The sequence below is a fragment of the Sphingopyxis sp. H115 genome, from assembly GCF_001468465.1.
Taxonomy (GTDB): Bacteria; Pseudomonadota; Alphaproteobacteria; order Sphingomonadales; family Sphingomonadaceae; genus Sphingopyxis.
The window spans coordinates 1-42,189 of sequence record NZ_LNSA01000036.1 but is presented as its reverse complement, the minus strand read 5'-3'; the positions used below and the strand labels follow the sequence as shown (position 1 = coordinate 42,189).

The window sequence follows — 42,189 nt, the reverse complement described above, 5'->3', positions numbered from 1 at the left end:
GGGCGGGAGAGGGCGATATTCTTTGTCATAGTGAACGAGGAACGAGCGTGACGCCCGTTGCGCTGCTCAAATATTCCCATTTCCGCGACGAGCCGTGGCGCCGCGGCGACTGGGCGAAGATTTTGCGGTCATCAGCCGCAGCACCGCCGCGTTACGCCGCTGCCGGCTGGTCCTGTCCAAGCGTCGCTGCGGTCGCTGCGGAAATTGCAGCGCCGATCAGCGTCATGTCACCTCCCAGCCGCTCATCGAGCAAGTCATCTCGTAGCGGAGCCAACTCGGCCATCAACGGCATGGACAGGGAAAGGCGGAGTGTACCGGCGATCCGCCCGTCGGACATCCGGCGCGTCTTGACCGGCTGGCCGAGACGAATTTCCTGACCAAGCCAGTGGCGCGAATGGCGGGCGATAAGACCATGCACGAGCCTGGCTGCATCGAAATCGCATTCCGGCCAGCGCGCGGACAGGTCGAGCGTGCGGAGCGTTCCACTCGCAAGGCACGACACGCCGCCCACGCCCGGCACTTCGGCAAGTTCCAATCGTCTGACCAAGCCCATGACGTGGTGACTGAAGCGGGCGCTCACTTCGTCGATCCGGCCGGCGGGTAGGGCGGCGAAGCGTTCCATCTCGATCAGCGCCGCCTCGAGGCGGAGTAGCAAGCCAAAGTTCCCCCGCACATCGAGGCAGTCGGCGCCGGGCCAGTCGCTGGGCCATTCGGCGCGAATGGCAAGACGGCCAAGCCCGGGGGGTAGCGGCATGGCACTGTCGCGCAGACGGCCCGGCACGAGCGCGAAGCCGCTGAACGGCGGCCCGCCCGCAAATTTCGACCCGGTCATCAGGACGATGCAGCCGAGTTCGAGGTAGCGGCGCACGGTCGCCGGCGTGATGCGGAGCTGACAGGCGTCGACGACGACGGTCATGGCGTCGCCATGGGCTGAAACAAGCCGTTCGACCTCGGCAAGCGCAGGAAGGGTTAGGCCGGATTTCGACCCATGGACAACGTGGACGACGGAGCGGCGTCCACCCGCCTTCGCTTGCTCGACGTGGGACGAAAGTTCCGCTGCAATTTTAGCCGACGTGCGCGGGAGGCCGCTTTCGTCCCGGACCGCGACATCGATCAGTTCAATGCCGTCAAAAGCGGGGTCGATCACGGCTTGCGCGATGACACGGGCGCCGGTCGCGGTTTCCTCGGAAAAAAAGCGACCCGCCGCGCTATATACGCACCCGCTCCCGACTTCGTCGCGGCCGAGCAGGACTGCAGTGATCGGTCGCCCGTCGCGTGCCGCTGCAAGACCGACATATTCGAGATCGGTCCCCGAAGCGGCGAAAACGATTGCCGAATCTTCGCAGAGCCCGAAATAGGCGGCGAGGCCAGCGCGGATCGCATCGAGACCGTTCGTATAGTCGGCGGCGGACATCGGATAGTCGAGCCGGTTGCGCCATCGACAGACGAGTTGTTCGAAGGCGTGGCTTGAAATACTGCTAATCGTGGACGAGCCATAAGCAAGCGCGTCGCTTGGGGCCGCGCTCGCATAATATTGGTTGCGCCCTTGCTTGTCGAGCTGGATGCGGCGGTCGCCACCGCTCACAAGAACTTCGAGAAGACGGGCGCAACGTCCCTTCCTATCGGGCCAAGTTCGATCCGTATCGTTAATTTCCAGGTGCATGCGCGCGTCCGAGCTAAAAGGGTCTGCGGGGACCTACCGGAGCGAAATGACAGAGATTTGGCATTTTGCTTTCAGTCCCGTCATGGAAGGGTCATCGCGATGCAATCTTCGCGTGGTGATGTGGTCCCATGCGAACCACCGACCTTTCACCCACTAAGCTCCCGGATCGGCTGCGGGATACGCAGCGGCTGCTTTTTGTCGCCAAGCACGCGAAATGGACGGGGGGACTCCATTCCGAAGACGGCAATCACGCGCTCTATCATCGCGAAACCCGCGAGATACTCGAGAGATTGGGGATGCCGATTGTCATCGCCGACACCTATGCGGAGCTATTCGCCCGCCCGGACGCCGATTTCGTCTTTCCGCTCCTGAATCGCGGGGGATTCTTCAACTCGGAAATGTTGCTGCCCTTGCTCTGCAACCGGCTCGGCCTTCCTTATGTCGGCGCGTCGCCGATTGTGCGCGGCCTGTCGGACGATAAGCATCTGACCAAGCTGGAAGCGGCGGCACGCGGCATCCCGACCGCGCCGTGGACGGTGTTTCGCCGTGGCGCACCGGTCGACGTTTCGCGCTGCCCGCCCGCGCGCCGCTGGGTGATCAAGCCGAACAACAGCTCGGCTTCGTGGGGCCTGCGCGACGCGCACAGTCGGGTCGAACTTGCGCAGGCGGTCGAGGGTGTTCATGCGCTAGATCATGACGCGATCGTCGAACCCTTTGTTGAGGGCAGCGATGTCGAAGTGCCCGTCATCACATGCCGCGGCGAGCCCGCGATGCTGCCGATGATGATCTTTGAACAGGCAGACCCCAGCCATCTCAGAACCTATCAGGAAAAGCGCGATCTGGTCGATCGCAGCCAGAAATATAGCCTCAAGCTTTTCGACGACCCTGAAATTTCGGCGCGGCTGACCGAATATACGCGTGAATTGGCCGAAATATTCCGGCCGTTCGACTATGGCCGTTTCGAGTTCCGCGTAGACTTTTCGACGGGAGAAATTCGGCTGCTTGAGATCAATCTCAACTGCAACCTCTGGTCCGAAAAGGTGTTTGGGCGCGCTGCGGTGGCGGCCGGTTTTACCCAGGCGGACTTGATCGAGACGATCGTCGCAGAGAGCATGATCCGCCAACTCGTCGGTTTCGCGCGGAGGGATGCGGCATGAGCGGTTCGATCCTGATCCTTGCCGGTCGCCGCCCCGGCGCGGTCGACGCGCTTGCCGCGGAGCACGGGGTCGGCGACAAATGCCTCGTCCCTGTCGCCGGACGGCCGATGATCGCGCATGTTCTCGAAAGCGCAGCCGACAGTTCGGTCGCGGAGGTGTTCGTGTCGACTCACCACGCCGCGCTGCTCGACGATCTGAACGATCCGGTGATCGACCTGCTCGGGCGTCGTCTGATCGTGGTTCCCGCCGCCGACAACCTGGCGGACTCCGTTCTGGCGGTCGCCCGCGTAGCTGGCTTTCCTCTGCTCGTCACGACCGCCGACAACTGTCTTCTGACTCCCGCGACGATCGCCGAGATCGGCGAGGAAGCGGAACGGCTGGGTGTGGGGGCGGGGGTGGCGCTAGCGCGACGCGAAGATATCCTTGCGGTTCATCCCGAAGGACAGCGGCGGTTCTACGAATTTTCGGACGTTGCGGTGTCGAACTGCAATGCCTATTGGATCGCCCATCCTGCGGCATTGCGCGCGGTGGAGGCGTTTCGCGGCGGCGGGCAGTTCGTCAAGAAGCCGCTGCGGGTCTTGCACGCTTTCGGGCTCCTCAACCTGCTTCGCTTCCGTTTCGGTCTCGGACCGATCCACCATGTCTTTCGCCGTCTTTCCCGCCGGCTGAAAGTCGACATCGCCCCGTTGCTGGTCAGCGACGGGGCGACGGCGATCGATGTCGATAACGAGCGGTCGCTCCGCGTTACCGAGGCGCTGATGGCGCGCCGCGATATGGTCAGTCGGCGATCCAGTTCCCGTGAAAGCCAGGGGGAACGCGATGCGGCAGGTGAACGACGGCTTGCGGTGACCCGGTAAAGTCGTCGGCGTTGAGGATGACGAGCGCGGTCGTTTCATCGTTCATGTCGACGACGAGGCCAATCAGCCAGCCATCATCCTCCGCGCTGTCTTCGCTGCGCGGAACGAACACGAACTCGCCGGGATGGCGGCCAGGGCCGAAATCGTGGATCGCGGTCGTCCCCTTGTCGAGATCGTGCTTGAACAGCCGCGTCTCGGCGAGCGCCCATTCGGACGAGGCGCCGTCGGGGATCGCGACCGAATAGGCGTAACGATAGGGCTTCGTCGTCAGCCGCTCGTCATAGCGCGGGAATTCCTGCGCATGGTCGTGGATGACGGTGCGCGTCGTCGTGCCGGCCACCGGATCGATCGTCCAGCGTTCCATGCGCGACTTTTCGCTGTCGGGACCGCGTTTCGACCGCGCAAACATCGTCTCGTGCGCCACGACGTCGACGATCACCTTGCCGTCCGCGGTTTCATAGGCGTTGGCGGGGTGGAAGACATAGCAGGGCTCGACCGGCACCCAGACGATGCTGTCGCCGTTGCCCTTCCTGGGGAGGAGGCCGACGCGTGCCGGATGTGCGTCATTCCATGCATAGGGAAAACGATAGCCGGCGAGCAGCATTTTCATCGAGAAGGTCACGGGCAGGTCGAATATGAGCACGTGGTTTTCGGTGATCGCGCAGTCGTGGATCGAGGGGCCGTCGCTGACCGCAATTGGTTCCTCGCGCACGACATGGGCGTCCTTGTCGAGGACGACATGCCAGACCTTGTTCGGTTCGTCACCGCGATAGGTGATCGCGTGCATCTCGTCGGTGGCGGGGTCGTGATGCGGGTGCGCTGTATAGCCGCCGGCCAGCGTGCCGTCGAAGGGGTTGTGCGCGATCGTCTCGAGCTCATAGCCAAGTTCGACGGGCTTGCCGCCTGCTTCGACGATCGCGAACGTGCGGCCTGCAAGGCCGACGACATTGGTGTTCGGCGCGTCGTTGGTGGCGTGACGCGGGCCCGGGGGGATGTCTTCGCCGAGCGCCTCGCACGCTTCGGCGCCGCGGACCCAGCGGTTACGGTACCAGTCGGCCTTGCCGCCCTCGATCCGGATACCGTGCACCATACCGGCGCCGGTGAACCAGTGATAGCTGGCGGGATCGGGCGCGACGGCGGGGTTGGGGCCGTTGCGCAGGTAGCGGCCGGTTAAGGTGGCGGGGATCTCGCCCTCTACGCGCAGTTCCTCCAACGTGACCTCTTCGGTCATCGGTTTGTGGATGCCCGTAAGGAAGGGATGCGCGTCGGTGGGGCGGGGGAGGCGCTTGCGGTTAAAGTCGGCGAGCTTGACGATGCCTTTGGTGACGGCGCCGCGGATGAGGGTTTCGACGTTGCTTGCCATGGCGATGCTCCTTACGGAAGTTGGCTAAGGTGCCGCGTGGCGTGGGGTTGCGCCAGCGACTCGATATGTTTACAGTGACAACATATGGCAAGCAAAGATAACAGTGTCAACATAAAAGGCGAGCGCGCGAAGGCGTCAGGCGCCTACCATCATGGCGACCTGCGCGCGGCGGTGATCGCGGCGGGGTTGAAGCGGCTCGAAGCGGGCGACGGCGGCGAACTGGGGCTGCGCGCGCTGGCGCGCGACGTCGGGGTCAGCGCGACCGCCCTGTACCGCCATTTCCCCGACAAGGAGGCGCTGCTCGACGCGCTCGCCGACGAGGGGCTGCGGCGATTGGGCGCGTTGCAGGCGCAGGCCTGGTTGAAGGCCGGCGGCGGCATTGCTGGGTTCAAGGCGACCGGCACTGCTTATGTCCGCTTCGCACACGACGAACCGGCGCTCTTCCGCCTGAGTTTCACGCGCCAGATGCCGGATCGCAAGGAAGGCGGCGACGGCGGCGAGGTCGCCTATAACCTGCTCCGCGCCGGCGTCGGCGAGGCGCTTCCCGGCGTCAAGGATCCAGACACGGCGGCGCTCCACGCCTGGTCGCTGGTCCACGGCCTGGCGATGCTTGTGCTCGACAGGCGGATCGAATGGGACGAGGGGAAGGTAGCGGAAGTTGTCGGCTTGACCTTCGGCGGGGTCGGTTGAGCCTGTTGGCGCGGCACCTGCAAACATTATTAGCGGTTTATTTTTCTGTTTTCGGTTAGCTGGTGCCATGACCCGGTCGCTATCCCCCAGAGTCGAAGCGGTCTTTTGGTTCCTGCTGACTGCGGTGGGATATTTCCTGCTGGCAAGCGTGTCGCTCTATGCCACCAAGGGCGAAGACAATATCGCCGCCGTCTGGCCGTCCAGCGGATATTTTCTCGCCCTGTTATTGCTGATGCCCGCGCGCGCGCGGATTCCCGGTTTCGCCGGCATGGCGGCAGCAAGCCTGGGAGCGAACCTGTTGGGCGGCACTCCGCCCTGGATTTGCGTCGCATTCACTCTGTCTAACGGCTGCGAAGCGGCGCTGGCGCTGTGGTTGCTACGCCGCCGCGAAACGGGCGAATTGTCGTTCATGGTCCCGCGATCGGTTGCCAATTTCTGCTATGCTGCGTTTATTTCGAGCGTTGCGAGTGCCAGCCTCGCGTGGCTGTTGACCGGTAACGGGGCCGATTTCTTCATATCCTGGCTGACAACGGTGCTGCTCGGCATGCTGATCGTGACCCCGCCAATCGTTATGCTCGCGCGGATGGTCGGCGCCAATATGTTCACCAATGCCCCGAACGGCATGAGCCTGGAGGCAACCGCGATTCTGACGGTCGCCGGCCTCGTCACCATATTGGCCTTTTCGCAGTCGCAATTCCCCGCAACCTTCCTGCCCTGCATCGCGGTCGTCGCCGCCGCATACCGGCTCGGCCCCTTTGGCGCGGCGGCGGGAATGCTGATCGTCACGATCACCGCGTCGTTGCTGACCGGGCAGGGCTTTGGTCCGATCGCGGCGATCGAGGGCGAGCAGAAGATCCGCGTCTTTTTCCTGCAATTCTATCTGCTGGCGCTGCTGTTCACGACGCTGCCGCTCGCCGCGATGCTGATCGTTCGCCAGCGTCTGGCGAAACGGCTGGAACAGAGCAACCGATGGCTGCTGCAGGCCGAAGCGGCGGCGCTGGTCGGCCATTGGCGCGTCGACCTGGTCCACTGGACGATCCAATGGTCGGATCAGGCCTATCGCATTCACGGGCTGGAACTCGGCAGCCCGGTCGACGTCAATTACAGCGTCAAGCAATATGTCGCCGAGGACGCTGCCGAAGTGCGACGGATATTGGAGCACGCGGTCCAGACGGGCGAACCCTTTGAGTTCCAGGGGCGCATCCGGCGCGCCGATGGCGAGATCCGCCACATCAAATCGCACGGATCGATCGAAATCGACCGGAGTGGGCGCACGGTCGGCATCTTCGGCACCGTACAGGACGTCACCGAGACGGTCGAAAATGCCCGGATATTGGAGGCGGCGCGCAGCGCGGCCGAACGGATCGCCAACACCGACATGCTGACCGGGCTGCCGAACCGGCGGCACACGCTGGCCTTCCTCGAAAAGGCGCTGGCGGGCGCGCGCGAGCATGGCGCCCCGCTGGCGGTCGCGATCTTCGACATCGATCATTTCAAGCTGATCAACGACACGCACGGCCATGCGACGGGGGACAAGGTGATCCAGCGCGTCGCGCAGCGCGCCAAGGCGGCGCTGCGCGACGAGGATATGGTCGGCCGGATCGGCGGCGAGGAATTTGTCTGCATCCTCCAGCGATCGAGCGCCCAGTCGGCCGAGATCATCGCCGAACGGGTGCGCAAGGCGGTCGAAACCGGAACGGCGGCCGAAGATGCCATCCCCGACGCGACGATCAGCGTCGGGCTGGCGGTTTTCGACGGCGAGCTCGATATCGAGGAATTGTTGCATCGCGCCGACCAGGCGCTTTATGCCGCCAAGCGCGAAGGAAGGAACCGGCTGCGCAAGGCGGCTTAGGTGGTTCGTTGACGTTCGAATGGGTCAGGCCCTCTCCTCCAGGGGGGGGGGGCACGAAACTTGCGAACTTGTTCGCCTATCGGCCTTGCGCAGGGCCGATGGGCGCCACCCCAACTCCTGCGCTGAAGAGAAGGGGCTTTAGGGAAGCAACCGAACGCCAAATGCCATATTCGATGTTGGCCCTAAAAAGCTTTTTGCTGTCATAAGCGCGCGCGCTGCCGAGCCCCTTACCTTGCTCCCTCGTAGCAGCTGTGCGATAGGCGCCGACCCCCCAGCCGGGACCGATCACCCACAGGATTATGTCATGGACAGCAACCAGACCGCGAGCGCGCTCGGGCTCGATTTCGGCACCACCAACACCGTCGTAGCGCTGGCCGACGGGAGCGGCGACACGCAGCTCGTCGAATTTGCCGGCGAAGCGGCGACCGGTGCGGTGTTCCGGTCGGCACTCTGCTTCTGGGAAGAAGAACGCGCGTGGCAGGGCGTCGCGCACGAGGCGGGGCCATGGGCGATCGCCGAATATCTCCGGTCGCCGCTCGACAGCCGCTTCGTGCAGTCGTTCAAGAGCGTCGCGGCGAGCCCGTCGTTCGAGCGCGCGATGATCTTCAACAAGCCGTACCGCTTTGAGGATATGGGGCGGCTGTTACTGCAGCGGCTGGTCGCGCATGCCGGGGGGCGGCTCGATACGCGGCCGCCGCGGGTGATCGTCGGCCGCCCCGTGGAATATGCCGGCGCGCGACCCGACGCGGCGCTGGCGCGGCAACGCTACGACCTGATGCTCGAAGCGTTCGGTGCCGAAATCCATTATGTGCACGAACCGCTGGGAGCGGCGCACAGCTATGCCTCGCGGCTGACCGAGCCCGCGACGATCCTTGTCGCCGACTTCGGCGGCGGTACCACCGACTTTTCGATCGTCCGCGTCGCCGCGCCGGGAAGTGCGCGCCGCTGCGTCCCGCTCGCATCGTCGGGGATCAGCATCGCCGGCGACCGGTTCGATTATCGCATCGTCGACAGGCTGGTGCTGCCGCTGCTGGGCAAGGGCGGCACCTATCGCTCGTTCGACAAGCTGCTCGAAATTCCCGGCGGCTATTTCGCCGATTTCGCTGACTGGTCGCGCCTTGCACTGATGCGCAATCACCGTACGCTGGGCGAATTGCGGCGGCTGCAGCGCGATGCGGTCGATCCCGAGCCGATCGGGCGCATGATCGCGCTGATCGAGCATGAACAGGGTTTTCCGCTCTATGACGCGGTCGGGCGGCTCAAGCGCGCCCTGTCGGGCGCCGACCATGCCGAATTTACTTTTGCGGGCGATGGCGTCGACATCCGGGCCGACGTGCGCCGCGCCGATTTCGAACGCTGGATCGCGGACGACCTGCGCCGCATCGAAACCGCGATGGATGCCGCGCTGGCGCGGGCGGGCGTCGCGTCAGATGCCATTGACCGCATCTTCCTGACCGGCGGTTCGTCGCTGATCCCAGCGATCCGTGCGCTCTTCGATCGCCGCTTCGGCGCCGATCGGATCGCAACCGGGGGCGAACTGACGTCGATCGCGCATGGCCTTGCCTTGATCGGCGAAGAGTCCGATCCAGCCGAATGGGCCGCATGATGACAGGGGGGAATAACGCAATGACGGGCGAGGGCAAGTGAAGGCGCGCGAACTGATCGATACGGCGACCGTGCCCGGCGGCGGCGAGCTTCGTCTGTTCCGGCGCGGCGGCGACTTCATCATCGCGATCGGCGGCAACGAATTGATGAGTAGCCGGATGAGCGGGTCCGAAGAGGCATTGGCCGCGATGAGCTGTGCGCGTCTGGCGGGACGCAAGGCGCCACATCTGCTGATCGGGGGATATGGCATGGGCTTTACCCTGCGCGCCGCGCTCGCCGAGCTCGGGCCCGATGCGAAGATCACGGTGGCCGAGCTGGTTCCCGGCATCATCGACTGGGCGCGCGGGCCGATGGCCGAGCTGGCGGCGGGCGCCCTCGACGACCCGCGGGTCGAACTGGTCGTCGGCGACGTCGCGACGGTGATTGCCGATGGTCGCGGGCGATATGACGCGATCCTCCTCGACGTCGACAATGGCCCCGATGCGTTGACGCATGAGGCCAATGACCGGCTCTACTCGGCCGCCGGCCTTGCGGCGGCAAAGGCGGCGCTGACGCGCGGCGGCATATTGGCGATCTGGTCGGCGGCGCCCGATGCGCGCTTTACGCGGCGGCTGGCGGCGGCGGGATTCCGGGTCGACGAAGTCGGCGTTCGCGCGCGGAGCAACGGCAAGGGTGCGCGGCACGTCATCTGGTTTGCCACGGCGGGGTAAAGGCAGGTTTTGTTGCGGCGATCCCAAGCCGACTTCTTAACAGCAACTCAAGGTTTCCGTCATAGGCTGCCTAATTCGGGGGCGACCAGCTTGGACTACGACGGCAAAATCATATGGTATAGCTTCCAGCGGCTTTCGCGGGGAGACCAGTCGTGTCTTGCGCAGATGCTGGCCGAGCCCGGCGGTCAACAGCTGACGGCGTCCAAATCGGCTCATAGCGAATTCTACCATGTCCTGCACTCGTTCGGCATGGCCGAGCCCGGCACGATCGATGAAGGCTTGAGCGCGTTAGGAATGGAGGCGTGGGTGCTCACCGAGCACGGCCATCAGGCCATTCGTGTGTATCTGGCGCAGGGCTTTGCCAAGGCGGACATCGTTGCCGGAGAAGGGAAATCGGTGCGCGGGATCGCCCTTCGCTTCCTGTCGGGTTACGCTCCCGTGCAGTTGGCAGGCGGATTGCTGGCCTATTTTCTGACCCGGGCAGGCTTCGACATCTCAGGCACCGCAACCTTCAATCTGGCGTTGCTGACGATCCTTTCCTGCCACGCAGGTGTACGGTGTGCCCTGCCGGCGCGGCGACCAACAGGCGGATTGGCTCTCATCCAGCGTCTCGAACAGCTGAGGTATATCGATCAACGCCGTGGCCTGTACGCCTATGGCATTGTGATCGCGGCATTCGCCTTTCACTTGCCGGTCGCGATCGCGCACGATGTCATGCTGGGCGGGTTGACCCAGATGGCTTTGGTCAGAGCTCTCTTTTCCGCAGCAATTGCCGGGCTGTGGGCCTATTTTGCCCTGCCGCACCAACTGGAACGCGTATTCCGCAAAACGCGCAAGGGTGCCGGTCTGCCCGATCATGCCGAAGAGGAGGAAGAGGCAGAACCATTGCCGCTGTAACGGTCGCGAAACCGTCAGAGGATTTCGTGCACCCGGTCCTGCGGGCGGCAGAGGCGGACGCCCTTGTCGGTTTCGACGAACGGCCGTTCGACATAGGCGGGATTTGCCGCCATCGCGGCGACGATTTCGTCCTCGCCGGCGCCCTTGAGGCCGCGTTCGTCCGCGTCGGTGCCGCGCAGGCGCAGCGCGTCGCGCGCGGTGAGGCCCGCGTCGGCGAAGAGCTGGCGCAGCTTGTCGGCGCTGTAAGGGCTTTTGAGATATTCGACGACGGTCAGCGCGACGCCGGGCGCCTCCTGAAGGATCGCCAGTGTCTTGCGCGAGGTGCCGCAAGCGGGATTGTGCCAGATGGTTGCTTTCATGCGATGGGTCCTAACGCAGCCTTACCGCGGCGTAAACGCGCTATTCATGGCATATATGGCACATCTTCCCGCATGAAGGGGAACCACCGGCTTGCCTTTCGCGGCCCGAATACGACTTATGCAAAGTCGAGGGACCGCCAAAGGGCGGCCATTGCGGGGTTGCTACTCAAGTGAATGAATTGATCGATCGCAGGGCGTTGTTGGCGGGGCTTGCAGGCGCGGGGGCACTGGCTGCCGCGCCCGCGCGCGCGCAACTGCCCGACTGGATCCGACAGCCGGCGGCGCCCTTGCCGCCGCCGGTCGACTATGTCGCCGTCGCGAAAAAGCAGCTCGCTATGCAGGGCCGCAATATCCCGCAGAGCGACCGCGTCGGTGTCGTCGATTTCGGCCTGCCGTCGTCGCGGCCGCGCTTTGCGTTGGTCGATCTGGTCGCGGGCAAGGTCGATATGTTCCCGGTGACGCACGGGCGCGGGTCGGACCCGCAGCATGACGGCTGGCTCAAGAGCTTTTCGAACCGCGTCGGTAGCCTCGCGACCTCGCGCGGGGCCTATCGCACCAGCGATTATTATTGGGGCGCCAACGGGTCGTCGATGCGGCTTGCCGGGCTGGAACCCGACAATTATTCGGCCGACGTGCGCGCGATCGTCGTGCATGGCGCCTGGTACGCCGAGCCGGCGCTGATCGCGACGCAGGGCAAGCTGGGGCGGAGCGAAGGCTGTTTCGTGTTCGGCGAAGAGCTGCTGCCGATGATCCTCTACAAGCTGGGACCGGGGCGATTGCTGTTCGCCGACCGGCTGAGCGAACCGCAACCGATGCCCGCGCCGTTCCAGCTGCCGCCCGCCGATCCGTTGCCGGGCATGGAAAACCTGCGCCGCGCGAGCAGTATCAGCGGGGCGTTGCCCAAGACGGCGGACTGATAATTCGCCCGCGGTTATGAGATACTCAGCGTCCGCTTCAAGCCGTTAGCCGATGCTCAATAAATCCCGCTTGTCTCCGGCGTCGTAACGCGCGCCGTCGTGACCGTCGGCACGACGGCGGGCGGCGTCGGCGCGACGATCGTCGCGGTGGGACGGCCGGGCTTGGCGAAGCTCGCCACGACGGGCGCGTCGCGGCCATAGATGTCGGCGAGCTTCTTTACGCCGCCCTTGCCGTCGGGAACGACGGTCCAATAGGCGACATAGACGGGGAAGGGCTGGTCGAAGCCGAAGCGCGTCGTCTTGCCGCTCGCGATCGCCTCGCCGAATTCCTCGGGGCTTTTGCCCGCGAACATCACCGCCATCAGGCCCGAGAAATGCAGCGCGCGCTCGGTGCGGATGCAGCCATGGCTGAATGCGCGTGCGGCGGCGTTGAACGCGCCCTTCGACGGCGTGTCGTGAAGATAAATGGCATGCTCGTTGAGCATCTCCATCTTCATCACACCCAGTGCATTGTTGGCGCCGGGCTGCTGCACGACCGACAGCGTCTTGCCGCTGCCCGTCCAGGTATAGCCCTGCGCGCGCGCGGAGGCGGGATTGCGCGCGATCGTCGCGCCGATGCCTTCATTGATGATGCTGCGCGGCAGCGTCCAGGTCGGGTTGACGATGATCCCGGTCGCCATCGGGTTCAATTGCGGCGTCGGGGTTGCATTCTTGCCAACGACGGCCTTGTGCGTCGCGATGATCGTGCCGCCGTGGACGACGCGGGTCAGATATTCGGGGACGTTGCTGACGACATAGCGTTCGCCAAGGTTGCGCGGCATCCAGCGCCAGCGTTCCATGTTGACGCGGATCGCATTGGCTTCGGCCGGCGTCTTCGCTTTGGCGAGCGAGGCCTTGAGGGCCGCAAAATCGGGGTGCACGGGATCGAGCGTCGCCAGCGTCTCGCTTACCGTTCCGGCGCCGAGCGCGCCGGCGAGGAGCGACAGCAAAGGTTCGCTGTCGGCGTCGCTGTCGACCATGAACCATTGTTTGCGCGCGGCATTGGGCGTGCGGCCGTCGCGCAGATGCGTCGCGAGCAGCAGGAAGGTGTCGGTCGCGACCTGGTCGAGCCGGGCCTGGTCCTCGCTCATGATCGCCGCGGCGAGGGCGTCGGGATTATAATCCTTGGCGAACAGCCCTTCGGCGTCGATGCCTTCGATCGACACGAGAAGCGCCTCGGCATTCCGTTTCGACCAGCTCGGCAAATTCGCTTCGGCGGCGGTTTCGACGACGGGTGCATCGTCCTTCACCTTGTCAGGCTGAAGGATGACCGAATCTTCCTTGACCGCCGTCTGTGCCAGGGCAGGTGCCGCGAGCAAGCTCAGCGGGAGAAGAAGCGCGGTGGCGGGTCGCGCCGAAAAGAGAAAGTTTTTGACCATGGCTAGAGCCCATAGCCAAAAACCAACCGCAGCGAAAGTGAGCTGCCGCACAGTTCGGCGCAAGAAGAGGCGTCAGGCTTTCGCCTCGTCATCCTGCCGCGCGAGCCATTCCTCGAGCCATTTGATCGTATAGTCGCCGTGGATAACGTCGGGATCGGCGAGCAGCGCCTGATGGAGCGGGATGTTCGTCTTGACCCCGCCGATCACCATCTCCTCGAGTGCACGGCGCATCCGCATCATACAGCTTTCGCGGCTGCGGCCATAGACGATCAGCTTGCCGATCATGCTGTCGTAGTAGGGTGGGATCGAATAGCCGGCGTAGAGCCCGCTATCGACGCGCACATGCATCCCGCCTGCGGCGTGATAGCTCGTCACCTTGCCCGGCGAGGGCAGGAAGTTGCGTGGATCCTCGGCATTGATGCGGCATTCCATCGAATGGCCGCGGAATTCGAGGTCTTCCTGTTTCACCGACAGGCCCGCGCCGCCGGCGATGCGGATCTGTTCGCGGACGAGGTCAAAGCCGGTGATCATCTCGGTCACGGGATGCTCAACCTGGATGCGCGTATTCATCTCGATGAAGAAGAATTCGCCATTTTCCCAGAGGAACTCGATCGTGCCGGCGCCGCGATAGCCCATCTTTGCCATCGCGTCGGCGCAGATGCCGCCCATGCGCGCGCGTTCCTCGGCCGAGATGATCGGCGAGGGGGCCTCTTCGAGCACCTTCTGGTGGCGGCGCTGGAGCGAGCAGTCGCGCTCGCCCAGATGGATGGCATTGCCCTGGCCGTCGCCGAACACCTGAAATTCGATGTGGCGCGGGTTGCCGAGATATTTTTCCATGTAGACGGTCGGATCGCCAAAGGCGGCCGCCGCCTCGGATGAGGCCTGTCCCATCAGGCTTTCGAGGCTGTCCTCGTCGGGAACGACTTTCATCCCGCGCCCGCCGCCGCCCGAGGCGGCCTTGATGAGCACCGGATAGCCGATTTCCTTCGCGAGCTTCTTCGTCTCTTCGCCATAGGTTACCGCGCCGGGCGAGCCCGGAACGACCGGAAGCCCCAGCGCAACCGCGGTGCGCTTGGCCTCGACCTTGTCGCCCATCGTGCGGATATGCTCGGGCTTCGGGCCGACGAAGATCATGTCATGCGCTTCGATAATCTCTGCGAAGCGTTCGTTTTCGGAGAGGAAGCCGTAGCCGGGGTGGATCGCGTCGGCGCCGGTGATCTCGGCCGCCGAGATGATGGCGGGAATATTGAGATAGCTGTCCTTGGCCGCCGGCGGTCCGATGCACACCGCCTCGTCGGCGAGGCGGACGTGCATCGCGTCGGTATCGGCGGTCGAATGGACCGCGACCGTCCTGATACCCATTTCATGGCACGCGCGGTGGATGCGCAGCGCGATCTCGCCGCGGTTGGCGATCAGGAGCTTTTCAATGGCCATCGTCGATTCAGCCGATGGTGAACAGCGCCTGGTCGAACTCGACCGGCTGGCTGTTTTCGACATGTACGGCCTTCAGCGTGCCCGCGGCGGGCGCGACGATCGGGTTCATGACCTTCATCGCCTCGATGATCAGAATCGTATCGCCGGCCTTTACCGCCGATCCGATTGCCGCGAAATTGGGCGCGCCGGGTTCGGGGGCGAGATAGACAGTGCCGACCATCGGCGACTTGACGGCGTCGGCGAAGCTGTCAGCGGCGGGCGGCGCTGCGGCAGGCGCGGCGACCGGAGCGACCGACGCTGCGGCGGCAGGCGCCGCTACGGGCGCCGGCGCAAAGGCGGCGGGCGCGGCGGCGGTCAGCGTGCGCGCGACGCGGACCTTGCGGTCGCCGTCCTCGACCTCGATTTCGCTGAGCTGCGTGTCGTCGAGCAGCTCGGCGAGTGCGCGCACGAACGCCGGATCGATGTTGATGCCATTGTCTTTATGGTCACCCATGAGAATTTTCCTGTTGTTGCGGCGTCGTTGGTCGAACGCCTGACCCCGTTTTTTGATGCGCCCTATTGTCAGAGACGGGCGGCGGCGTCCAGCGCCAGCGTGTAGCTGTCCGCGCCGTGGCCGGCAAAATGCTGTACGGCCGCCATGCCGACATAGCTCAGGTGCCGGAACGCTTCGCGTTTCATCGGGTCCGACAAATGGACCTCGATCACCGGAACCTTGATTGATTTGATCGCGTCGTGGATCGCGATCGAGGTGTGCGTGTAACCGCCGGCATTGAGCAGCACCGCCTTCGCGCCGGCGATATAGGCTTCGTGCAGCCAGTCGATCAGCACGCCTTCGTGATTGGTCTGGCGGCATTCGACGCGGAGGCCCAGTGTGGCGGCCTGTGCCTCGAGCCGCGCATGGATGTCGTTCAGCGTATCGGTCCCGTAAATCTCCGGCTCGCGCGTGCCGAGCAAGTTGAGGTTCGGGCCGGAGAGGACAAAGACGGTCGGAAGTTCGGGCAAGGCGCGGGCTTTCGGTTGCGGCGAGGCTCGCTCCCCCTATATGGGCTGCTCGGCAAAAGGCAAAGCGAGGCGGATTTCTTGATCTCGGTCATTCTCAACGGCGAACCCCGGCAGGTGCGCGAGGGCAGCATCGCCGATCTGGTCGCGTCGTTAGGTCTCGACGTGAAGAAGGTCGCGGTCGAGCGCAACCGCGCAATCGTTCCCCGCTCGACCCTTGCCGATGTCGCGCTCGCCGAAGGCGACGCGCTGGAAATCGTTCATTTCGTGGGAGGCGGTTGAGTTGTCAGCAGACCAATGGAGTGTCGCCGGACGGACGTTCTCGTCACGGCTGATCGTCGGCACCGGCAAATACAAGGATTTCGAACAGAACGCGGCTGCCGTCGAAGCCTCGGGCGCGGAGATCGTCACCGTCGCGGTGCGCCGCGTCAATGTATCCGATCCGACGGCGCCGATGCTGACCGACTTTATCGATCCCAAGAAGATCACCTATCTGCCGAACACCGCGGGCTGCTTTAACGCCGACGATGCGATCCGCACGCTGCGGCTGGCGCGCGAGGCGGGGGGCTGGGACCTCGTCAAGCTGGAAGTGCTGGGCGAGGCGAAGACGCTGTATCCCAACATGCGCGAGACACTGGAGGCGACCGAAGTCCTCGCCAAGGAAGGCTTCTTGCCGATGGTTTACTGCGTCGACGATCCGATCGCCGCGAAACAGCTTGAGGATGCGGGCGCGGTAGCGATTATGCCGCTCGGCGCACCGATCGGATCGGGGCTGGGCATCCAGAATCGCGTTACGATTCGCCTGATCGTCGAGGGTGCGTCGGTGCCGGTGCTTGTCGATGCGGGGGTCGGTACCGCGAGTGACGCAGCGGTAGCGATGGAGCTGGGTTGCGACGGCGTGCTGATGAATACCGCGATCGCCGAGGCGAAGGACCCGATCCTGATGGCGCGCGCTATGAAGCGCGCGGTCGAGGCGGGGCGTGACGCTTACCTCGCGGGGCGCATGGGGCTGCGCAAATATGCCGACCCGTCGAGCCCGCTCGCGGGGCTGATCTGACCGACAAGCTGGAGCGGCGTTTGTCCGGCCTGATAGCCGGGCATCCGGCAATTGCATCGATCCTGCGCCGGTGGGACGAGATTGCGCTGCCCGACGCATGGCTGACCGGCAGCATCGTCGCGCAGGCCCGGTGGAACGAGCATTTCGGGTTCGACCCGCATCACGGGATCGCCGACGCCGACATCGTCTATTTCGACGCCGACGACTTGTCGGCCGAAGCTGAAGAGCGGACCGAATTGCGGATCGCGGCGCTGTTCGCCGACCTGCCGGTGCGGGTCGACGTCAAGAACCAGGCGCGCGTGCATCTGTGGTACGCTGCCAAATTCGGCTATGCCATCATACCCTATCGGTCGGTGCCCGACGCGATCGGCACTTATCCCACGACCGCTGCGGCGATCGGATTGCGCCGGCCAACGGATCTCGAGATGATTGCGCCCTTCGGGCTGGCCGACCTGCTGCGCCCCGTTGTGCGGGCCAATGCGACGCAAATCACCGAATCCTATTATGAAATGAAGGTCGCGCGGTGGCGGCGGCATTTGCCCGAACTCGAAATCCTGCCATGGAGGGAAGCGGTTTCGCGCCGTTAGCTCCCGTTCGTCGATCAAGGTCACGCCCATGAAAATCGCAACCATCCTCGCCGCCGCCCTGCTGCTCGTCCCGGCGGCCGCGACCGCCCAGCCAGTGTTCGACAGCCATGTCCATCTGTGGAACGGCGAAAAGTCGCTTGGCGAATATGAGGCGCAGGTGAAGGCGGCGGGGCTGACGGTCAGCGGGCTTGGCGTGATGTGGTTCGGCGGTCCGAACCAAGCGCGCGCGGGCAATCCCGCCGATATCAGGGCGCGCAACGATGCGCTGATCGCGCTGGCCGCGAAGCAGGCGGGCGTCGTGCCGATCGCAACGGTGCATCCCTATGACGGCGCGGCGGCGCTCGACGAGTTGCAACGCGTCGCGGGGCGCGGGGTCAGGTTGCTGAAGATTCACCCGCACACCCAGCGTTTCGACCCCGCCGATCCGCGTGTGCTGACGCTCGTCAAGCGCGCGGGCGAACTCGGCGTCATCGTCGTGATGGACAATGCGAATATTGTCCCCGGCGGCGACAGCGAAAAAATGTTCAACCTCGCGCTGGCCGCACCCAAGACAAAATTCGTCTTCGCCCATATGGGCGGGCTGAACTTTCGCTTCTGGAACATCCTCAAAATGGCGCGCACCGCCGAAGGATTGTTCGGCGACAATATCTATTTCGATATTTCGGCGACGGTGACGCTGGCAGCCGACGCGCCGATCGAGGACGAGTTCGTCTGGACGATGCGGAACGTCGGAATCGATCATGTGCTGCTCGGCTCCGACTATCCGCAATTTTCGCTGGCGCAGACGCTCGAGGCTCTGGAGCGGCTCGACCTTACTCCCGAGGAGGAAGCGAAGATACGCCAGGGCAATGCGGCCCGCCTGTTCGGCGTAAAGCGTTAGCCGACTGTCCTTTCTCCTGAACGCTTTGTCCCGTCGGCCGGAACGCCGTCGCGGGCTCGCCCGTTGCTGGAGCAGAGGCGCTCCCCTCCGCCTCGCAAATCCTAAGGAGAATCCCCATGGGTGAACTGACCGAAAAAGCGAAAGGCATTGCCAACGAAGCCGTCGGCAACACCAAGCAGGCAATCGGCAAGGCGACCGACAACGAACGGCTGCGCGCCGAAGGCGAAGCGCAGGAGCGCAAGGGCGAGGCCCAGAATCTCAAGGGCAAGGTCCAAGGCGCGCTCGGCGACAAGATCTGACCCCTCGCTTGCCTTCCAAGGCAAGAAGAAGGCCCCGGGATTCCCTCTCCCCGGGGCCTTTTCACTTTGTGGCGATTGGCTTATTTGCCGCCGGAAGCGACGAGATCGACGTCGGTCATGCCGCCGTCGCGGCGCATGAAGAGTACATAGGCAAGATCGCCCTTGGTGCCGCCGAGCATGTGCTCGCTGCCGTTGACCCGGTGATCGCTGGTGTAGCCTGCGCGGACCGCCATCGTGTGATAATAGTCGAGCACCGCCTGCATCGACGCCGCCGTCTGGAAATTGACGACGCGGATGTTGCATTTGCCGCCGGCCACGCCGGCCGCCTCGCGCAGCGTGGCGCGCGGGTAGATTTTGAACGCGGCGGGGAGGCGATCGGCCCATGCGTTGCCATAGGTCAGCTTGGCATCGCAGCTGCCCTTTTGCTGTTCGCGGGCAAGTGCGCCGATCGTGACGGGACGTTTCTGGGCATCGCAGCCATCGCACCCGGCCTCGAACGGTAGCGCCTTGGGCGCGGTAAGCAATTTGCCGGCCGCCTGAGCGGCCGCTGCTTCGGCCGCGGTTGCCGCCTTGCCCCCGGCGACGCCGGGAACTCCGCCATCGACGGGCCTGTTGCCCGGGCCGACGGCATTCTGGTTCGACTGGCCGGTGAGCTTGGGGTCGACCATGATCTTGTCTTCGAGCGAGCCCTTGATCGCCGGATCGGCGCCCGCGAGTCCGTCGTCGAGCGGCGCCAGTTCGGCCTTGGCATTCGGATTGTCCCGGCAGCCGGCGAGCGGCGCCGCCGCCATCAGCAATCCGGCAACAAGCCATTTTCCGCGCAACATCATCGCTAACACTCCCTTAATCCTTTACCGGGAATGCCCGATTTTGGTCAAAAAGGCCCAAATAAAATGCGTTAACGGGCAGTGGTTTATCAACCGAAAACTGTCTCGGAGCGAGACGCTTTGGGGGCGCAGCGGATCAGGCGCGAGGTTTCGACCGCCGCCTGACGATGGATCACGGCCTCGCGATAGACGGGGTCGGTGACCATTTCCATGAAGGCGGCGCTGTTCGGATATTCGGCGATGAAGACCGCGTCCCAATGTTCACCGGCCGGTCCGATCACCATCGCTTCCATCGTGCCCGTCCAGATGACACGGCCGCCGACGCGCGCGAAAATCGGGCCACTGCCCGCGCCGTAATGGCGATAGGCCTCGGCGCCGGTCAGGCCTGCGCCGGCGAGCGGGTGGCCATCGGGGTAGGTCGCCCGCTCCCGAAAGCGGACAAGATTGAACATGTGGATGACCGTGTCGCGCGGAAGCGCCTTGAACGCGTCGAACTGGGCGCGCTCGGGGTCGATATGACGGTCTGTCATGGCAAAAACTCCTTGCGCTTGACCCGCCAGGCGTCGGCGCTCTGCGTCCAGGCGTCAACGGGGGCATCTTCGAACGGCGCAGGCAGGCGCGTCGGTCCGCTGTTCGTCGCGCCGAGCCGCTTGGCAAGCGCTTGCGAGCGCGTGTTCGCGGGGTCGATACTGTGCATCAGTTCGGGCCACTTCAGAAATTCGACCGCGAAGTCGCAGGCCGCGACGCTACCCTCGAGCGCATATCCTTTTCCGGCAAATTTGGCGCGCACGCCATAACCTATCTCGGGGGCCGGCCAGCCCTCGGGTTCCCAGGGGCCGAGGCGCCCGACCCACTCGCCGGTCGCGCGCTCGATAACGGAAAACATGGAAAAGCCACGAATATGCCAGGCACCGGCTAGCGTGCACCACATGCGCCAGGCTGACGAGCGCGGGCAAGTGCCGCCGATGAAGCGCATCGTTTCTTCCTCGGCGCACATTTCGGCGAAGCCGTCGAAATCCTCGGTGGCCGGCGGGCGCAGGATGAGCCGCTCGGTGACGAGCAGGGGGCCATTCAACATTTGTGTCTCTCCCGCAGCAATTGACCCATGCTTTTGCGGCAAGAGGGTGGTCAGGGCAAGGGCGCACGCTTGAGGGCACCGGCTTTGAAACCGGTGCCCTCTCCATCAGCGCGTACGGGCGGAGGGGTCTCAACCCGCACTCGAGACGGTTTCTGTCTCTTTAGCGGCAGCGATATTTGTCGCGGTCGATCTCGCGACCGAGCAGCGCGCCACCCGCGGCACCGAGCACCGTGCCGAGCAGCTTGTCGCCGCTGCCGGCGATTTCGTGGCCGGCGAGGCCGCCGACTGCGCCGCCGATCAGAAGGCCGGTCGTGCCATTGTCCTTCTTGCAGCGATAACGGCCATCATTGTCGCGCCAGATACGCGTGTTGCGATTGATGCGCTCGTCACGGGCGTAATAGCGGCGATCCTTGTGCTTGCGATAAAAGTCCGACGACTGTTCGAGCCCATGGTAACCTGGCGCCTTCGCGGCGGTAGTCACGCCAGCGTGGAGCGGAGTGGTGCCGAGGACGCTGGCGGCGACGAACGCGCCCATCAGGCCTTTGGTGAAGATACGCATAACAAATCCTTTCCTGGTTCCGCGCTCCGCCCCTTGGCAGGCTCGGGCGCTTCGAGGAGAAAACGAGCCGGCTCCCGATCGCGTTGCATGAACGCTGGGCAACAAGATGAAGTGAGCGCATCCATCGACGAACCGAAAGGCTCTTGCCGCATCGCAGGCGGCATGCGAGAACCCTATTCATGCTCAATATCGGATCGCTCATCATCGGCGCCATCGCCTTGGTTTTGGCCGTTTTTGCGTTCATTCCGCTGCTCGGCTGGGCGAACTGGGTTATCATTCCTTTCGCCGTCATCGGGCTCGCGCTTGGCGCGATGTCGGACAAGACGAGCGGGCGGAACCTCAATATCGTCGTCATCGTCATCGGCGTCGTCCGCCTGATGCTCGGCGGCGGCATCATCTGACCCCTTAGAAGTCGAGCGCCATGGCACAGACACCGGCCCGCGCAGGGACCAATCAGGGCGGGCTGCCCTATGCGCTGGCCGCCTATGGCATCTGGGGCTTCGTCCCGCTCTTCTTCAAGTTGCTGAGCAGTGTCCCGCCAGTCGAGGTGCTGGCGCAGCGGATCGTCTGGTCGCTGCCGCTCTGTTTCCTGATCATGCTCTTTCGTCGACAGATCGGCGAATATCTGGCGGCGCTGAGGGACTGGCGGACACTGCGGCTGCTCATCGTCAGTGCGGTGCTGATCGCGGTCAACTGGCTGGTCTATATCTATTCGATCTTCACCGACCATGTGCTCGCGGCGAGCCTCGGCTATTATCTCAATCCGCTCGTGAACGTGATGCTCGGTATGATCTTCCTCGGCGAACGTTTGTCGCGGCTGCAACTGCTGGCGGTGGTGATCGCGGGCGTTGGGGTTGCGATCCTGCTCGCCGGCGCGCTCGATACGCTGTGGATCAGCCTGACGCTCGCCTTCTCGTTCGGCATCTATGGCCTGATCCGGAAAGTCGTGCCGGTGGGGTCGCTGCCCGGGCTGTCGGTCGAGACGACGGTGTTGCTGTTGCCGTCGCTTGCGGTGTCGGCCTGGTATCTGTGGGCGGGCGACGGGCGCGGCTTCGGATCAGAGGGATCGGTCAGCTTGCTGCTGATGGCCGGGGGCGTCGTCACCGCGGTGCCGCTGCTGCTCTTTGCCACTGCCGCGCGGCGGATGAGCTATGCCGCGCTCGGCTTTGTCCAGTTCCTCGCGCCGACGCTTCAGTTCTTTTTGAGCCTGTTCGTTTTCCACGAGCCCCTGAAACCAGCGCAGCTCGCCTGCTTTATCCTGATCTGGGCGAGCATCGCGGTGTTCAGTTTCGACATGCTGCGCAAGATGCGCGCCGAGCGGATGATCGAGGTGGCATAGGCGGCGCCTCTTTCCTTCTCGTCCTGCCGAACCTGGTCCGGCATCCTTGGTCGCCGTCGCCGCATGGACCCCGGATCAAGTCCGGGGTGACGAAGGAAGCTAAACCAGCCGCCAGCCCAGCGTTTCGCCGGCGTGGAAGGGGACGACCTCGCCGATGCGGTCGGGGACGAGCGTATCGCCGCGTTCCAGGGTCACCGTGCCCTCGTTGAGCGGCAGGCCGTAGAAGCGCGGGCCATGTTCGCTGGCGAAGCCTTCGAAATGGGCCAGCGCATCATCCTCGTCGAACGCCTTGATGTAGCTTTCGAGCGCGTAAGGTGCGTTGAAGATACCCGCGCAGCCGCAGGATGCCTCCTTCGTATGCACCGCGTGCGGCGCGCTGTCGGTGCCGAGGAAGAATTTGGGCGAGCCCGAGGTTGCGGCCGCCCGCACCGCGAGCCGGTGATGCTCACGCTTCGCGACGGGCAGGCAATAGGCGTGCGGGCGAATGCCGCCGACGAGCATCGCGTTACGGTTGATGTGGAGATGCTGCGGGGTGATCGTCGCGGCGACGTTGGCGGGCGCGTCGGCGACGAACTGGGCAGCCTCGGCGGTGGTGATATGTTCGAAGACGATCTTGAGTGCCGGAACCGCGCGGACGAGCGGTTCGAGCGTGCGTTCGATGAACACCGCTTCGCGGTCGAAAATGTCCACATCATGGTCGGTGACCTCGCCGTGGATCAGGAGCGGCATACCGATTTCCTGCATCCTTTCCAGAACGCCCATGATGTTTGCGACGTCGGTAACGCCGTGCGCGCTTCCGGTGGTCGCGTGCGCGGGGTAGAGTTTGGCGGCGGTGAAGACGCCCTCTTCATGGCCGCGCGCCATCTCGTCGGGGTCGCTGTTATCGGTGAGATAGGCGACGATCAGCGGGGTGAAGTCTAGCCCGGCGGGCACCGCGGCGTTGATGCGGTTGCGATACGCCCGGCCTTCGTCGGCGGTGGTCACCGGCGGCGACAGGTTGGGCATGACGATCGCGCGCGCGAACTGGCGCGCGGTATATTGCGCGACATGGTCGAGCATCGCGCCGTCGCGCAGGTGAACATGCCAGTCGTCGGGGCGGCGGATCGTCAGGCGGTCGGTCATGTCAGACTCATCAACTTGCGGGTTGGTTTTGGCTGCCGGGTCCCTAGATTATCGCCATGGCTAATACCACCCTTCACGACCGCGCGCTCATCCGTCTCTCGGGGGAGGACGTCCGCGGTTTCCTGCAAGGGCTCGTCACCAACGACACGTCGGGCAATCTGCCGGTTTGGGCGGCGCTGCTCACTGCGCAGGGCAAGGCGCTGTTCGACTTCCTGATCTGGGCGGACGAGGAGGACGTGCTGATCGATTGCGAGCGCGGTGCGGCGGAGGCGCTGGTGAAGCGCCTGACCTTATATCGTCTGCGCCGCGCGGTCACGATCGCGTTGGAGCCCGAGCTGGCGATCCATTGGGCGCCCGGCGGCGATCTGGGTGTCGTCGATCCGCGGCTGCCCGAACTCGGCCAGCGCTGGCTTGCGCCCGCCGGCGAAGGCGAGGGAGCCGACGCCGCTTGGCGCGCGCACCGGCTCGCGCTGGGCGTCGCCGAAGGCCGCGCCGAACTTGGCGACGGGACGACGTTGTGGCTCGAATGCAATGCGGCTGAATTGAACGGGGTCAGCTTTACCAAGGGCTGTTACGTTGGGCAGGAAAATACCGCGCGGATGAACTGGCGGCAGAAGGTGAACCGGCGCCTCGTCGTGGTACCGATCGCCGAGGCCGACGAAAAAAGGCAGGTCATTGCCTATCCTGAGCTTGGCTGGTCGGTCGAGCATCGGCGGACCGAGGCGATCGATCCCGCTACCGCCCCGGCGTGGATGCGCGAGGGGCTCGCCGCCGGTTCATGACAGATGCAGCTTTTGCTGCTAGGGTCGTAACCCATTCATTGCACGTTCGAGGTCAAGTCCAGAAGGGACGTCGAGATGGGTCCTGACCATAGATCGCGCGGCATGCGCGCTATGCCGATTTCGTTGGCGCTCGTCGCCATTCTCGCAGCCCCCGTTGCTGCAATCGCGGCGCCGGCGTCGCTGTTGCCGACCGCGCCCGAGGCTTCGTCGCCCCCCTCACAACTTGTTCCGCTCGCAGTGGATTCGGCGTGGACGCCGCGCTTTGCGGCGGCAGCCGACGAATTGGTCGCGGCGCTCCGTTCGCGCGACGAGGCGGCGTGGGCACCCTTGCTCGGCGGGCAATGGCTGTCTGCCGCCGACCGCGTGCGCGTCGAAAATCTTCTCGGCGATCGTCACAGTCCGTTCCGGCGCGCGCTTTTCTCCAAAGGCTTCACGCACCGCGCGATCCTCGGCTGGCGCGCCCCTGCATCGCTGAGCGCCGACGAACGTGCCGCGATCGAAGCAGGAAAGGAGGCCGAGGCGATCGTCTGCTGGTCGGCGGGCGGTGACGGCACGGGGCCTTGGCCGGCGACTGCAACCGAGGCCGACAACCGCCCGGGGCGTTCCTATGCCTGCGCGCGGATCGTTTATTCGATCCGTGGGACGACTTCGGCCTGGCGGGCTTTCATCGAACAGGCCCCGGCTTAACCAATAACCAACCTGTGTTTGCGAAAAGGCGCCGCATGATGGGGCGTTTTCTTGGCTTGGCCGCGGTGATCGCGGTGGCGTCGATCGGGATGGCGGGGATCGCCGGACGGTCGGCCAGCGATGCGCGCGCGTCGGCCGAAAACGCCGACGACGCCCACAGCAACTGGACGACGCAGCGCGGCAGGCGCGGCGGATGGTCGTCCGAACCATCGCCGGCGTCCCGATCATCGGGCGGGGAGGTGAGGCTCGGCCGGTCCGGCGACTCGCATTTTTACGCCGATGCGGAAATCGATGGCACGAACGTCCGCATGATGGTCGACAGCGGCGCGTCGATCATCGCACTCACCCGCCGCGATGCCGAAGCGATCGGGATCGACGTCGACGACCTGCCGGTCAGCGGGATGGCGCGCACTGCGGGCGGCGACGTGCCGATGCGGACGGTCATGCTCGACAGCGTCGAAGTCGACGGGCTCGAAGTGCGGCAGGTGCAGGCCGCGGTCGTCGACGCCGACATGGGTGTGTCGCTGCTTGGCCAAAGCTTCCTCTCGAAACTCGACGCGGTGAATGTTGAGGGCGATACGATGACGCTGCGCTGAGGCGGCGCAGACTTGCCAAAGCGGGCCAATTTCCCCACATCGAGCGCCATGAACGCTCCCACCCCCCCGATGCGCGCGGCGATCGTGCCGGTTACCGCTTTCCAGCAGAATTGCACCTTGCTGTGGTGCACCGCGACGAACAAGGCTGCATTTGTCGATCCCGGCGGCGACCTGCCCAAGCTGAAGGAAGCGGTCAAGCAGACCGGCGTTGAGGTCGAGAAGATCCTCGTCACCCATGGGCATATGGATCATTGCGGACAGGCGGGGATGCTGGCGAAAGAGCTGGGCGTGCCGATCGAGGGGCCGCACGAGGACGACCGGTTCTGGATCGAAGCCTTTGCTGAGGATGGCGCGCGTTTCGGCATGGTCGGCGAATCCTTCGAGCCCGACCGCTGGCTGGTCGACGGCGACACGGTGACCGTCGGCAATCTGGAGATCGACGTCATCCATTGCCCGGGGCACACGCCGGGGCATGTCGTCTTTCATCACGCGCCGTCGAAGCTGGCGATTGTCGGCGACGTGATCTTTCAGGGCTCGATCGGGCGCACCGATTTCCCCCGCGGCAATCACCAGCAGCTGCTCGATTCGATCACGCAGAAGCTGTGGCCGCTCGGCGGCGACACTACCTTCCTCCCGGGGCACGGCGCTCACAGCAATTTCGCCCACGAACGGCGGACCAACCCGTTCGTGAGCGATATGGCGCTGGGCAGCTAGGATCAGCGCGGTTCGGCGGCTACCGTTTCGATTTCGGTCGTCGTGATGTTCGTCGGTGTCGTATAGACGATCGCGAGTGCGCCGAGGGCGAGGCCGAGCTGGGTGAGCATGGTGATGATCGTGCCGGCCATGCGGCCCCACATCATCCCGTCCATGCCCATCGCGTGCAGGATACGGCCGACGAGGTAAAGCGCGCCGACTCCCCACAGCCACATCGACGAGCCGAAGCCGAGTTCGACGAGCGCGAGCAGGATCAGGACAAAGGCCGTATTTTCGACGAAATTGCTATGCGCGCGCATGCGGCGCGTCAAAAGGTCATTGCCGCCATCGCCGATGAAGACCTTTTCCCTGGTCCGCACGCGGCCGACTCGGATCGAGAGCCACAGGTTGAGCAGCGCCGCGCCGGCGGCGATCGTCAGGCTGATCGGCAAGATTATCATGTTATGTCCCCCCCTATTGGCCGGCATTCCGGCAGTGCGAGAGATGTGGCAGCGCTGAGTGAGTAGGGCAAGCATGTGTAGCTCCGCACGGTGAGGGGAATGAAGTCGGCGCTATTCCTGCGCGCAATGGGCTTGCCTTTGCGGGCAAAAACGCTATAGCCGCGCCCGATCCGGCACCCGACACCATCTGGCGTTGAGGCACCTTCCGGCAGAAGATTTTCCCGCTCCATTCGGGCGGGAACAGGCTTCGGCTTGGCGGGCGGGCCAGTCATTTCCGGCGACGGGACTGACAAATCCGGGCAGCCGATTCGTGACACACTATTTGAGAATGCAGGAAAAATCATGGCCGTTCCCAAGCGAAAAACCTCGCCCTCGAAGCGCGGCATGCGTCGCAGCCACGACAGCCTGAAGGTCGAAGCCTTCCAGGAATGCCCGAACTGCGGCGAGCTGAAGCGCCCGCACAATCTTTGCAACGCCTGCGGCCATTATAACGGCCGCGAAGTGGTGTCGGTCGGCGCGTAAAATCAGGCCGGAGGGCATTAGATGGCACTGACACCGCGAATCGCAATCGATGCGATGGGCGGTGACGTCGGCGTGCGCGTGATGCTCGCCGGCGCTGCGATGGCGCGCCACCAGCATGATGGCCTCCGCTTCCTGCTCGTAGGCGACGAAGTACGGATCAAGGCGGCGCTCGAAAACCACCCCAATCTGCGCGCGGCGTCGGATATTCTCCACACCGACGGCGTGGTTTCGGGCGAGGACAAGCCCAGCCAGGCGATCCGCAAGGCCAAGAGCACCTCGATGGGGCTCGCAATCGACGCGGTAAAGCGCGGCGATGCGGGCGGCGCCGTGTCCGCGGGCAATACCGGCGCGCTGATGGCGATGGCGAAGCTGGCGCTGCGCACGATGCCCGGGATCGACCGGCCGGCGCTCGCCGCATTGTTGCCGACGCTCGGCGATAATGACGTCGTCATGCTCGACCTTGGCGCCAACACCGATTGCGACGCCAACAACCTCATCCAGTTCGCGGTCATGGGCGCAGCCTATGCGCGCACCGCGATGGGCCTCCAAAAGCCGCGCGTCGCGCTGCTGAATATCGGTACCGAAGAATTGAAGGGCACCGACGAGATCCGTGATGCCGCGGCGCGGCTGCGCGAGGCGCACGGGCTGCCGATGGAATTTGCCGGCTTCATCGAAGGCGATAAATTGTCGCGCGGCAATGTGGATGTCATCGTCCACGACGGTTTTTCGGGCAACATCGCATTGAAAACGATCGAGGGCACGGCGCGTTTCGTGACCGACCTGCTCCGCCGCGCCTTCACCAGCTCGACGCGGTCGAAGATCGGCTTCCTGATCTCGCGCCCCGCGACCGAGTTGCTGCGCCACCATCTCGACCCCAATAATCACAACGGCGCGGTGTTCCTTGGCCTCAACGGCGTGGTGCTCAAAAGCCATGGCAGCGCCGATGCGAAGGGGGTCGCCAATTGCGTCCACTTGTGCGCCGAGCTGATCGAAAAGGACATTACGCGCCAGGTGACCGAAGATCTTGCGAATTTCCGCAGTGGCGCAGCCGCATGACGCGCCGCGCGATTCTGGCCGGGACCGGATCGGCGCTGCCGCGCACGCGGGTGTCGAATGCGGAGCTCGCCGAGCGCGTCGATACCAGCGACGAATGGATCGTCGAGCGAACCGGCATCCGTTTCCGCCATATTGCCGAACCCGATGAAACGACAGCGACGCTTGGCGCTGATGCGGCGAAAGAGGCGCTTCAGGCCGCAGGGCTCCAGCCGGCGGATATCGGCCTGATCATCGTGGCGACGGCCACCCCAGACAATACATTTCCCGCCAGCGCGACCAAGGTGCAGGCGTTGATTGGTGCACCCGATTGCATCGCCTTCGACGTGGCCGCCGTTTGCTCCGGTTTCCTCTATGCGGTGTCGGTCGCCGACGCGATGCTGCGCACCGGCGCCGCGAGGCATGCGCTGGTGATCGGAAGCGAAACCTTCAGTCGTATCCTCGATTGGGAAGATCGAACGACCTGCGTGCTGTTCGGCGACGGCGCCGGTGCGGTCGTGCTGTCGGCAGAAGAGGTCGAGGACGATCGAGGCATCCTTGCGACGCGGCTTCACGCCGAAGGGCAATATTGCGACATGCTTTATGTCGATGGCGGGCCGTCGACGACCGGAACGGTCGGCCATGTCCGGATGCAGGGCCGCGAGGTGTTTCGTCATGCGGTCACCAACCTTGCCTCGGTGCTCGGTGAAGTGATGGCCGACGTCGGCCTGTCGGCCGAGCAGATCGACTGGGTCGTTCCCCACCAGGCGAACAAGCGGATCATCGACGCGACGGCCAAAAAGCTGGGCCTGCCCTCCGAACGCGTCGTGCTGACCGTGGACCAGCACGCCAATACATCGGCCGCGTCGGTGCCGCTCGCGCTCGATCTTGCAGTGCGCGACGGCCGCATCAAGCGCGGCGATCTGGTCGTGCTCGAAGCGATGGGCGGCGGCTTTACCTGGGGTGCGGCGGTGTTGCGGATATAGCCATCACCCCGGCGCATGAACTTCTCGCTCCATCCGTTTCAGTTTGGAGGATTAATTCGCATTTGTTACATAGATAAACGGGACTCGCGACGGTGGGGGCTGTCGGAGACCCGTTCGCTCATGTGCTTTACGAGGGGGAAGGGATCAACATGACTGCAGGGACGCTCACCCGGGCCGACATTGCGACGCGGATCAACCAGCAGATCGGCCTGTCGCGCAACGAATCAGCGACGATCGTCGAATCGATCCTGGATCATATGTCCGACGCGCTCGCAACCGGACAGAATGTGAAGATTTCGGGGTTCGGCACCTTTGTCCTGCGCGACAAGGCGCAGCGCATCGGCCGCAATCCCAAGACAGGTATCGAAGTGCCGATCCTGCCGCGCCGGGTCATGACCTTTCGCGCCAGCCAGACGATGCGTGGCCGCGTTGCCGGTAAATAGCCGGGGCTTTTCCCGTGAAGGGTCCTGACATGCCCGACGATGGCGGCAAGGCGTCCGGCGCCATGCTCGCCATCGGCGAACTCGCCGTCCGCATCGGCGTCCCGACGCACGTTCTGCGCTATTGGGAAACGCGCTTTCCCCAGTTGAAGCCGCTCCAGCGTTCGGGGCGCCGTCGCTATTACCGCGCCGAGGATGTCGCGCTGGCCGAGCAGATTCACGATCTGCTGCACGTGCGGGGTTTTACCGTCGAGGGTGCGCGCAAGGCGCTGTCGGATTCGGGCACGGGCGTCACGCAGGCGTCGCGGGCTTATCATGCTCCGGAGGAAGGGGGCGCACCGGCAAAAGGCATTGCTGCCGGGGTGCCCGTCGAAGCCTTGATCCGACTTCGCCAGCGGCTTGTCGCCGCGCTGGGTTAGGCCGCGTCCTTCAATCCTCGTCCATTGCCGGCGCTAGCGCCGGATCGAGGTCGCGCGGCCGGATGAAACCGACGAAGCGCGCCATGCCCGTGTCGAGATCGTGCCAATCGGCGATATCGAGCTCGAGGCGGGCGAGCGCCGAGGTCGGCAGCTTTTCCTCGACCCTGGCGCGAAGCATGTCTTCTTCGGTTTCGGGGACGAGCATGAGGATCAGATCCTCCAGCCCCGGATTATGACCCGAGATCAGGAGGTGCTGGGCGTCGCGGCCGGTGTCGCGGATAACGTCGATCAACGTCGCGGCGGAGGCGAGATAGATGCGGCGGTCCCAATGTGGTTCGAGGCTGTCGAGGCTGGCGGCAGGCTGGAAGATATCGAGCGTTTCGGTCACGCGCACCGCAGGCGAGGCGACGATGCGATCGACGGGTAGCTTCTGCCGCTTCAGCCATTGCCCGATCAATTCGGCGCCGCGCGCGCCGCGTTTGTTGATCGGCCGGTCGAAATCGCGTTCGACCTGCACGTCCCAACCCGATTTGGCGTGGCGCAAAATGGTCAGAGTTTTCAAAATCGCTCCCCGAACTGCCTTCGTCCCCTCAACCGGACGCTCTGTGCCGCAATCTTATGACGGTGAAAAGGCGGGATATGCGCTTTTTCGCTGTTCGACATTCGCCGCAGCGACATGATGGACCGCTTCGTCGAGCGGCAGGCGGCGGACCGGGGTGCCTTCGGGGAAGGCGCTGAGCAGCCGTGACGGAAAGCTGGGTGAGAGCATCACAAACTGTCCGAAATCGTCGGCGCGGCGGATCAGGCGGCCGAACGCCTGCCCGATACGCGCGCGGATGACCATGTCGTCATAGGCACTGCCGCCCTGCGCCGCGCGCCGCGCCGCGTGGAGGATCGTCGGGCGGGGCCAGGGAACGCCTTCCATCACGACGAGGCGCAGCGAGTCGCCGGGCACGTCGACGCCATCGCGCAGCGCATCGGTGCCGAGCAGCGAAGCATGGGGATCGGCGCGAAAGATATCGACGAGCGTGCCGGTGTCGAGCGGGTCGACATGTTGCGCATAGAGCGGCAGGCCAGCGCGCGCGAGGCGGTCGGCGATACGCGAATGGACGATGCGTAGGCGCCGGATCGCGCTGAACAGCCCCAATGCGCCGCCGCCCGATGCCTCGATCAGCCGACTGTACGCGCCAGCGAGCGCGGGAAGGTCGCCGCGCGCGATGTCGGTGACGATCAGCACTTCGGATTGGCGCGCATAATTGAACGGGCTCGGCACCGCGAAATGCTGGACGCCGCCGTCCAGGTGGCGTGCACCGGTGCGGATATCGGCGTCGGTCCAGCCGCCGCCGCCATGCCCGCCTCCGCGCAAGGTTGCTGAGGTGACGAGAACGCCCTGCGCGGGACGGTAAACGACCTCGGCGATCGGGCGCGCAGGGTCGAGCCAGTGACGATGGAGGCCGCAGTCAAATTCTCGCCCGTCGTACCGGCCGACCGCGAGCCAGTCGACAAAATCGGGGTCCGCGGGTCCGCCGACGCGCCCGAGCAGCGACAGCCAGCCGCCCAATGTGTCGATGCGGGTGCCGAGGCTGTGACGCGCGCCGTCGACGCGCGCGCGGGCCTGCCCGTCGAGCCAGTCGGGCGGATCCTCGATTAGCGCTTCGAGCCGTTTGCCGAGCGCCATCAATGGACGAAGCAGCGCCTCGATCGCATCGCTCGCGCTCGCGGCGGCGGTGACGAGTTCGGGGTCGGGGTCGGCAAGCTCGGTTTCGAGGCCGTAGCCGGTGTCGGCGGTGCGGCTGTCGATCCCGCGCGCATAGACCATGGCGCGGACGGCAACGAGCAGGCGTTCGATGGCGCCCCACGGCTCGTTTTCGGACAAGCGGCCGAGCCAGCCGTCGCCGGGCAGTTCGGCGGCAGCCGCGATCGCGGCCTGAATTGCCCTGTCGCCCGCCTCGTCATAGCTTGCGACATCGGCGAGCCGTGCGGCGAGCCCGCGGCGGCGTCCGCGCGACTTGCCCTCGGGACCGAGCACCCAGCGGCGGATCTCGACCGCTTCCTGTCCGGTGAGTGCTGCGGCGAACATGCTGTCGGCGGCGTCCCACAAATGATGGCCTTCGTCGAAGATCAGCCGCGTCGCGGGCGCGCCGCCGTCGCGGGGGCGCGCCGCTTGCACCATCGTCAGCGCATGATTGGCGATGACGATATCCGCCTGCGTCGCGGCGCGCGCCGAATGTTCAATGAAGCATTTGCGGAAATGCGGGCAGCCTGCATAGATGCACTCGCCGCGGCGGTCGGTGAGCGCGGTGGTTCCGTTGCGGCGGAAGAGCGCGGGCAACCAGCCGGGCAGGTCGCCGCCGATCATGTCGCCGTCGCGCGTATAGGCCGCCCAGCGCGCGACGAGCTGCGCGAGAATCGCAGCGCGCCCGGAAAAGCCGCCCTGCAGTGCGTCCTCCAGATTGAGCAGGCAGAGATAATTTTCGCGCCCCTTGCGCACGACGACCTTTTCACGGTGCGTGGCGGCGTCGGGGTAGAGCCGTTCGGTCTCGCGCGATAGCTGGCGTTGTAGCGCCTTGGTGAAGGTCGAGATGCAGACGCTGCCCGCCGACTGGTCGATCCACTGCTTTGCGGGGGCGAGATAGCCCAATGTCTTGCCGATGCCGGTCCCGGCCTCGGCGACGAGCATCTGCGGCGCGTCCTTGCGTTCGCGCGGTTCGAAGATCGTGGTGGTGGCGCGGGCATAATCCTGCTGGCCCGGCCGGCGTTCGGCGCCGTGGCCGGTGAGCCGGTCAAGGCGTGCCGTTACATCGTCGGGGTTGATCGTGACCTGACGCGGCGCTCCGCGCGGGGGCTGCTCTTCCCATTCGGGCAGCCGCGCGAAGAGCCAACGTTCGTTACCCTCGGGGACCGTCAGACGCGATTGGATGAGCGGTGACCAGGGCCAGCGTTGACGCGACAGCGCCTGGGCGCTGTGCCAGGCACCCTCGCGCTCGGGCCAGTCGGCATCGTCGAGGCTTGCGAGCATTGCAGTGGCCGCTCTGGGAAGGAAAGCGGCGATTTCCTCTTCGGCCTTTGGCGGGGCGAGTTCGATTACGCTCGCGATGCCAGCGGGCGTGGGGACGGCGAAACGCGCGGGATAGAGGAAGGCGAAGAGTTCGAGCAGGTCGAGCCCCGAGAGTTCAGGATAGCCAAGCCGGTCGCCGGTCAGCGTCGCGTTGAGAAGCAGGTGCGGGGTTGCCGCGACCGCGGCGATCGCCTCGCCGCGTCCGACGCGCTGGACGCGGCCGTACGTGTCGGCGATCCAGATACCGACGTGGCTCGCGTGGATCGCGGGAAGAGTGAGCGGGGCGGGCGCCATCGTTCCACGCTAGGGACAAAAGGCGAACGCGGCAAGGCGAACCCGATCCTTCCGATCGCTTCGCGACAGGGATGATCGAAAGTCAGCTCAGCCCGCGGCGTCCGAATACCGCCGGGCGGTTGCGGTGGAAAATCTGCGCGGGTTCGATCATCGCCGCGCCGCGTGCGTTCCCGAGGGCCTTGTACAGCGCGCCGTGCGTCAGTTCATAGGGGAAGCGCACGCCCATGCGGTCGAATTCGGACCACATGACGACGGCGTAGGTGACTTCGCCTGCATAGTGGATTTCGCAGCGCGAGCGCGCCGGCATGCTTGCCCCGTCGATCCGCGCGCCACCTTCGGACAGGTCGGTGATCCTGCCGTCGACGAAGCTCAGCACGCCGTTGACGGTGACGTCGATCGAGACCGGGGTGCGCTTGTGGCTGCGGGCCGTGGGGGTGCGGAAATTGTCCATGTACGGGATGCTATGCCGTCATGGTAAATATTCCGGTAACGATGTTGCGTCGCGCCGGGACAATTTTGCCTTTCGATTCGACCGCGCTTCCCGCTATGGGCGCTGCCATGACTGACCTGCATCTTCACTCTTCGCTGCGCGAACCCGCGCAAACGTCCAAGGCCTGGCCGTTCGAGGAAGCGCGCAAGCTGGTCAAACGCTATCCCGAAGGCAAGCCGGGCGGTGAAGCGGTGCTGTTCGAGACCGGCTATGGTCCCTCGGGGCTGCCGCATATCGGCACCTTCAATGAAGTGCTGCGCACGACCATGGTGCGCCGCGCCTATGAAGCGCTGACCGGCGGCGCGCCGACGCGGCTGGTTGCGTTCAGCGACGATATGGATGGACTGCGCAAGGTTCCCGACAATGTGCCGCAGCAGGATATGCTACGCGAGCATCTCGGCAAGCCACTGACCGCGATCCCCGATCCGTTCGGCAAGTATGAGAGTTTCGCACATCATAACAATGCGATGCTGCGCGAGTTTCTCGATCGTTTCGGCTTCGAATATGAATTCGTCAGCTCGACCGAGCAATATAAGGCGGGCGCGTTCGACGAGGCGCTGAAGAATGTCCTGCGCCATAACCAGGACATTCTCGACATCATGTTGCCGACGCTGCGCGCCGAGCGCGCCGCGACCTATTCGCCGATCCTGCCGGTGAGCCCCAAGTCGGGGATCGTGTTGCAGGTGCCGGTGACCGTCGTCGATGCCGACGCGGGGCTCGTATCGTTCGAGGATGAGGGCGAGACGATCACGCATTCGGTCCTAGGCGGCGGCGCGAAGCTGCAGTGGAAGGTCGATTGGGCGATGCGTTGGGTCGCGCTCGGCGTCGATTACGAGATGTATGGCAAGGACCTGACCGACAGCGGCGTCCAGTCGGGCAAGATTGCCAAGGCGCTTGGCGGGCGCAAGCCCGAGGGGCTGATCTACGAGATGTTTCTCGACGAAAAGGGCGAGAAGATTTCGAAATCGAAGGGTAATGGCCTCTCGATCGAGGAGTGGCTGCGCTATGGCAGCGAGGAAAGCCTCGCCTTTTTCGCGTTCCGCGAGCCGAAGGCGGCGAAGCAGCTGCATATTGGCGTCGTGCCGAAGGCGGTCGACGAATATCTGCAGATGCGCGGTAATTATCCGTCGCAGGAGGCCGACAAGAAGCTGGGAAATCCGGTGCATCATGTCCATGTGGCGCGCGGGCAGGGCGTGCCGGCGACCGAATTGCCGGTGACCTTCGGGTTGCTCCTGAACCTGGTCGGGGTGATGGGCGCCGACGCGTCGAAGGAGCAGATCTGGCGCTACCTTGGCCAATATGTCGCGGGTGCCGATGCAGCGACTTATCCCGAACTCGACCGGCTGATCGACAATGCGATGGCGTATAACCGCGACTATGTCGCGCCGACGCTGAAGCGCCGCAAGCCAGTGGGTGGCGAAGTCGCTGCGCTGAAGGAACTCGACGACCGACTCGCCGCGCTCGCCGTCGATGCGTCGGCCGACGACATCCAGAATATCGTCTATGAGATCGGCAAGAACGAAGCCTATGGCTTTGAAAATCTGCGCGATTGGTTCAAGGCGCTCTACGAGACGCTGCTCGGGTCGAGCGCGGGGCCGCGGATGGGCAGCTTTATCGCGCTGTTCGGCATCGACAACACGCGGCGGCTGATCGCCGAGGCACTCGCCTGAGAGGGACGCATATGGCGGCTTATGAACTTGCGCAGATCAATATCGGGCGCTTTCGCTTGCCGCCCGAACATGTTGCCAACCGCGATTTCATGGACGCGCTCGACCATGTGAATGCGGTTGCCGAGGCGGCCGACGGCTTTATCTGGCGGCTGACTGGCGAGGGCAATAATGCGACCGACGTGCCCGTCACCGACGATCCGCATGTGATCGCGAACATGTCGGTGTGGCGCGATATCGATGCGCTTGCCGCGTATGTCTATCGCACGCCTGACCATCTGACGGTGATGAAGCGGCGCAAGGAATGGTTCGAGCACATGGCGGTCTATCAGGCGCTGTGGTGGGTGCCCGCCGGACATCGTCCGACCGTCGCCGAGGGCATGGCGCGGATCGCGATGATTGCGGCGCATGGCCCGACCGCAGAAGCCTTCACCTTCAAACGGCCCTTTGCCGCGCCCGACGGCACGCCAGCGTTGCCGGTGCAGGATGAGTGCGCATGATCGATATCTTCACGACCGGCGGGACGATCGACAAAGTCTATTTCGATGCGTTGAGCGAGTTCCAGATCGGCCCGGCGGCGATCCCCGATATGCTGCGTGAGAATAACGTCCATATCGCGCACCGCGTGACCCAGCTGATGCGCAAGGACAGCCTCGAGCTCGACGACGCCGACCGCGAGGCGATCCGCGCCGCGGTTGCGGCGAGCGATGCGTCGCGCATCCTCGTCACCCACGGCACCGACACGATGGTCGTCACCGGGCGCGTGCTCGCGGGGATCGAAGGCAAGACGATCGTGATGACGGGGGCGATGCAGCCCGCGTCGGTGCGCGCGAGCGATGCAGAGTTCAATGTCGGATTTGCATTGGCCGCGGTGCAGACGTTGCCGCCTGGCGTCTATGTCGCGATGAACGGGATGATCTTCGACCCCGAGAAGACGGTGAAGGATCGCGCGGGCGCTCGCTTCGTACAGGAAGGCTGATCAGCCGGCCGCGGTGACCCGCCGCAGCACCGCGGCATAATTCGGCGCGATCGTCATCATATCATGCTTGCCCGCACGGCCAAGCGCGGCGTGGACTTGCGGCAGGCGATAGCAGGGCACGCCCATGAACAGGTGATGTTCGGCGTGATAATTCACCCAATATGGAGCGACCGTCGCGCGCGCGAGCCAGCCCGCATGCGTGGTGCGCGCGTGAGTGAAGGGATCTTCGCTGCCCGTCGTCGTGCAAGCATGTTCGGCGATATTGCGAATGCGCAGATAAAGCTGGAAGGTCGTCGCGAGCCCGGCGAGCCAGAGCAGCCAAGGTGTCCAGCCATAGAGCGCGAGCGACAGGGCGAGCAACACTGTCTGGACGATCAGGAAACGTCCGACCGCGCGGGTCACCGCCATCGCGCCCGCGACGTCGATCGTCGGTGACGTCATGCCGTCGTCGGACTGTTTGTTAAAGGGGGTTCCCGCCTTGGTGCTCGCGCCGCTCTTTTGCGCCGCCTCGCCCCGAAGCATCGCCTTCAGCCCGACGAAGGCGAAGCCGAATTGCGCCATACGCTGCTTGAGGAAGGTCTGGCCGGTGAGATCGCGCAGCATTTTGCGGCGCAGGCTGGCGCGCGTCGTGGGAAAGGGTTTCGACAACGCGAGGTCGGGGTCTTCGGGCTGCTGGGTGAATTTATGGTGCTGGAGATGATAGGTGCGATAGGCGATCAGGTCCGATCCGACCGCCGCGCCGGTCAGCCATTGGCCCATGAAATTATTGAGCTTTCTGTTCGGGTGTAGCGCGCCATGCGCGGCGTCGTGCATCAGGATTGCAAGCCCGAGCTGGCGTCCGCCGACGAAGACCACCGCCAAAGCCCAAGCCAGCGGGTTTTGCGACCAGGCGGCGAGACCGACGAGCGCAATGCTGACGATCCACGCGTGCGCCACGAGCCAGATGCCGCGCCAGGACGAGGCACGCGTGATAGCGGACCATTCGGCGCGGTCGAAAAAGCGATCGGGCGGAAAGAGGCGAACAGCGGGCATGGGGCACCATATCAAGTTGCGAACAGAAACCCAACCCCTTCCGTTTTGGCACAATATCGGGTGAAACCAGCGCGCGCTGGTAAGGATTTGGAAAGGCTTTCGGGACAGGGAACGGGCGGGACCAGACGGCAGGAATATCGGGAATTTGGGGGTTCGGCGTAACATCATCAGGCCTGCGACCGGCGAAGCGTCTCTGGACGAATCGCTGTTTGATTCGCCCGAGTTCGTGACGCGCCTGATGCGTGTGGCGCAGCTGTGGCATTATGTGCTGATCAGCCGCGTTCTTGCGTTCCTGACTTTCGCTTTCGTTCCGGGCGTGGCGGGCTTCCTGCATCATCCGTCGCAATGGCTCGTCATGGCGGCTGGCCTGCCTTGCGACATCCTGCTGACGGTGATCGGGCAGGCGATGCGCCGCCCGCGTCCCTTGCCGACGAAGCGGCTGCGGGCGCTGGTGATGACCTGTATGGGGCTCGTCGCGTTCGGCAGCCTGCTCAACGCCGCGGCGATGTTCGCCGCGATCGCGGTCCCCGACGGCAGTCGCTATTTCGATGCCTTCGCCGCAATCCAGATCGGGTCCCTGCTCGTCGCAGCCTCGGCAGTCGTGATCGTGCGCCCCGCCTTTTTCGCTTTTGCCGGCACGACGGCACTAGGTGGGGCCATCGGCGTGGCGTCGTGGCCCTTCGGAGTTGCGGGGCTGATATTCCTTGGCCTGCTGATCGTGATGATGCGCGAGGATATCCGGCACCAGCGGCGGGCAACCCGCGCTGCGCGTCTGGCGATGAGCGATCAGGAACGGGCGCTGAACCTGATGCGCGATTTCGAACGCGCGGGACGCGGCTGGTTCTGGGAAACCGATCGCCATGGGCATCTTGTCTATATCTCGCCGACCGTCGCGGCGCGGCTCGACCGGCCGCTTGCCGACCTGCTCGGCCACCCGTTTACCGACATCATCCGCAAACGGATCGGCAATGACGAGAGCGAGGAACGCACCCTCGGCTTCAGCTTGTCGTCTCGCACGCCGTTCAAGGAGTTGACCGTTCAGGCGGCGGTCCCCGGCGAGGAGCGCTGGTGGTCGATATCGGGGCAGCCGATCAGCAACGAGCTGGGGAACTTCCAAGGATTCCGGGGCAGCGGCACCGACCTGACCGACAAGAAGAGGTCGGAACGCGAAATTAACCAGCTCGCGCGCTACGACACGCTGACGGGCCTTGCGAACCGGCGCCATATCACCGACCTGCTCGAACGCGCGCTGAAAAGCCACAGCGGACAGGCGCAGCCGTGCGCGCTGCTGCTGATGGACCTCGACCGGTTCAAGGCGGTCAACGACACGCTGGGGCATCCGGTGGGCGACCAGCTGTTGCAGCAGGTTGCCGGGAGGCTGACGCAGATCGTCGGCGACAAGGGGCAGGTGGGCCGGCTGGGCGGCGACGAGTTCCAGATCGTCGTGCCGCAGATGATCCAGCCCGAGAAGCTGGCCGGCATCGCCAATGCGATCATCCTGAGTCTGGCCAAGCCCTTTTCGATCGAAGGCGAGCAGGTCCGTATCGGATCGTCGATCGGCATTGCGGTATCCGAGGGGCAGGGGGTGAGCGCCTCCGCGTTGGTGCGCAACGCCGACCTCGCGCTTTATGCCGCGAAGGATGCGGGGCGCGGCGTCTATCGCTTCTACGCCGATGCGATGCACAATCAGGCGAGCGAGCGCAAAGCGATCGAAGATGCGCTGCGCGATGCGCTGGTGAAGGACGAGCTGAAGCTGCTCTATCAGCCGATCGTCGATGTCGGCAGCGAACGGATCACCGGATTCGAGGCGCTGATCCGATGGCATCATGCCACGGGGGGCCTGATCAGCCCGTCGAAATTCATCCCGGTGGCCGAAGAATCGAACCTGATCGTTCCAATCGGCGAATGGATCATCCGCACCGCTTGCGCGACGATCGCGCAGCTTGGGCCCGGTTACCGGGTCGCGGTGAACGTCTCGCCGCGCCAGTTCGCGAACGAAAAGCTGCCGGGGACGATCCTAAGCGCGGTGTCGGCGGCAGGAATCCGTCCCGAGCAACTCGAACTCGAAATTACCGAGGGCGTCTTCCTCGACGAAAGTCCCGAGAATCTGGCGATGTTCCAGAAGCTGAAACGAACCGGCGTGCGGCTGGCGCTCGACGATTTCGGCACCGGCTATTCGGCGCTCGGCTATCTGAAGAAGGCGCCGTTCGACAAGATCAAGATCGACCAGAGCTTCGTGCTCGGCGCCGCCGACCCGAGCAGCATGAATGCAGCGATCATCTCGTCGATCGTCGGCCTTGCCACTGCGCTGAACATGGAAACGACGGCCGAGGGCGTCGAAACGCACGACGACCTGGCGCTGATCCGCGGGCTCGGGTGCAGCCATGTCCAGGGCTATATCTATGGCAAGCCGATGGACCTCGCCGAGGTGCTGGCGCTGCTGCGCGAGGGCGGGGGGCGGGTCGAGGCCAATGGTTTCAAGAGCGCGCGCGAGCCGCGGCTCACCATTTTCCGTACGATCCAGGTCGCTAGCGGCGGCTATCAATATGAGGCGATCGTCCGCAACATGTCGTCGCGCGGCGCGCTGGTCGAGGGATTGTGGAATGTCCCGCCCGGGACGCCGCTGACGCTCGAGTTCGGGCCGGACCAGGTTTTCGATGCCGAGGCGCGCTGGTCGGAGGGCAATCGCGTCGGCGTGCAATTCGCCGCCGCGATCGACATCGAAGCGCTGATCGGGCCGAAGACATTTCCGTCGGCGCGGGGACGGGTCCGCCGCGCCGCCTGACGCGCCCGATCAGTCGGCGATCCGGCCGCGCGCCATGACCCAATCGACCTTTTCGAGCGCGCTGACATCGGCGAGAGGGTCGCCTGACACGGCGACCATGTCGGCCGACATGCCTGGCGCGATGCGGCCGATCTCGTTTTCCATCGACAGCAGTTTCGCGGCGACGGTCGTCGCGCTGGCCAGCGCTTCTTGCGGGGTCAGTCCATATTTGACGAGCAGGGCGAACTCGCCGCCGTTGCGGCCATGTTCGAACACGCCGGCATCGGTGCCGAAGGCGACCGGCACGCCGAGCGCCTTCGCGCGCGTCACCGCCTTGCCGACGTCGTTCAGCGTCATGCGCACCTTGTCCTCGACCGTCGGGGTGTAAATTCCCTTGCCGAGCCGTTCGCGGATCCCCTCGAACGCCATCAGGGTCGGGACGAGATAGGTGCCCTTAGCCTTCATCACCTTCAGCGTCGCATCGTCGGCGAAAGTGCCATGTTCGATGCTGTCGATCCCCGCCGCGGCCGAAGCCGTGATCCCGCCCGCGCCGTGGGCATGCGCCATGACCTTCAGGCCCAGCGAATGCGCGGTGTCGGCGATGCTTTGGAGTTCGGCGCTGGTGAAATGCCCTTCGAGCCCCCGCGCCTGTTGCGACAACACGCCGCCGGTCGCGGTGATCTTGATGACATCGGCGCCGGCGCGCGACGCCTTGCGGACCTTTTCGGCGCATTCGAGCGGACCCGTGCAGGTATAGCCCTGGTCGAGCACGGCGTGGACGTCTTCGCGAAAGCCGGTGACGTCGCCGTGCCCGCCGATGATCGACAGCGCGGGGCCAGCGGCGACAATGCGCGGCCCTTCGATAAAGCCGTTCGCGGTACCGCGGCGCAGCGCATAGGCGGTATACTGCGCCGATCCCGCCTCGCGGACGGTGGTGAAGCCCGCGCGCAAGGTGATTGCGGCGTTCTTTGCGCCAACGACGACACCCCATTCGTCGGGATCGACCGACGCCGCGCGATAATCGTCGCCGGGATCGCCGGTGAGGTGGACGTGAAGGTCGATAAGGCCGGGAAGCAATGTCCTGTCGCCGAGGTCGACGACTTCGGCGCCCGCAGGTGCTTCGGTGCGGCCCGGAGTGACCGCGGTGATGCGGTCGTCGGTAATGGTGACGGTAGAGGGGCCTTGTGCGGGTTTGCTAGCGTCGGTGATGACGCGGCCCGCATAAATGACAGTGGTCTTCGCGTGCGCCGTCGTTCCGAGCAGCGCGAGCGTCGCTGCCGCGACCATTCCGAATTTGCGCATGAAATCTCCCCTGTTTGATGCACCATCGTGGCGCGGCAAGCGAGGGAGGGCAAGGGGGCATGGCGGGAAGCCATTTTGAGGCAAAGTCGATGCTTAAAGCCACAAAAGCCCCGCGTGCGCGCGTCGAAACTGTGTCCTTTGTGGCTTTAGGGGCATCCCAAGACCTGTTTGCGCAAGCCGTCGATTTCAAAGAGCCGGCGAAGGCTGACACGGCGCGACAATGTAGGACAGCAGTTTTTGTGGGGGAGCGATGGTGGCTTAGGGGTGGGGAGCGGACGTCAAAAATCCTCCCAGCCGCGAAGCGATGGGGAGGGGG

The 42,189-nt window shown here is 64.7% G+C and carries 46 protein-coding genes; 28 read left to right on the top strand and 18 right to left on the bottom strand.

Annotated elements, in window-relative coordinates; translation table 11 throughout:
• Positions 1–151 precede the first annotated feature (151 nt).
• Positions 152–1,585 carry a hypothetical protein gene (locus ATE71_RS18985; protein WP_058804932.1) on the bottom strand — a complete coding sequence of 478 codons (1,434 nt, stop codon included), beginning with the start codon at positions 1,583–1,585 and terminating at the stop codon, positions 152–154.
• Positions 1,586–1,791: 206 nt separating this feature from the next.
• Here ATE71_RS18985 and ATE71_RS18980 point away from each other — a divergent pair, with 206 nt between their 5' ends.
• Positions 1,792–2,820 carry a phosphoribosylglycinamide synthetase gene (locus ATE71_RS18980; protein WP_058804931.1) on the top strand — a complete coding sequence of 343 codons (1,029 nt, stop codon included), beginning with the start codon at positions 1,792–1,794 and terminating at the stop codon, positions 2,818–2,820.
• The gene (locus tag ATE71_RS18975; RefSeq protein ID WP_058804929.1) at positions 2,817–3,677 is read left to right on the top strand and encodes an NTP transferase domain-containing protein; all 861 of its coding nucleotides are present in this window, start codon (positions 2,817–2,819) and stop codon (positions 3,675–3,677) included. The genes ATE71_RS18980 and ATE71_RS18975 overlap by 4 nt, the downstream gene beginning before the upstream one ends.
• On the opposite strand, the gene ATE71_RS18970 is transcribed toward ATE71_RS18975, so the two are convergent.
• Positions 3,598–5,040 carry a carotenoid oxygenase family protein gene (locus ATE71_RS18970; protein ID WP_058804927.1) on the bottom strand — a complete coding sequence of 481 codons (1,443 nt, stop codon included), beginning with the start codon at positions 5,038–5,040 and terminating at the stop codon, positions 3,598–3,600. The two genes, ATE71_RS18975 and ATE71_RS18970, sit on opposite strands and share 80 nt — an antisense overlap.
• A gap of 84 nt (positions 5,041–5,124) precedes the next feature.
• On the opposite strand from ATE71_RS18970, the gene ATE71_RS18965 reads away from it, so the two are divergent.
• The 5 genes from ATE71_RS18965 (at position 5,125) to ATE71_RS18945 (ending at position 10,794) form a co-directional block, all read left to right on the top strand.
• Complete coding sequence (locus ATE71_RS18965; protein WP_058804925.1) at positions 5,125–5,730, top strand: TetR/AcrR family transcriptional regulator; 606 nt, start codon at positions 5,125–5,127, stop codon at positions 5,728–5,730.
• 67 nt (positions 5,731–5,797) lie between these two features.
• On the top strand, positions 5,798–7,582 hold the full coding sequence (locus tag ATE71_RS18960) for a sensor domain-containing diguanylate cyclase (RefSeq protein ID WP_058804923.1): 1,785 nt from the start codon (positions 5,798–5,800) through the stop codon (positions 7,580–7,582).
• 304 nt (positions 7,583–7,886) lie between these two features.
• Positions 7,887–9,188, top strand: coding sequence for an Hsp70 family protein (locus ATE71_RS18955; RefSeq protein ID WP_058804921.1), 1,302 nt, complete (start codon positions 7,887–7,889; stop codon positions 9,186–9,188).
• 37 nt (positions 9,189–9,225) lie between these two features.
• Positions 9,226–9,897 carry a spermidine synthase gene (locus ATE71_RS18950; RefSeq protein WP_058804919.1) on the top strand — a complete coding sequence of 224 codons (672 nt, stop codon included), beginning with the start codon at positions 9,226–9,228 and terminating at the stop codon, positions 9,895–9,897.
• A gap of 90 nt (positions 9,898–9,987) precedes the next feature.
• The gene (locus tag ATE71_RS18945; RefSeq protein ID WP_058804917.1) at positions 9,988–10,794 is read left to right on the top strand and encodes a hypothetical protein; all 807 of its coding nucleotides are present in this window, start codon (positions 9,988–9,990) and stop codon (positions 10,792–10,794) included.
• 14 nt (positions 10,795–10,808) lie between these two features.
• On the opposite strand, the gene ATE71_RS18940 is transcribed toward ATE71_RS18945, so the two are convergent.
• Positions 10,809–11,153 (bottom strand): arsenate reductase family protein, encoded by a 345-nt coding sequence (locus ATE71_RS18940; RefSeq protein ID WP_058804915.1) that lies wholly within the window; start codon positions 11,151–11,153, stop codon positions 10,809–10,811.
• Positions 11,154–11,323: 170 nt separating this feature from the next.
• On the opposite strand from ATE71_RS18940, the gene ATE71_RS18935 reads away from it, so the two are divergent.
• A complete protein-coding gene (locus tag ATE71_RS18935) occupies positions 11,324–12,070 on the top strand; it encodes a murein L,D-transpeptidase catalytic domain family protein (protein WP_058804913.1) in 747 nt (248 codons plus the stop codon).
• A gap of 56 nt (positions 12,071–12,126) precedes the next feature.
• Here the strand turns inward: ATE71_RS18935 and ATE71_RS18930 are convergent, their stop codons facing one another.
• The 4 genes from ATE71_RS18930 to ATE71_RS18915 form a co-directional block, all read right to left on the bottom strand.
• The gene (locus tag ATE71_RS18930; RefSeq protein WP_235588077.1) at positions 12,127–13,488 is read right to left on the bottom strand and encodes a L,D-transpeptidase family protein; all 1,362 of its coding nucleotides are present in this window, start codon (positions 13,486–13,488) and stop codon (positions 12,127–12,129) included.
• A 72-nt stretch (positions 13,489–13,560) separates the two neighbouring features.
• Positions 13,561–14,922, bottom strand: a complete 1,362-nt coding sequence (accC, locus tag ATE71_RS18925; RefSeq protein ID WP_058804911.1) for an acetyl-CoA carboxylase biotin carboxylase subunit — start codon at positions 14,920–14,922, stop codon at positions 13,561–13,563.
• Between the two features lie 7 nt (positions 14,923–14,929).
• Complete coding sequence (gene accB, locus ATE71_RS18920; protein WP_058804909.1) at positions 14,930–15,415, bottom strand: acetyl-CoA carboxylase biotin carboxyl carrier protein; 486 nt, start codon at positions 15,413–15,415, stop codon at positions 14,930–14,932.
• A 68-nt stretch (positions 15,416–15,483) separates the two neighbouring features.
• Entirely contained in the window at positions 15,484–15,924 is a 441-nt protein-coding gene (locus ATE71_RS18915) for a type II 3-dehydroquinate dehydratase (protein ID WP_058804907.1), read from the bottom strand.
• A 78-nt stretch (positions 15,925–16,002) separates the two neighbouring features.
• Between ATE71_RS18915 and thiS the strand changes: the two genes are divergently transcribed.
• The 5 genes from thiS (at position 16,003) to ATE71_RS18890 (ending at position 18,744) form a co-directional block, all read left to right on the top strand.
• A complete protein-coding gene (gene thiS, locus ATE71_RS18910) occupies positions 16,003–16,203 on the top strand; it encodes a sulfur carrier protein ThiS (RefSeq protein ID WP_058804940.1) in 201 nt (66 codons plus the stop codon).
• Positions 16,145–16,978, top strand: coding sequence for a bifunctional sulfur carrier protein/thiazole synthase protein (locus tag ATE71_RS18905; RefSeq protein ID WP_058804906.1), 834 nt, complete (start codon positions 16,145–16,147; stop codon positions 16,976–16,978). The genes thiS and ATE71_RS18905 overlap by 59 nt, the downstream gene beginning before the upstream one ends.
• A gap of 20 nt (positions 16,979–16,998) precedes the next feature.
• Positions 16,999–17,565 (top strand): nucleotidyltransferase family protein, encoded by a 567-nt coding sequence (locus ATE71_RS18900; protein ID WP_235588076.1) that lies wholly within the window; start codon positions 16,999–17,001, stop codon positions 17,563–17,565.
• 28 nt (positions 17,566–17,593) lie between these two features.
• A complete protein-coding gene (locus ATE71_RS18895) occupies positions 17,594–18,445 on the top strand; it encodes an amidohydrolase family protein (RefSeq protein ID WP_082665310.1) in 852 nt (283 codons plus the stop codon).
• A 116-nt stretch (positions 18,446–18,561) separates the two neighbouring features.
• A complete protein-coding gene (locus ATE71_RS18890; RefSeq protein WP_058804902.1) occupies positions 18,562–18,744 on the top strand; it encodes a CsbD family protein in 183 nt (60 codons plus the stop codon).
• A gap of 80 nt (positions 18,745–18,824) precedes the next feature.
• Here the strand turns inward: ATE71_RS18890 and ATE71_RS18885 are convergent, their stop codons facing one another.
• The 4 genes from ATE71_RS18885 to ATE71_RS18870 all read right to left on the bottom strand — a co-directional run bounded on the left by ATE71_RS18885 (position 18,825) and on the right by ATE71_RS18870 (position 21,208).
• Entirely contained in the window at positions 18,825–19,574 is a 750-nt protein-coding gene (locus ATE71_RS18885) for a hypothetical protein (protein ID WP_058804900.1), read from the bottom strand.
• An 86-nt stretch (positions 19,575–19,660) separates the two neighbouring features.
• A complete protein-coding gene (locus ATE71_RS18880; RefSeq protein WP_058804898.1) occupies positions 19,661–20,101 on the bottom strand; it encodes a DUF1330 domain-containing protein in 441 nt (146 codons plus the stop codon).
• Entirely contained in the window at positions 20,098–20,649 is a 552-nt protein-coding gene (locus tag ATE71_RS18875) for a GNAT family N-acetyltransferase (protein ID WP_058804895.1), read from the bottom strand. Before ATE71_RS18875 ends, ATE71_RS18880 begins: the two co-directional genes overlap by 4 nt.
• A 160-nt stretch (positions 20,650–20,809) precedes the next feature.
• Positions 20,810–21,208, bottom strand: coding sequence for a glycine zipper 2TM domain-containing protein (locus ATE71_RS18870; RefSeq protein WP_058804893.1), 399 nt, complete (start codon positions 21,206–21,208; stop codon positions 20,810–20,812).
• 179 nt (positions 21,209–21,387) lie between these two features.
• Here ATE71_RS18870 and ATE71_RS18865 point away from each other — a divergent pair, with 179 nt between their 5' ends.
• Together ATE71_RS18865 and rarD are read left to right on the top strand one after the other, a co-directional pair.
• Complete coding sequence (locus ATE71_RS18865) at positions 21,388–21,609, top strand: hypothetical protein (protein ID WP_058804891.1); 222 nt, start codon at positions 21,388–21,390, stop codon at positions 21,607–21,609.
• Between the two features lie 20 nt (positions 21,610–21,629).
• Positions 21,630–22,547: an EamA family transporter RarD gene (rarD, locus tag ATE71_RS18860; protein ID WP_058804889.1), complete on the top strand. Its 918-nt coding sequence runs from the start codon at positions 21,630–21,632 to the stop codon at positions 22,545–22,547.
• Positions 22,548–22,646: 99 nt separating this feature from the next.
• On the opposite strand, the gene pyrC is transcribed toward rarD, so the two are convergent.
• A complete protein-coding gene (pyrC, locus tag ATE71_RS18855; RefSeq protein WP_058804886.1) occupies positions 22,647–23,669 on the bottom strand; it encodes a dihydroorotase in 1,023 nt (340 codons plus the stop codon).
• 56 nt (positions 23,670–23,725) lie between these two features.
• Between pyrC and ATE71_RS18850 the strand changes: the two genes are divergently transcribed.
• The 4 genes from ATE71_RS18850 to ATE71_RS18835 all read left to right on the top strand — a co-directional run bounded on the left by ATE71_RS18850 (position 23,726) and on the right by ATE71_RS18835 (position 26,448).
• Positions 23,726–24,451: a YgfZ/GcvT domain-containing protein gene (locus ATE71_RS18850; RefSeq protein ID WP_058804884.1), complete on the top strand. Its 726-nt coding sequence runs from the start codon at positions 23,726–23,728 to the stop codon at positions 24,449–24,451.
• 111 nt (positions 24,452–24,562) lie between these two features.
• Entirely contained in the window at positions 24,563–25,138 is a 576-nt protein-coding gene (locus ATE71_RS18845) for a hypothetical protein (RefSeq protein WP_058804882.1), read from the top strand.
• Between the two features lie 35 nt (positions 25,139–25,173).
• Positions 25,174–25,734 carry a TIGR02281 family clan AA aspartic protease gene (locus ATE71_RS18840; protein WP_058804880.1) on the top strand — a complete coding sequence of 187 codons (561 nt, stop codon included), beginning with the start codon at positions 25,174–25,176 and terminating at the stop codon, positions 25,732–25,734.
• Between the two features lie 48 nt (positions 25,735–25,782).
• Positions 25,783–26,448 carry an MBL fold metallo-hydrolase gene (locus ATE71_RS18835; RefSeq protein WP_058804879.1) on the top strand — a complete coding sequence of 222 codons (666 nt, stop codon included), beginning with the start codon at positions 25,783–25,785 and terminating at the stop codon, positions 26,446–26,448.
• Between the two features lie 2 nt (positions 26,449–26,450).
• Here the strand turns inward: ATE71_RS18835 and ATE71_RS18830 are convergent, their stop codons facing one another.
• Entirely contained in the window at positions 26,451–26,888 is a 438-nt protein-coding gene (locus ATE71_RS18830; protein ID WP_201022988.1) for an MAPEG family protein, read from the bottom strand.
• A gap of 342 nt (positions 26,889–27,230) precedes the next feature.
• Between ATE71_RS18830 and rpmF the strand changes: the two genes are divergently transcribed.
• The 5 genes from rpmF to ATE71_RS18805 all read left to right on the top strand — a co-directional run bounded on the left by rpmF (position 27,231) and on the right by ATE71_RS18805 (position 30,287).
• Positions 27,231–27,410, top strand: a complete 180-nt coding sequence (gene rpmF, locus ATE71_RS18825; protein WP_011541714.1) for a 50S ribosomal protein L32 — start codon at positions 27,231–27,233, stop codon at positions 27,408–27,410.
• Between the two features lie 21 nt (positions 27,411–27,431).
• Entirely contained in the window at positions 27,432–28,466 is a 1,035-nt protein-coding gene (gene plsX / locus ATE71_RS18820; RefSeq protein WP_058804878.1) for a phosphate acyltransferase PlsX, read from the top strand.
• Positions 28,463–29,428 (top strand): beta-ketoacyl-ACP synthase III, encoded by a 966-nt coding sequence (locus tag ATE71_RS18815; protein ID WP_058804877.1) that lies wholly within the window; start codon positions 28,463–28,465, stop codon positions 29,426–29,428. Before plsX ends, ATE71_RS18815 begins: the two co-directional genes overlap by 4 nt.
• Before the next feature lie 149 nt (positions 29,429–29,577).
• On the top strand, positions 29,578–29,871 hold the full coding sequence (locus ATE71_RS18810) for an integration host factor subunit alpha (RefSeq protein ID WP_058804876.1): 294 nt from the start codon (positions 29,578–29,580) through the stop codon (positions 29,869–29,871).
• 29 nt (positions 29,872–29,900) lie between these two features.
• Complete coding sequence (locus ATE71_RS18805; RefSeq protein WP_058804875.1) at positions 29,901–30,287, top strand: MerR family transcriptional regulator; 387 nt, start codon at positions 29,901–29,903, stop codon at positions 30,285–30,287.
• A 10-nt stretch (positions 30,288–30,297) separates the two neighbouring features.
• Here ATE71_RS18805 and ATE71_RS18800 read toward each other — a convergent pair whose 3' ends face one another.
• The 3 genes from ATE71_RS18800 to ATE71_RS18790 all read right to left on the bottom strand — a co-directional run bounded on the left by ATE71_RS18800 (position 30,298) and on the right by ATE71_RS18790 (position 34,090).
• Positions 30,298–30,849, bottom strand: a complete 552-nt coding sequence (locus ATE71_RS18800) for a SixA phosphatase family protein (RefSeq protein WP_058804874.1) — start codon at positions 30,847–30,849, stop codon at positions 30,298–30,300.
• A gap of 54 nt (positions 30,850–30,903) precedes the next feature.
• Positions 30,904–33,639, bottom strand: coding sequence for an ATP-dependent DNA helicase (locus ATE71_RS18795; protein WP_058804873.1), 2,736 nt, complete (start codon positions 33,637–33,639; stop codon positions 30,904–30,906).
• An 82-nt stretch (positions 33,640–33,721) separates the two neighbouring features.
• The gene (locus ATE71_RS18790; RefSeq protein ID WP_058804872.1) at positions 33,722–34,090 is read right to left on the bottom strand and encodes a PilZ domain-containing protein; all 369 of its coding nucleotides are present in this window, start codon (positions 34,088–34,090) and stop codon (positions 33,722–33,724) included.
• Between the two features lie 107 nt (positions 34,091–34,197).
• On the opposite strand from ATE71_RS18790, the gene ATE71_RS18785 reads away from it, so the two are divergent.
• From ATE71_RS18785 to ATE71_RS18775, 3 genes are read left to right on the top strand one after another with little or no spacing between them, the layout of a single operon-like run.
• Positions 34,198–35,799 (top strand): lysine--tRNA ligase, encoded by a 1,602-nt coding sequence (locus ATE71_RS18785; RefSeq protein ID WP_058804935.1) that lies wholly within the window; start codon positions 34,198–34,200, stop codon positions 35,797–35,799.
• Positions 35,800–35,810: 11 nt separating this feature from the next.
• Entirely contained in the window at positions 35,811–36,296 is a 486-nt protein-coding gene (locus ATE71_RS18780) for a DUF3291 domain-containing protein (RefSeq protein ID WP_058804871.1), read from the top strand.
• Complete coding sequence (locus tag ATE71_RS18775; RefSeq protein WP_058804870.1) at positions 36,293–36,775, top strand: asparaginase domain-containing protein; 483 nt, start codon at positions 36,293–36,295, stop codon at positions 36,773–36,775. The genes ATE71_RS18780 and ATE71_RS18775 overlap by 4 nt, the downstream gene beginning before the upstream one ends.
• On the opposite strand, the gene ATE71_RS18770 is transcribed toward ATE71_RS18775, so the two are convergent.
• Positions 36,776–37,807, bottom strand: coding sequence for a fatty acid desaturase family protein (locus tag ATE71_RS18770; protein ID WP_058804869.1), 1,032 nt, complete (start codon positions 37,805–37,807; stop codon positions 36,776–36,778).
• A 226-nt stretch (positions 37,808–38,033) separates the two neighbouring features.
• On the opposite strand from ATE71_RS18770, the gene ATE71_RS18765 reads away from it, so the two are divergent.
• Positions 38,034–40,592: an EAL domain-containing protein gene (locus ATE71_RS18765; protein ID WP_235588075.1), complete on the top strand. Its 2,559-nt coding sequence runs from the start codon at positions 38,034–38,036 to the stop codon at positions 40,590–40,592.
• 9 nt (positions 40,593–40,601) lie between these two features.
• On the opposite strand, the gene ATE71_RS18760 is transcribed toward ATE71_RS18765, so the two are convergent.
• Positions 40,602–41,873: a metal-dependent hydrolase family protein gene (locus ATE71_RS18760; RefSeq protein ID WP_058804867.1), complete on the bottom strand. Its 1,272-nt coding sequence runs from the start codon at positions 41,871–41,873 to the stop codon at positions 40,602–40,604.
• Between the last annotated feature and the right edge of the window lie 316 nt (positions 41,874–42,189).

Coding starts and splice junctions, on each gene's coding strand:
- ATE71_RS18980 (WP_058804931.1), top strand. CDS start 1,792: ATGCGAACCACCGACCTTTCACCCACTAAGCTCCCGGATCGGCTGCGG.
- ATE71_RS18975 (WP_058804929.1), top strand. CDS start 2,817: ATGAGCGGTTCGATCCTGATCCTTGCCGGTCGCCGCCCCGGCGCGGTC.
- ATE71_RS18970 (WP_058804927.1), bottom strand. CDS start 5,040: ATGGCAAGCAACGTCGAAACCCTCATCCGCGGCGCCGTCACCAAAGGC.
- ATE71_RS18965 (WP_058804925.1), top strand. CDS start 5,125: ATGGCAAGCAAAGATAACAGTGTCAACATAAAAGGCGAGCGCGCGAAG.
- ATE71_RS18960 (WP_058804923.1), top strand. CDS start 5,798: ATGACCCGGTCGCTATCCCCCAGAGTCGAAGCGGTCTTTTGGTTCCTG.
- ATE71_RS18955 (WP_058804921.1), top strand. CDS start 7,887: ATGGACAGCAACCAGACCGCGAGCGCGCTCGGGCTCGATTTCGGCACC.
- ATE71_RS18940 (WP_058804915.1), bottom strand. CDS start 11,153: ATGAAAGCAACCATCTGGCACAATCCCGCTTGCGGCACCTCGCGCAAG.
- ATE71_RS18930 (WP_235588077.1), bottom strand. CDS start 13,488: ATGGTCAAAAACTTTCTCTTTTCGGCGCGACCCGCCACCGCGCTTCTT.
- accC (WP_058804911.1), bottom strand. CDS start 14,922: ATGGCCATTGAAAAGCTCCTGATCGCCAACCGCGGCGAGATCGCGCTG.
- accB (WP_058804909.1), bottom strand. CDS start 15,415: ATGGGTGACCATAAAGACAATGGCATCAACATCGATCCGGCGTTCGTG.
- ATE71_RS18905 (WP_058804906.1), top strand. CDS start 16,145: ATGTCGCGCTCGCCGAAGGCGACGCGCTGGAAATCGTTCATTTCGTGG.
- ATE71_RS18895 (WP_082665310.1), top strand. CDS start 17,594: ATGAAAATCGCAACCATCCTCGCCGCCGCCCTGCTGCTCGTCCCGGCG.
- ATE71_RS18890 (WP_058804902.1), top strand. CDS start 18,562: ATGGGTGAACTGACCGAAAAAGCGAAAGGCATTGCCAACGAAGCCGTC.
- ATE71_RS18885 (WP_058804900.1), bottom strand. CDS start 19,574: ATGATGTTGCGCGGAAAATGGCTTGTTGCCGGATTGCTGATGGCGGCG.
- ATE71_RS18880 (WP_058804898.1), bottom strand. CDS start 20,101: ATGACAGACCGTCATATCGACCCCGAGCGCGCCCAGTTCGACGCGTTC.
- ATE71_RS18875 (WP_058804895.1), bottom strand. CDS start 20,649: ATGTTGAATGGCCCCCTGCTCGTCACCGAGCGGCTCATCCTGCGCCCG.
- ATE71_RS18870 (WP_058804893.1), bottom strand. CDS start 21,208: ATGCGTATCTTCACCAAAGGCCTGATGGGCGCGTTCGTCGCCGCCAGC.
- ATE71_RS18865 (WP_058804891.1), top strand. CDS start 21,388: ATGCTCAATATCGGATCGCTCATCATCGGCGCCATCGCCTTGGTTTTG.
- rarD (WP_058804889.1), top strand. CDS start 21,630: ATGGCACAGACACCGGCCCGCGCAGGGACCAATCAGGGCGGGCTGCCC.
- pyrC (WP_058804886.1), bottom strand. CDS start 23,669: ATGACCGACCGCCTGACGATCCGCCGCCCCGACGACTGGCATGTTCAC.
- ATE71_RS18850 (WP_058804884.1), top strand. CDS start 23,726: ATGGCTAATACCACCCTTCACGACCGCGCGCTCATCCGTCTCTCGGGG.
- ATE71_RS18845 (WP_058804882.1), top strand. CDS start 24,563: ATGCCGATTTCGTTGGCGCTCGTCGCCATTCTCGCAGCCCCCGTTGCT.
- ATE71_RS18840 (WP_058804880.1), top strand. CDS start 25,174: ATGATGGGGCGTTTTCTTGGCTTGGCCGCGGTGATCGCGGTGGCGTCG.
- ATE71_RS18835 (WP_058804879.1), top strand. CDS start 25,783: ATGAACGCTCCCACCCCCCCGATGCGCGCGGCGATCGTGCCGGTTACC.
- ATE71_RS18830 (WP_201022988.1), bottom strand. CDS start 26,888: ATGATAATCTTGCCGATCAGCCTGACGATCGCCGCCGGCGCGGCGCTG.
- rpmF (WP_011541714.1), top strand. CDS start 27,231: ATGGCCGTTCCCAAGCGAAAAACCTCGCCCTCGAAGCGCGGCATGCGT.
- plsX (WP_058804878.1), top strand. CDS start 27,432: ATGGCACTGACACCGCGAATCGCAATCGATGCGATGGGCGGTGACGTC.
- ATE71_RS18815 (WP_058804877.1), top strand. CDS start 28,463: ATGACGCGCCGCGCGATTCTGGCCGGGACCGGATCGGCGCTGCCGCGC.
- ATE71_RS18810 (WP_058804876.1), top strand. CDS start 29,578: ATGACTGCAGGGACGCTCACCCGGGCCGACATTGCGACGCGGATCAAC.
- ATE71_RS18805 (WP_058804875.1), top strand. CDS start 29,901: ATGCCCGACGATGGCGGCAAGGCGTCCGGCGCCATGCTCGCCATCGGC.
- ATE71_RS18795 (WP_058804873.1), bottom strand. CDS start 33,639: ATGGCGCCCGCCCCGCTCACTCTTCCCGCGATCCACGCGAGCCACGTC.
- ATE71_RS18790 (WP_058804872.1), bottom strand. CDS start 34,090: ATGGACAATTTCCGCACCCCCACGGCCCGCAGCCACAAGCGCACCCCG.
- ATE71_RS18785 (WP_058804935.1), top strand. CDS start 34,198: ATGACTGACCTGCATCTTCACTCTTCGCTGCGCGAACCCGCGCAAACG.
- ATE71_RS18780 (WP_058804871.1), top strand. CDS start 35,811: ATGGCGGCTTATGAACTTGCGCAGATCAATATCGGGCGCTTTCGCTTG.
- ATE71_RS18775 (WP_058804870.1), top strand. CDS start 36,293: ATGATCGATATCTTCACGACCGGCGGGACGATCGACAAAGTCTATTTC.
- ATE71_RS18770 (WP_058804869.1), bottom strand. CDS start 37,807: ATGCCCGCTGTTCGCCTCTTTCCGCCCGATCGCTTTTTCGACCGCGCC.
- ATE71_RS18760 (WP_058804867.1), bottom strand. CDS start 41,873: ATGCGCAAATTCGGAATGGTCGCGGCAGCGACGCTCGCGCTGCTCGGA.